Below are 42,798 nucleotides of genomic sequence, written 5' to 3'. Positions count from 1 at the left end.
ATTTCACAGCCTTGCTGATTGAACTTCGCTGAAAGGTCAACAGAACCTAGGACAAATCTCCGCACTGTCCGCGCTGCCGTAAGAAGTGATCGCACAATACCAACGCCACCATCGCTTCAACCATTGGCACAGCTCTCGGCAAAACGCACGGATCATGACGGCCTTTCGCTGCCAGTGTGACTTCTTCTCCATCATTCGTCACAGTACGCTGTTCTTTGCGAATCGTTGCCGTTGGCTTGAAGGCAATTCGCATCACAATGTCTTCACCATTCGAGATGCCGCCTTGCACACCGCCAGAGCGATTCGTCACCGTCCGAATCGTGCCGCCGTCAGAATAGAATTCGTCGTTGTGTTCGCTTCCGGTGAGCAGCGTTCCGGCAAAGCCTGAGCCGATTTCAAATCCCTTGCTCGCAGGCAGAGACATCATCGCTTTCGCTAGATCGGCTTCTAATTTGTCAAACACGGGATCTCCTAAACCGACCGGAACCCGTCTTGCTACACACTCGACTACGCCACCGATCGAGTCGCCCTGATTGCGAACTTGCTCGATCAAATCGATCATACGATCGCTGCACTCGGCATCCGGACACCGCACAATGTTACTTTCAACTTGATCCATCGTCACAGCGCTCGAATCAATCATCGCTTCGATGTCTTTGATACGCTTGACATAGGCGATGATTTCAACATTTGCCGCTTCTTTGAGGATCTTCTTAGCGATCGCGCCTGCTGCGACTCGCCCAATTGTTTCTCGTGCCGAAGATCGCCCGCCGCCCTGCCAGTTGCGAATCCCATACTTTGCGTCATAGGTTGCATCCGCATGAGACGGACGGTATTTCACCGACATCTCATCGTAGTCCTGCGATCGCTGGTCTTTATTTCGTACCAACATTGCGATCGGCGTTCCCAGCGTCTTTCCTTCAAACACGCCCGACAAAATCTCACACTGATCGGCTTCCTTGCGAGGCGTCGTAATTTTGCTCTGTCCTGGACGCCGCCGATCTAGCTCCACCTGAATCTCTTCCGCTGAAATCTCAATGAGCGGTGGGCAACCATCGATCACGACACCCACACCGCCGCCATGCGATTCTCCAAATGTGCTAATGCGAAACAGATGCCCAAATGTACTGCCCATGAGTGTCTATGCTGAAGGGAGTCTTTCATCGTACCGGAAAAAGAATTCGTAGCCCACAAGCCGCACTGGAAAAGTTTTCCTGATGACGACAGACAGACTACGAACTACCAGCTATTTTATGGGTCGCCCGGGATTCGAACCCGGGACCAGTCGGTTAAAAGCCGAATGCTCTACCGCTGAGCTAGCGACCCTTGCGGTGTTTTGACCTTAACCAGAATAACACGTATCACTAGAAAGTGGAGAAAAAAGTTGAAGACTTCCAATCACGTTTCTCTCAGGACTGACGCCATTCAAGATAGCCCTCTTCATAAAGCAGGTCGTAGATCCCTCCGATCCTTTCTCCCACTCAATAAATACGCGGAGCCAAAACTCTTGTTCCTTCCTTGGACGAATCTTTCACCAGGCAGAGGTTAGAGCAAGTGGCAATTGCTATTCTCCTGAGATCAAACAGGAGTATATTTCTATGCAACTGAAGTCAATTCAGGATCAGGTTGTCGTGGTTGTTGGAGCCTCTAGCGGAATTGGGCGAGAGACAGCCCTTCAGTTTGCCAAACAGGGAGCAAAGGTCGTTGTCTCCGGTCGCAGTGAGGAGAAGCTTGCATCCTTAGTGGATGAAATTCTCAGCTTTCAAGGCGAAGTGACTCCAGTTATTGCTGATGTTGCAGAATTTGATCAGGTTAAGGCGATCGCAGATAAAGCAGTAGAGATGTACGGTCGGCTTGACACATGGGTCCATGCGCCCGCTACCGTTGTGTTTGCCCTCTTTGAGGAAACCAAACCCGAAGAGTTTAAGCGGGTAATTGAAGTTAGCCTGTTAGGACAAGTCTATGGTGCAATGGCAGCGATCCCGCATCTGAAGCGAGAAGGACGGGGAGCATTAATTCATCTTTCGTCGATCGCGGGACTGCGATCGCTGCCACTACAAAGCTCCTACTGTTCTGCGAAACATGGAGTTGAGGGCTTTCTAGAGTCGCTGCGGGTAGAGTTGCAGCATGAAGGCATTCCGATCAGCGTCACCAGCATCAGACCTTCGGTGATTAATACACCCTTTTGGGACAACGCCTTAACGCGCTTAGGCGTACAGCCTGCCGGGATCCCGCCCTATTATGATCCCAGGCTGGTTACGGATGCAATTCTCTACACGGCAACTCATTCCACCCGCGATTTCTTTGTGGGTGATTCTGCTAGAGTGCTGGATTTCTTGCAGAAGCTTTCACCTTCGCTTGTGGATGCGCTATTGCTCCAGATTGGCTTTCCGCTTCAGCAAACCAAGGAGCCTAAGTCTGAAGATGATCCAAACAACCTGTATGAGCCTGTGTTGAGCGATACCAGAGTGGATGGAGACTTTAACAACATGGTTATTCCTAGCGTTTTGGATTGGGTGGATAAGAATCCCGTGTTGAAGTGGGGAGCGATCGCCACTGTTGCAGCCGCCTTTGCAGTCACACAAGGAATGAGGGACAGCTCTAAATGAATCATTTTTTGCAAAGTCCCCACCTTGGATATACCCGCGAGTTCAACCACAAACTATTTCAAAGCCTAGAAGCATGGTTTAACTTACAGCACGCAAGTTTTGATTACCAGCTTGTGCTATTGGAGGTTTGGCTCAAAACTGTTGAGGAGTTTCTGCGCGTGTTACTATCCCTGGCTGAAACGGGAGAAACAATTCAGCATTGGCAGCAATTTTTACAGGTGTGGAGTCAACTGTTCGATCGCGCGTTTGCCCAAGCGTTTCAATCAGAACATCCGCTTCAGGTTCGAGGAAAGTTTTTAGATGCAGCCATAACCTTTAGAAAACAACAGCAACAATTGATGGAAGTGCTTCTAAAGGGGAACGATCTCCCTACTCGCAGCGAAGTAGACGAAATTCACCGCAGTATCTATGAGTTGCGTAAGGAAGTGAAGAGCCTCAAACAAGCCTTTATGGAGTCGCAGAAGGAGCGCGATCAAGAACAGGAGGACATTTAACCATGCAGAACTTGAGGTTTTGAAGTCTGTATTTTTGACGAAATCAGTCATTCCTGTGCTGAGGGTTCAGCGTTGTTCTCCGCTGGTTCTTGGCCGCGCAATTTTCTAAATGATCAGCCGCTCGTCAATTTTGAATACTCACAACTGTTTTCTGGGTTAGTATTTTTCATTGACGTTGCTTACTGATGGGTTAGCAATGACATTTCTAATAATCGCGGGATCATCAAATTTGGAATTTGTGTTCAATCTTTAGTTTTTGCGCTCCTGGCTTATCACACTCTAATGGAAACATCCACCCACTGTATTTAATTCCAGGAACTATTGACCTGGTCTTTGCGATTCTCTACAGTGTGTTTCTGTTTTTATATTCCAACAATCAAGGTGAACCCGCTTTGGAACTATAGTTTGTGAAATACAATTTATGAAATACCCCTTTGCCAATGACTTAGAGTCAATTGAAAAACTAACCCAGGGAGCCGCAATCTTCGGCAAACTGCGCGAGGAAGATATTCAGGTTGGGGTAACTCCCAAAGAAGTGATTTATCAGGAAGATAAAGTCACGCTCTATCGCTTCACGCCCTCGGTTGAACATTCACTAAGCATCCCCATTCTCATTGTTTATGCGTTGGTCAATCGTCCCTATATTGTTGATTTGCAACCGGATAGATCGCTGGTTGCAGATTTACTAAAACTCGGCTTGGATGTTTATTTGATCGACTGGGGCTATGTAAGTCGAGCCGATCGCTGGTTGACTCTGGACGATTACATCAACGGTTATCTCAATCGCTGTATTGATGTTGTCTGCGATCGCCTGAGCATTGAGCAAATCAATCTGTTAGGCATTTGTCAGGGTGGAGTATTTAGCCTTTGCTACAGTGCCCTTTTTCCTAAGAAAGTGAAAACGCTGATTACGATGGTAACTCCCGTTGATTTTCACGTTCAGGAGGGACTGCTCAATCTTTGGAGCGGATGCACATTAGCGACAAAAGCGTTTGATGTGGATTTGATGGTGGATACACTGGGCAACATTCCCGGTGAATTTCTAAATCTTGAATTTTTGATGCTCAAACCATTTCAGCTTGGCATTGAAAAGTACGTCGGTTTAGCAGAAATTGCTGATCGTGAAGACAAATTGCTAAACTTCCTGCGGATGGAAAAATGGATTTTTGATAGTCCCGATCAGGCTGGGGAAGCTTATCGTCAGTTCATCAAAGATTTTTACCAAGACAATAAATTGATTCGCGGATCGCTCGACATCGGCGGTCAACGAGTGAATTTGCAGAACATTCAAATCCCTGTTCTAAACATTTATGCAGAACACGATCATCTCGTTCCACCTCAATCTTCGATCGCACTTGAGCAATACATTGGTAGCGAAGACTATACAGTGCGATCCTTCCTAACCGGACACATTGGCATGTATGTCAGCAGCAAAGTAAAACAGGATTTACCACCTACGATCGCGAACTGGCTAAAAGCGAGAATTAGATAAGGCATCATAAAGCATCAAGAAAGAATTAGTTGCAGTAACTTTGAACACATTAAAAAGGTATTCTTAGCAACATATCAATGTATTGTTAGAAACAAAAATTCCTAATGTTTGGCTCTTTCATTAGGTAGATGATTGGGGAGAATAACCAGACTAATCTTTAACTTATGAATTATTGGCGAAATTCAAACTTTAAGGAAAGATAATGCAGAGTTTTCTTTACAGGCTATTCAAGTATAAAAGAGCTCCCCAAGACCGTTTCCTGGGGGCTTTTTTATACTTGGATTTGGCTATTTCACCTACTTGCTTCGCAGCATATTGAAGTAATTTTGCCAAAGTTGCCTCTGAGATTCGAGCGAAAGATGAGTTACACGAGCTTGAAATTCTAGAGAACTGGTTACAACTTGTTCTTGGAAATTCACAGCATTATCAAAGTTCTCACGCATATCTTGTCTAGTGGAATCTTGCATCCCCGGCATAGCAGAAGTCCAGCTTTTGAAAAGCTGTCTTTGAGTTTCGCTGACTTGAGCCAAAAACTGCTCAAAATTGTTAGACCAATCCATTGAAATCTCTCCTTTTGCTAATTAACTAATGCTAACTGCTCAATTTACAACCATACTCAATAGTAACCAATATTCAGCAATGTTTTCGGATGTATGAAATTCATAATTTGCTGATTTTGTTTACTCAAAAATTTTGAGAATAAGCACCTTGAAGTCAGTTTTAATCATGTTTTAACAGTAGGGAAAAGTGAATGCAAGAAGCTTATATCGTGTCAGCAGTGCGGACACCTCTCGGTCGCTTTGGAGGAGTGTTGGCAGGGTTTTCTCCGGTGGATTTGGGCGCGATCGCCATGCAAGCTGCACTAGAGCGATCGGGTGTACCCAAAGAAGCGTTGGACTTATACATCCTCGGCAACGTGCTAAGAGCCGGACACGGGCAGTCTTTGCCGCGTCAGGCAGCTTTTAAAGCGGGGATTCCAGACACCGTTAATGGGTATGCCGTTGATATGGTCTGCTCATCGGGCATGATGAGCGTCATTAACGCTGCGGCTACCATTCGTTCTGGAGAAGCGGAGATTGTTTTGGCTGGCGGCATGGAATCGATGTCTCAAACGGGTTTCTTTTTGTCACACCGCGCCCGTTGGGGATACAAATCGCTGCTGGGATCACCCGAACAAGTCACCGATATTTTGCTCTACGATGGGCTTACCGATCCCACCACTGCCGAAACGATGGGCACGCAGGCAGAACGTTTGGCTGCTACCTACCAGGTGACACGGGCTGATCTCGATGACGTTGCCCTCAACTCACAGCAACGAGCCGCGATCGCTACTGACAAAGGCTGGTTTCAGTCTGAAATCGTTCCCGTCGAGATTGCTGGGAAGAAGGGGACACAAGTGATTGATCGAGATGAAGGAATTCGCTCAGAAACGACGTTAGAAAGTCTCGCAAAACTTAAACCTGCCTTTCAAGACGATGGTGTATTCACCGCAGGCAACAGCAGCCAAATTTCAGATGGAGCCGCTGCGCTAGTTTTGGCAAGTCGATCGGCAGTAGAGCGGTATGGGCTTAAGCCCATTGCCCGCTTCGTCAGCGGAGCGTGGGTTGGGGGAGAATCGTGGCGGTTTCCAGAAGTTCCTATTCTGGCAGTTAATAAACTGCTGAACAAACTCAACCTGAGAATTTACGATTTTGACTTGTTCGAGAATAATGAAGCGTTTGCCCTCAGCAGCGTTTTGTTTCATCGCAAATTGGGCATTCCCTACGAAAAATTAAATGTATACGGGGGCGCGATCGCACTCGGACATCCAATCGGCGCATCCGGAGCCCGCATTATCGTCACTCTGCTGAATGCACTGCAACAGCAAAACGGACAGATGGGCTTAGCGGCAGTTTGCCACGGGACAGGCGGAGGAACTGCGATCGCGATTGAACGCCTTTAGTCTGCAATCAACAACCTGCAATCAACAATCTGCAATCAAGGACGTTGGCTGGATGAAATCATTAGGACTGGAAGACAAAGTGGTGCTTGTTACAGGTGGCAACCGGGGTATCGGAGCCGCGATCGTTCACGTGTTACAGGAGTTAGGAGCCAATGTTGCTTACACCTATCGCAGTGAACCTGATCTCTCCACTGGAGCGTTGGCAATTCAAGCAGATGTCACCGACAAAGATGCAATGGCAACAGCCGTAGAGCAAGTCGAGCAAAAATTAGGAACCGTTTACGGAGTTGTTGCCAATGCTGGAATCACCCGCGATAACTTCTTTCAAAAGCTGACTAGCGAGGATTGGGATGTGGTGCTCGATACAAACTTAAAAGGGGTTTATCACGCCTTCTTGCCTGTGATTCCTAAGTTATATGAGCAGGGTGAAGGCGCCCTAGTTTCCATCACGTCCATTTCTGGTGAACGGGGAAATCTTGGTCAAACGAACTATTCAGCCTCTAAGTCGGCTTTGATTGGCTTCACCAAATCGCTAGCGAGAGAAGCCGCGAGATATGGAGTCCGGGTCAATGCAGTTTCACCGGGATTCATTGAAACAGAGATGGTTCAGGCGATCCCAGATAAGCTCAAAGACCGGATTGTGTCTGAAATTCCGCTCCGTCGCTTTGGCAAACCGGAAGAGATTGCTTGGGCAGTAGCATTCTTGCTTTCACCCATCACGAGTAGTTACATTACGGGGGAGGTGCTGCGGGTGAATGGTGCTCATCACACTTGATGCCAAATTCGATACTAAATTTATGTTGCATTGCCACGGCTCCTCGATCACCCCTAAACCCCTGAGAGGGGAACTGAACCTCCGCTCTTACTTCCCTTTCCCCCACTTTTACTCCTCCTTTTTAAGGCGTTGGGGGATTATCCCCAAGCATCTGTAGCAGGTATCAATTGATTTGGTATGAAGTGTGATGAGATTGGTGTAATTGAAAACTACAATAAACCGAAGATGATAGTTCAAGAACAGCGAATCAATTTAAACGGGCTTTCGATCCGATACTTTCAAAGTGGAAATGAAGGCTTACCGCTTGTGTTATTTCATGGAACGGGTGAGAGTGCACTGGACTGGTCATGGGTGCTGCCCAAGCTAGGCGAAAAGTATCGTGTTTATGCACCTGATTTTCCTGGTAATGGTGAAAGTGCAAAACCGATCCGAGACTATTCCGTCGAATTCCTCACCCAGTTTGCTACTGATTTTCTCAAGGCGATCGCAGTCGATCGTGCCGTATTAGCTGGGAACTCGTTCGGTGGTTTGATTGCCATGCAGCTTGCCCTCCTCCATCCTGCACAAATTGCTGGCTTAGTTCTAATTGATAGCAGTGGGCTGGGTGAAGCGGTTAATCCATTGCTGTCTTCCTTGACCCTGCCTGTCTATGGTGAAATTGGCGTTGCCGGATGCCGCACACCCGTTGGCGCGGTGATGCGATCGCGATCGCGAGCTGCCTTACAATTTGCCCACCCTGAGCAGATCCCCGTCGAGTGGTATGCCGAACAAGAGTCTCTGGCACAGACCTCTGGCTTTTTGGAAGCCACGTTGTCGTCACTCCGCGCCCAACTTAACCCAATTGGACAACGTAGCGTGATGGTTGATTCACTTCCGCAGTTACAAATGCCAACATTGCTGGTCTGGGGAGCAGATGATTTGATCTTTCCCAAAACGCAGGCTGAAGCGGCTGTGAATCATTTACAGCAAGGATATTTGAGCATTATCCCTGATTGTGGTCACATTCCCCATTTGGAGCAGCCCGATCGCTTCGTCACAGTACTAGATGAATTTCTCAACAAAATTTCCTAGAGTTAATACCAACTTAGAAGGCAAGGGTGACAGATTTAGAAAGGTGGGGCGAACTTTGTTTGCCCCACCCGCCTGTAGTCATCATTCTTTTAATAGGATTAGATTAATTTCTTACCGAGCACCACTGGCTGATTCGGTATTCTCTCCTGACTGACCCAACAGAGTCTGAACGGCAGTTAATACCTCAGGTACTGCCAGCGCCAGGGATGCAAACGAACAAAGCGTTGCGACTTGGCAGTATTCACAGAACGCTTTGTTTTCACTCCATTCTTCACCAGCCAATTCAGTAGAAGCAACACAGTCAACCAAAAGCTTGGCACCCATTGCGATCGGAATCAGTGGGCTTTCGCGGGCGCGGTTTTGCCCCCCGGTTGAGGTCAGCCATGCCGTGATGCCATAGTTGATGACCATTAATGGACCATCTGGAGTATTGAGCCGACTGTAAGCATAGTTGGAAGCATCAACGCGATCGGAATCAACAAACGGGATGGGCAGATCAGGTAGTTCTTTTAAGACTCCGGTTTGGTAGAGCGAGACGATTTGTCCCATTGATGCCCCAAGCAGCGACAGCCCCATAATCCACCGACGGCGCTGTAAGGCAGGGCTATCTCCTTCACGGAGTTCTTTGCTCAGTTGTTGCGGTTTCATACTGTATCTTTTGCTTTATACATTTCTAATCATGTTCAGGAATTTCTTAGATATCTGCCCCTACGCTGGGTATAGTCTGTTTGTCCTAAATGAGGAAATCGTGGTTAAAAGGCAAGGGAGAAGGGTGATGGTTGATTCAAGCCTATACCTGGAGAGCTTTTTTACCGACCACCCAGCTTCTCAAACATCTTTTAAGTAATGTTCTGGAAGTAACGTTCCGGACAAAGCTAGGAGAATCACCGGATTAGATGCTGAGATTAAGACACCATAATTTAGTGTTCAACGAGGACATCTAGGTACTTCTAAATTCAAGGTTCAGGAGTAGTGCGATTGTCTCGCTTACGTTCTGACAAATTAGAAAATTATCCTGCCAGTCAGTGCCCAAGTTCTATTAGCTTTCAACAGCACTAGGCTGAGTGGGGGTCGATGTTGCACCCAAGCTTTGGAAGTAGAGACCACCAACAGTTAGAAGAAATAGAACATATGCGATCGCTTCGACAACATACAGATGATCCACATATCCAAATAGCGTATGCAAAATAACGCCAGGAAATTGTTTAGCCGGTAATGCTTGCGACGTATCCCAGACTAACTTTCCTAAAAAGCAAGACTGATCTGTTGCGGCAACGCAAACCGAAGCAAACCGAGGATCAAGCTGAGACAAAATAAATGCGCCTTTATCGAAATGGGCAAGCGCTGAGATCACCAATCCTGAAACGATCAGCAGGAGAAACACACCCATCACCTGAAAGAACTGCCGTAAGTTGATTTTGATCCCCAGTTTGAACAACGCGATTCCGATCGCGATCGCGCCAATTAACCCAGCGATCGCGCCGACAACCGGAAGCCAGCCTTGCTGAAACTGAGCCGCAATAAAAACAACTGTTTCAAACCCTTCTCTCAGAACTGCAAAGAAAATAATTCCAAAAATTCCCCAACCTGCGCCACGGTTAACCGCTTTGCCAATCTCCTGTTCAACCTCGGACTTGAGAGATTTAGCTTGTTTTGTCATCCAAATCAGCATCCAACTGAGCAGCGCGATCGCAACGGCTCCAAACACGCCTTCTAAAATCGGCTTCAAGGCTGGCGCATAAGGCTGATTTGAGCGCTCTAGAAGTTGCAACGTCCAGACAAACAGCCAGCCCACTAAACCACTGGCTAAAATACCCGTTCCGATGCCACTGTAAACCCAGCCATTCAGATTAGATTTGTTGGATTTGTTGAGATACGCCAAGACAATTCCAACGACTAAAGCCGCCTCGACACCCTCACGTAAAGTAATGATAAACGTGGGAATTGCTGCACTGAAGTCCATCGGCATAATGAGAGCTTTACACTGGAGGTTCAGCTTCTACGATATGCGAAAAAGGTTTGGCAGATCCCCGTCCAAACGCTAAATCTTTTTCAGCAAGTGCTTAACGCTGATCGAGCAACCGCCGCAGTCGCACCTTACTCGAGACATAGAACGGAAACTGATAGTGTTCTGCCATCAACCACGACACAAACCCGAAATGCAGCGCAAAAGTCAGCCCGATCCAAACCGTAGGTAGCCAAGACCCAGGGCTGCCGTCAAGCGGTGGAAAAGCGTGAGACGAAAGCCAAATCAGCGAAGGAGGCAAGACCACCAGCGCCACGCTCACTAGCCAGATCACGACCGTTAAATCGACATCAAGCTGATTTGCGGCTTGCCAATTTCGCCCTGTCCAACGCCAGGTCATGGGTTGAGAACTATCTTCAACATGAATAGACTGTTCTCGCAGATTGGCGGTGAAGATGTGACGGCAAAAATTACAGGCAAACGCATCCATCAAGGTCAGAGACTCGATGTGACCGTGGCGGCAAATCGGACAAATGTAAGTTTCTTGAAAGGTGAGGGCGCGTCGATCTTCTAGACTTGGCTTTGCCAAACCCTTCGGAGCTTCGCGGAGCGAATCGTGAGAACCAGAATCGTGTTTAGAATGCGGCATAATCGATTCCTTCATGGGAAGGATATTCTTCAACTCTAGGCTTCCTTCAATCTAAACGATCGAGTTTGCTGATTGGTTTCACTCTCCAAAACGATTCATCTCTTAATAAAAAGAGACATCTAATATTAGATGCCTCCAGAGGTTCAAACCGAAACCTTGTTGTGACGTTATTCGAGTCGAGTCACGAATGTTGTTTCACAAATGTTGTTCAATGTCTGTGCTTACGCACCTACCGTTTTCAGCACTTCTTGACCATTTTGCTGAAGAATCACGGTCGGTTGTCCGTTTTTGCTCATCGTGATGCGCTTTAGCAGAACTTTTCCATTGGCGAGGTAGTCTCCAGACTGCACATATCGCGCTGAAGCGTCGGGTTCTTGCACGATCGCAGTCAACTTACCGCCCACTTGCAGCACGCCAGTAATCGCTACGGTATCGGCTAGGTTTGTCAGGGTTGGGGGTGCTGCTTGAAACGTTTCGGTTGGGGAAGCCGCTGCGGGTAAAGAAGGAAGAACCGTAATCGGTGCAGGGACAGGTAGAATCGCCGCTTGCACAGGTTGCGGACTTAGCGCCGTTGGTTTGACTTGTACTTTTGGCAACGGCATCGGCTGGCTAAAGCTGAGCTTGGCGCTGGCCTGTGATTTACTGGCTTGTGGCTTACTAACAGTAGGCTGAGGGGTAGTTGCTACAAACTGAGCCGCCACCGTTGGACTCACTCTTAAGTCACCCGGCGGTAATGCTGCAAACGGATCGCGATTGGCTCCGCCAAGCTCCGAAGGATTGGGCGTGTCAGGCTGAGAGGAATTTGTTGCAACCTCAGCTAATCGCGTTGACCCGTTCGTAACTTGAATCATGCCTGCGATCGGGATGGGAGCGAGAGGAGGATTTGCGGCAGGAACAGTAGGCTGGGAAAAAGTCTGAGGTGCTGGTAAAGGTGCTTTTGCTTGGGTGGCGGCATTATTGCTACGGCAGCTTGACAGTACTAATGCTGCTAAAGCTAGACCAGTCACTAATTTTAGGGTTTTCATACTGACTTTTTACTCACACGTGGTTCATTTTTCTCAGGATGTTTTCTATTCTTCCCAACGCACGTTTTATTCCAACAGTTTTATTTTGATAGAGAAGATTTACGGAGAATTCACTCGCTGGCTTTTCTAGAATGGAGGGATGAACCGAGCAACGCACCCTATTTCTAAAGATCTTGTTCTTGTTGGTGGTGGGCACAGCCACGCGATCGCGCTTCGCATGTTTGCCATGCGTCCTCTGCCTGGAGTCCGAATAACGCTGATTAGCGACGCTTCAGATACGCCGTATTCAGGCATGTTGCCAGGACATGTAGCCGGATTCTACTCACATGAGGAATGTCATATTAATCTGCGATCGCTCTGTCAAATCGCTCAGGTTAATTTCATCCGCGATCGCGTTATCGGATTAGATCTGATTAACGATCGCGTGCAGTGTGCTAATCATCCCGCGATCGCATTTGATCTTGTATCAATTGATACTGGTAGTACACCAAAGTTACCGTCAGCGTTTCCGCACTCTAAACACCACGTGGCTGCAAAACCAATTGCGACGTTTCTAGAGTGGTGGTATCAGTTGGGTGAGAATGTTCCACCGAATCTGAGCCTTGGCATTGTTGGTGGTGGGACTGGTGGCGTTGAACTGGCGTTGAATATGCAACATCGGTTGCGTGATCTGTGTTGTCAACCCGAATCAGACGATTTCACAATTCACTTATTTCAGCGTAGCCAGACGCTAATGCCAAAGCATAATACACGGGTGCAACGGCATTTCGAGCAACTCTTGCGCGATCGCGGTATTCAACTCCATTTAGGAGAAACGGTTCAGGGAATTGAGAATGATGCGATCGTATGTGAATCGGGACTAATGGTTCCGTGTGATGCGACCGTTTGGGTCACGCAAGCAACGGCTCCAAAGTGGCTGGCAGAATCGGGATTGACCGTTGACGCGGATGGATTCGTTCTAGTCAACGACACCTTACAATCGGTCTCCCATTCCCAAGTTTTTGCGGCGGGAGATGTTGCCACAATGGTGAACTATTCTCGACCAAAAGCGGGTGTGTTTGCCGTGCGTCAGGGAAAACCACTATTTCAAAATCTCCAACATGCTCTCACGGCAAGACCGTTGAAGCCCTATCGACCGCAGAGGAACTATCTCAGTTTGATTGGAACGGGGGACCAGTCGGCTGTCGCATCTTATGGACAGTTGGGATTTCAGGCGGGCTGGTTGTGGACGGTCAAAGATTGCATCGATCGAGCGTTTATGAATCGCTTTACTGGATTAGAAGCGACAATGACAGCATCAATGACAACACCTAGAACGAAGGAGACAAATCGCACTCGCGCTGTTGTAGAGCAAATGCGCTGTCTAGGTTGTGGTGCAAAAGTTGGTAGCAGCACCTTAGAACAAGTTTTACAACGCATTGGAGACGAATTACCTAATCCCCAACGCAATGATATTTTGATCGGACTTGATGATCCTGATGATGCGGCTGTGATGCAAATTCCATCGGGAAAAGCAATGGTGCAAACAATCGATTATTTTCCCGCGTTAGTGAGCGATCCATTTTTATTTGGGCAAATTAGCACGAATCATAGTTTGAGCGATCTGTTTGCAATGGGTGCAACGCCACAGAGCGCTCTTGCGATCGCAACCCTTCCCTACGCAACCGAAGCCAAACAAGAAGAAATGCTCTATCAACTCCTTTCAGGAGCCGTTAAAACCTTGCAGCGATCGCACGCTGTTTTGGTTGGCGGACACACCGTTGAAGGCGAAAAACTCGCGTTTGGCTTAACGTGTAATGGGGTCGCAGATCCAGATCGATTACTGCGAAAAACCGGAATGCAAGCCGGACAAGTTCTAATTCTGACCAAACCTCTTGGCACAGGAACCCTATTTGCTGCTGAGATGCGCCAAAAAGCAAAAGCCAGATGGATCGATGGCGCGATCGCATCGATGCTCCTGTCCAATCAAGACGCGGCGAACTGCTTTCTCAAGCATGGCGCAACTGCTTGCACCGATATTACGGGATTTGGGTTATTGGGACATTTGGTTGAGATGGTGCGTGCTTCAAAGGTTGCGGTCACACTGTCTTTAGAAGCACTGCCCTTTCTGGAAGGCGCGCAAGCCTGTGTTGAACAAGAAATTTTTAGTTCTCTCCATCCGCAGAATATCCGAGCGAGTCAATGGATCGAAAACCTTTCTGCTGTCCGCTCTCACCCAGCCTTTCCACTCCTGTTTGATCCGCAAACATCCGGCGGCTTGCTTGCTGCTGTGCCATCGGCTCACGCAGATCCTTGTCTATCGTCTCTCAAAGCCGCAGGGTACGCTCACAGCACTATCATCGGATCTGTCCGTTCTCACCACGATGGTCTAGAACCCGTTACGATCGCACAATAGTTAAGTGGCGATTACACCGTATCTTCATGTCGCAAAGCTACTCTGTTGATGATTTTCTAAATCGTTCTACCCTGCTTCTAGACACTCGAAGCCCAGGAGAATATGAACAAGGACGAATTCCGGGTGCAACCAGTTTTCCGCTCTTTTCTGACGCAGAACGGGCACAAGTGGGCACATGTTACAAACAGCAAGGACAAGAAGACGCGATCGAACTGGGGTTAGAACTAGTTGCGCCGAAAATGGTGGAATTTGTTAGAACCGCAAAGCAGCTTGCCCCAACTCGGCAGGTGCGGCTGCACTGTTGGCGTGGCGGAATGCGAAGCAGCAGCATGGCATGGCTTCTAGAAACCGCTGGCTTTGATGTGACGCGACTGAAAGGAGGCTACAAAGCCTTTCGGGAATGGGTGCGATCGACACTTTCTACACCTCGATCCATTCTCACGCTGGGCGGCATGACCGGAACAGGCAAAACTCAAATGCTGTATGCTTTGGCTGAGCAAGGAGAACAAATTTTAGATTTAGAAGCATTAGCCAATCATCGCGGCAGCAGTTACGGAGCGCTAGGACTGCCCGACCAGCCCACAACCGAGCAGTTTGAAAACGAGATTGCGATGCGATGGTCAACATTGGATCCGACTCGTCCGGTATGGATTGAAGCAGAAAGTCGGCGGGTTGGCATGTGTCGTGTGCCGGATGAATTGTTTACGCAAATGATGCGATCGCCCGTGGTGAGAATGGTGCGATCGCAGCAAGAACGAATTAATTTACTGTTAGATGTTTATGGTTCTGCCAATCCCGAAGAGTTGATTGAGGCAACTGCACGGATCAGTAAAAAGTTAGGAGGACAACACGCGAAACAAGCGATTAGCTGTATCCGTCAAGGGAATTTAGCACCTGCAATCAACATTGTATTAAATTACTACGACAAAACTTACCTATACGATCTGCAACGCCGAAATACAATTATTCAATCAGTTGATGTGACAGAACTACCCCTTCAAGTTGCAGCAAAACGACTGATTGATAAATCGAAACAGATAGTTAAAGAGCAATCAGTTCAAGAGCCAATTATTTCTCACTAAAGCAAACAGAACATTAAAGGAAATTTTCAATGCTATTATCTATTTCTGATACTCACTTCAAAATTGATTTGGATCTTTGGGAACGAATTTGGGCGTTTTATTTCAACGCAGATTTACACATTCCATTAGCTCACATCGTTCGGGCATCAACTGAGGAGCCATCCAGCGATTGGCGAGAAGTCCGGATGCCAGGAACTGCCATTCCGGGCGTGATTAAAGCCGGAACTTATTACACGTCGCGGGGAAAAGAATTTTGGTATGTGACTCGTGGCAGCAATTATCTAACGTTGGAATTGAAGGATGAATTTTATCAAAAAATTGTCTTAACGATCGAACAAAACCAAACGTGGGCAGATCAGCTCAATGAGCGTCTCGCAATCTAATGCCTAATTCTAAAAGTCCCGTTTGTTCATCTGGGCTTCTTACAGAAGGCGAATGTTTGGCGGAAGATTGAATGGCTCACTCAATCTTCCGGCGACGCAATGCAATTGACTAACTCGCGGTTCCTACGGAGTTGCGCTCGGCGCTAACCACGTCTCGCTCTCGGCTCTCAGATGCTGCGTGCAGACGTTGGTTCTTCAAATACTCCTCCAGTTGGGCTTCGATCTGCGATCGCACCTCCTGGCGATATTCCAGAAAATGCTCGTTTAACGCACACACCGAAAGGTAATGCTCGAACACACCCGGATTGCGTTTGAGAATGCTAAACAAGTGATGCCAAAATATCCAGCGTGTTTCTCGCACCACACCTTGTCTCCAGCACACCGTTAGAAAAGCTCGCAGGACTTTCCAGGTGACTTTTCTGAGCTTAGCTTTATGCCGGGGTGCGCCGAGCTTTAAGAAATGGCGATAGGTGCGATTGAGGTAGTTGCTCGGATCATAAAGCTGCCAGAATCCGCGCACATATTCGCGGGTGACTTCCTCTAACGGGCGAGTCGGCACAAAGTTCATTAACGTGGTTTGGTTGATGTTGGCAACATCTTCCATCAGGCGTCCTTCTCGCTTCAGCCGATGCCACAATGCCGTGTCAGGCAAAGCTTGCAGCATACTGAAAATGGCGATCGGAATCGTCGTCTGTTCGACAAATCGCACAATGCGATCGCCCGCTCCCGGCGTTTCGTTGTCAAACCCAATGATGAATCCTGCCATCACGCGCAGTCCAGTTGACGCGATCGCATCGACAGCATCACTGAGCGAGTTACGTGTATTCTGATGTTTGTTGGTGAGCGTGAGACTCGCTTCATCAGGCGTTTCAATGCCTAAAAAGACGCCGTTGAAATTGCACTCAACCATCAAATCCATTAATTCTTGATCGTTGGCTAAATCGACCGACGCTTCTGTACTGAGGTGGAACGGATACTCATGCTCCGCCATCCACACTTTTAGCTCTTTGAGAAATAACTTAACGTTGCGCTTGTTGCCAATAAAGTTGTCATCCACCATAAAGATGCTGCGTCGCCAACCCAGTTGGTAGAGCGCCTCTAATTCGGCTAGAAGTTGCTCCGGGCTTTTGGTGCGTGGCTTGCGCCCATACAGCACAATAATGTCGCAGAACTCGCATTGAAAGGGGCAGCCCCTAGAGAACTGCACCGACATATTATCGTAAAAATCTAAGCTCAGCAGGTCAAAGCGGGGAATTGGCGTGATCGTCACATCGGGGCGCTCGCCATTGGGAGCACGAAAGACGCCTTGCGATTCGCCTCGCTGGACGGCCTCAACAAAGAGCGGTAGGGTAATCTCGCCTTCATCCAAAATAAGATAATCGGCCCCGGCGGCTTCTGCTTCTTGAGGAAGTGCCGTTGCATAGGGTCCACCGACCGCGACTGGTTTACCCCGTCGTCTCGCCTCTCGAATTTGGGCGAGAAAATCTTCTTTTTGCACAATCATGGCGGACAAAATCACGAGATCTGCCCAATCCCAATCTGCATCGCTCAGCGTGTTCACGTTGCGATCGACGAGTCTAAATTCCCACTCCTGAGGCAAAATAGCTGCAACCGTAATCAGCCCTAAAGGAGGCAGCATTGCCTTGCGATCGACCAGTTGTAGCGCTTTCTCAAATGACCAAAAGCTTTGTGGAAAAATCGGATAAATCAGCAGAACTCGCATTCTATAAACGCCCTCACAACAGTGATAATAACGGGGATATACGGGAATCGAAGTTTACCCAAGCTTAGCGTGTTATAGCATGTTTTTTTTTAATTACAGGCTGAAGGGTTAAATCTTGCGAACAGATGTAATGTTTTTTGAATAGCTTCAGCAACGAAGGGGCAGTACCTAGACAGTTCCTTGCATGTATCCAGGAATATCTTCGTTTAAAGCCGATGGCGTTACGCTTTCTGTTCGCGATTCCTTCATTGTGCTTTGCGCTACTGGTTCTTCTACTGTTTCCGATGTTTCAGTTTTAGATGCTTCTGATTTGCTCACAGGCGTTAATACATTGATATTAGAGTTCCACCATTCGTTTTGCAATTTCTCAATTGCCAATTCTTTTTGCTTCGCTTCGACTTCAATCCAGCACGGCGCAGAGCGGTAGCAGCTTGGCATCACGGTAATGTAGTCGCTGTGTTTCTGATCGGCAAACGACTCTGCTCCATTGGAAATATGCACCACTTGCCACTCGGGAATCTGCCATGTTGCTCGGGCTGCGTTAAAGGCAGATGCTACACTTGGATCTTCATAGCTCTCCGCTTGTTCGTGAATCACGTGATGGTGAGCATCAAACACCATCGGAACTCCGGTAGCATGACAAATTTCTAAAATATCGGTTGCACCGTAGGTGTACTCGTCATTCTCGAAGGTGAGCCGGAGTCGAACATTATCTGGTAAGTCTCGTACAACTTGTACCAATCGATCGGCGCGATCGCCCTTGCCACCATGGATATTCATCAGTGCCCACGGCGATCGCGGCAACCCCAGAAAATCGAAAGTGCGTGCGTAGGTGGATAGCACTTTGATACTGTTTTCAATCACTTCTGGGCGGTCAGAGTTGAGGACGATAAATTGCTCAGGGTGCAGCACCAATCGAATGCCGAGTCTTCTAGCTTGGTCCCCGATCAAACTCATGCCGTCGGCAAATTCGGTCAAAATTTCTGATCCGATCTCGTCATCTGCAAACGGAAATAAGCCAGAACCCAGCCGATATAGCCCAATCCGATTTGCGGCGCAAAAATCGATCGCAATGCCTAGCCGCCTTAGGTTCTCGGCATACAAATCCCGCAATATTCTCTCTTGCTCAGCCGTCTCGAACTGCAACAATCGCTTTCGCGTCACGGTTTTAAATCGAACCGTTTTGGAGGCTGAAATACAAACTAGGCCTAGTGGATAATTTGTAGTTTGCAATTCGTGATTTGTAATTAAGTTTGTGGCTAAAGAATGACTCATAAACGGAGGCTCATAAACTGATATGACTAAATTTAGTGGCTTCAAATTATAGGGAGGATAAGCCCTGCGATCGCACCTCGTTTAAGACGCGATCGCAGGGCTCACACTGAGCGTTCAAAATTTGAAACGAACGACTGTTCGTCCAATTGACTCTTTAATTTTTAAGAGGGTCATGCCCCCAGTTTTTTAAGGAGTAGCGCCAGCGCGAATGCTCGATGTCACTAGAAGGGCGCTGTGCCGAATGGCGATGAATGTAGCTGATGACACGTCGAACCTGCCCATAATCCTCTTCTGTGTAGTCAGCCTCTTGCTTGTGCAGCAACTTAACGATCTGACGCCCAGATTCATGACCCGTAGATTCGTCACCCTCATGCTCTTTCATGCCAACTGACTTTGACTCTTCGGTGTCTAGCCAGGACTGAAGTTCTTTAGCCGACATGTTAACGGCCGCCTTAAATTCCTTGAGAGACGTTTTGTTCTCTGCTTCGGTGTGATGTGCCATACCTACTTAGTCCTTTTTCTTCAAAGACTCTGGCTTGTGAATCGCGTCTTTGCCAGACTTATCACTCTTCACCCTATATTCAGGATCGTCTTTGGATGCATCAAAATGATGACCTTTAAAGTCAGTTGGCTTCGTAATTTTTTCTTCGATCACGCCTTCGGTTTTGCCACCGGAACTGTTCCATTCAACGTGATCGCCTTTCTTTAACTTATCTGTCATTTTCCTGACTCTGTATACTTCTGCCCCAGCATAGGCATACGATACTAAAGCAACGTCTGTCTTTTGATAGTCTACAATTTTCACAATTAATTTATATTCAGTTACCTATCTTCCGATAGTTGAATATGCGTTATGTCTTCTCTATTTTTGCTGTTAGTAATTTCAGCTTTAAAGAAGTTTTGCTATGACTCATGATTATGATCTATTCGTCATTGGGGCAGGTCCGGGTGGATTGTCTGCGGCGAAACGAGCCGCAAAATATGGCGCGAAGGTCGCGATCGCTGAGTCGAGTCAACTTGGCGGAACGTGTTCTAATTTGGGCTGCATTCCCAAGAAGCTAATAGTCTATGCTGCTGATTTTCCTAAGCTTGCAGAGGCTTACAAAGGCTATGGATGGACGATGCCCTCCAAGCCGCAATTTGATTGGAAGCAGTTTGTCGCAACGCGAAATCAGGAACTCGATCGCATCCGTCACAGCCAAGCGAGATCGCTAGCAGATGCAGGAATTGAGGTGATTCACGGGCGAGCTAAATTTGTCGATGCGCAGACGCTGGAGATCAACGATGGCGATCGCAAAATCACAGCCGATAAAATTCTGATTGCCGTAGGCGGGAAGTCTTCTAAACCAGACCTGCCAGGAATCGAGCATGCCGTCACCTCGGATCAGATGTTTCACTTGACCGAGCTTCCAAAACGGATGGCAGTCATGGGAGGCGGTTACATCGGAGTCGAATTTTCTAGCATGATGCATGGACTTGGAGTTGAAGTTTTCTTGATCGAGAGAGGGCCGTGTATTCTGTCTGGGTTTGATGATTTTGTTTGCACTACCATCCGCGATCGCTTGCAGGAGCGCGGAATTTCGGTTTATTGCAACACGACGGTCAAGGCGATTGAGAAAACCGGAACGGAAATTTCCGTTCAGCTACAAGGTGATCAGACCGAGACACTCACGGTAGATTTAGTATTGTGCGCGATCGGACGTTCTCCAAACTTAGACGGACTAGGACTAGAGCAGATTGGTGTCGAACTTGATGGAAAAGCGATCGCAGTGAATTCGTCGAGCCTCACCAGCGTACCCAATATCTACGCAGTGGGCGATTGCACGAACCGAAAGCAACTCACCCCAGTTGCAAAAGCTGAAGGAAAGGCGTTTGCGGAGCTTGTGTTTGGCATCGGGTCATGTGGTGTGGACTATGGTAGCGTTCCTTCTGCGGTCTGTTCTCGCCCTGAAGCCGCTTCTGTGGGGTTAACAGAAGCTCAGGCAAGAGAAAATACCAATCCTTCGGAGCTTAATAAACCTGATCAAATCACCAGTCACCAGACTGAATTTGTGCCACTCTTTCATCGCTTGAGTGGACAGTCTTCTAAGAGCATCATTAAGCTTGTAGTGAACGACGAAGACGATCGGGTTTTGGGAATTCACATGGTTGGTGATGAAGCGGCTGAAATTCTGCAAGGCTTTGCACTCGCATTCCAAAAAGGTTTGACTAAAAAGGAACTTGATGACGCGATCGGCATTCATCCCTCTTCAGCAGAAGAATTCTTCGTTGTGGATTAATTTGTAGTGGCCGCCATTACTTGTTGGCAACTTCATACCGTTTAAATTGCTGTCCTACAAAGGTCAGAGAATCTGATAAGTGAGTTTGCCAGTATTTCCAAGTGTGTTCACCTGAAAATGTTTTTAACTCACTTTCTACTCCCAGTTCCGTTAAAACTTGGTGAAACATTTGATTTTGGCTCAAGTACATTGCATCGGAATTTCCTGTATCCAAGTAGATGTGAAACCGTTTTAGATCTTGTGGCGACAGCGTTCTCACAAATTCAATTGGGCTGTTCTCAGTTCCGCTTTTATCTGTGAAGTATCCACTGTGGCTAAACACAATTGAAAAGCGATCGCGTCGATGTAAAGCAATATTCATCGCGCCCCATCCACCAGACGACAGCCCACCAATCGCCCAAAACTTTTGATCCTCTAGCGTTCGATAGCGCTGCTTCACTGTTTCGACGAGTTCATCGGCGATCGCGCTGATCACGTTACCGTTTTGCCCGTCTACATAGGCTGGATCCCAATATGGGCTTGATCCTCGTAGATCATTGCCATCGGGCGTAATAATGATGCTCGGCGGCAGTGTTCCTGTCGCATAGAGCTGTTTGAGGGTTGCGATCGCTTTGCCAAACACAAACCACGTTTTAGGCTCTCCGTGCCCTCCATGTAGCAAAAAGATCACCGGGTAACATTGGTTGGGATGTTGCTTGTAGCCCGGTGGCAGCACAACGCCATACTTCCGGTTTTCACCCAATGCAGAACTAGAATAAGTTTGAATCTGATAGTTCAGCGAACCTAGTTGACTAGCAGATACAGGTTTGGACGCGCTAAATGAGCAAGTTGGTTGTGGGGTTGGTATCTCCTGAGGCAACCAAGCTTGCGTAGTTTTTCCGCAACTGGTTAGGGCTATGAGCGAGAGAAGACTGAGAAGAAATGCAGGTTGAGGCTTCATGAGTAAGCTTAGAGCGACTCCGCACCTATGATAAGCGGATCCGCTTCAAGGTGTTCATTAAAACCCTACGTGTCGTGAAAATAGACTAGGTTTGAAATGTAGCTTCGTCTTCGTAGCTATGATAGTCAGTAATTACGTTCAAACCTGAGGTCAATATGGTGAAAAAACTATTAGGAAATCCGCTCCTGGGTCTGATGAGCCTTGGAGTCATCGTCAGTGCTGTTGTGGCTGATCGCGCAACCTTACCTGCGATTAGCGCAGAGCGCAACTCCGGAGGAACCGCCCAACCCGCAACGGTGGTCACTCCCGCTCCTGAATCGCAATTTGTTCCCAAAGCCCGGATTCAACTAAACAGCGATCGTACCAACATTACGCTGATTAACAATACCTATGCGACGATCGCCTATCAAGCCGTCGGAGACACGCAGCCCAGAACTCTACAAGGACGAACCCGCGTCACGCTGAAAGGTCTTCGAGCACCTGTAACGCTTACGCTCGATCGCCAAGATGCTGGATTGCTGCTCGTTACGCCTAGACCCTCGGCTACGTCTCCAGAAACATTAGAGGTGTTGTTGGATACGACAACAGATTTAAGCGCTGATGCAACCACGCTCAGAGTCGAGCGAACAGGCTCAGTGTTCTTATATTGATACCTTCTCTACTGCATCACCGAATGGGGAATTCTACGACTTCGTTAAAAGATTAGGAGGTGTGAACATCACACCTCCTAATCTTTAGCTTCAGTGTCAGGTGTGCTTCAGCGTTAGTTATGAGATCGAGTTGCTCACGTTTGAAAGCGCTTTTGCAAGTTGCTGAAGTTTAGAAGCGTCACTTCCAGTTGCAGAGCCAGCAGCAGTTTCGGCTTGAGAACTCAGATCGACCAAAAGCTGTCTCACTCCAGATACTCCACTTCCTCCGCCTGTCAAGGCTAGCTTCAGTTGACCGAGGGTTTCTGCGATCGCGGTTCCCTGTAGCTGCTGTTGCCACGCTTCAATTGCACTCACCGCCGCTTCTGGAGGAATTGAGGTTAAGCCGCCTTGCAGCGCTGCGATCGTGGAATCAATATCTACATTTTGAGTTGTGTCTGCCATAACTAAATTCCCATTAATTTGCAATCGACAACTCGCCATCAAATTGCTTGTAAAAGCTAGATCATAGCTATTGTCAGTTGTGATCTAACTCTAGTGTTTCTTGCAATTAACGTTATATCGTCAGTCTCTAGAATGAAACCGATTACTCTTATTATTTCTAAACATTAGGCTCCAAGATTAAACTCCGAAGTCTCCAGAATGAAACGTGTTGCTCTTATCATTTCTAAACATTAAGCTTCAACTTAAACTCACCCATTCGGGTACTGTCAGTTCGTTCTTCTCTAACTTATGGTGGAACTGTTCGAGCAGTTGCTAGTTAGCAGCTAGGGAAAAGGTTTCGATGCCTAACAAATTAGACGAACCCCTAGCTGCTAACTCTTTCTTGATCATCCTACTTTCTTGATCAGGTTATTTGAAGACCGCTTTGATCCCCTTCTTGTCAGTGCGAGGGGAATTACCGTAGTAGCGATCGCGGTTATAGTAGCTGCCAGATTCATTTTTAGAAGTAATGCCATTGGCAACAATTCCCAACACGTGAGAAGACGCTTGCGAGAATAGCGATGTCATCGTGTGAATAGCATCTGAGTTAACCACTCCTGGACGGATTACTAATAATACGCCATCGGCTAACTTACCCAAGGTTAGACCATCTGCCGTCAGCGCGATCGGAGGTGTATCGATGATGATGAAATCATACTCATCCCGAATCTCTTCTAGAGTATCTGCGATTTGCTGGGAGTTTAAAAGCGCCATTGGGTTAGGTGGAATCGTACCCGCGGTTAGCACGTCTAAGTTGACCAACACTTCCTGAGCGCTTGTCTGACTATTTGCCTGACCTACTAGCACATCGCTGAGTCCTTTTAGATTGGTCAGATTCCAGATATGATGCTGCGTCGGACGCCGCATATCCGCATCGATCAATAAGACTCGTTTCCCCATCTGTGCTGTTGCCACTGCTAAATTTGCTGCAACAAATGATTTCCCTTCTGTAGGCAATGCGCTTGTCACCGTAATCATTTTCAACGACTTGTCGGTTAGCGTAAACCCCAGCGTTGTCTCTAACATTTCAAACGCTGCACTCGCGGGAGAATGAGGATTATCTCGCACGGGTAAAACTGACGAATCAATCTCTTTATTTGGTTTCTGTTCTAGTTGAGGAATGGTTCCTAGCAACGGATAGTCTAAGAACCGTTTTGCCTCTTCGACCGTCTTCACAGACTTATCGATCGCTTCGAGCAAGAGTGCGACCATAAACCCTAGCATCACGCCTACAAACCCACCCAGCAGCAGATTGAGCAAGATACGAGGCGCAACAGGTTTGTCAGGAACGGTCGCGGCTGAGACAATTCGAGCATTGCCGACATTCTGATTTTCAATCACCTGCACTTCTTGCAAGCGTTTAAGCAACTGCTCGTAGGTCGATCGCGCTACTTCTACTTGCCGCTGCAATTCTCCCTGCTGCTGCTCTAGCCGAGGCAATTGGTCGGCTCGTTTTTGATCCGTTGCTAAAGCGGTGGTTAATACCGTGACGCGATCGCGCAGTCCTTGCCGCTCAGCTTGAACTTTCAGTAAGTCTGAGGTGAGCGTTTGCCTCAGTGCTCCCAATTCCAGGTTTTGATCAGGTACAGCTTCGGGTGTTCCTAGAGTTTGAGCGATTCGCGTGTTGAGCTGCGATCGCAGTGCCTCCTCTTTGGCTCTCAAGTTCACAATTTCAGGGTGACTGGGGGTGTAGCGAGTCCGTTCCACCGCTAATTTATCTTGAACTTGTCGGTAGTCTGACAGCACCCGCTGCACGGAATTCGACTGGCTCAATGCCGTTAGAGCCGTTGCTTGAGAGGCAGTAAAGCCCAATTGGCCTTGCAGCAGAATCGATCGCGAGTTCGCGTCTGCAAATTCGGCTTTTGCCTTGGTAATTTCATCTGAGATCTCTTTCAATCCTTCTACTGCGACCTTTGCCTCTTCTCCTAGGGCGACAACGCGGTTTTGCTCTTTAAAGCGCCGCAGCAACAATTCGGTTTGTGAAACTCTCGCCTCGACTTCGGGCAGTTGTTTTGTGATGAATTCTCGTGCGGCAGTGGCTTCAGCCCGATTATTGCGGATGTTGTTCTCTAAATACGTCTGAACGAGAAAATTAACCACGTCGGCTGCTTCTTTGGCGTCAGTGCTGCGGTAAGAAATTCCTAGAATATCGGTTCCACGAACGCTTTTTACCTTGAGTTTTTTGAGAAACTCCTCAATCGAAAGCGGTTTTCCCTCGCGATCGTTGAGGTGCAGTTCTGCGATCGCTTTTCTAGCAAGCGGTTGCGATCGAATAACTTCGGCTTCGGTATCAAGCGGATTACTTAACTGGGTTAAGCCGCTCAGTTCACCGGCTTTCTCAGTGAGACTCGTTAGCGATGACACTCGGCTTGTTTTATTAAACAGGAGCTTTCCCTCACCTTCGTAAGTCGGCTTTTGCAGCAGCGTAAAAGCCGTTGTCAACCCAAATACAGACCCCATTAACAGAGAGGCAGGCAGCCAACGTCGCCTTAAGATCTGCCAATACTGTTGAACATTCACCGAATCTTGGTCAGCGCGAGTCGATTGCATGGCAAGCTCAGTCACGATAGAGAGGATACTTGTATTCCCCATGACTGTGCTTTAACAAGCTTTCCTGAGCATCCGTGTAACTTCTGAAGTGATTTTAGCTGGCTCAGTAGAATTACTATTCTTACGCAGAATTTTCAACAGTAAGGTGAGGTTTTCAAGTTCCAGGGCATCCTAGGTACTAATTCGGTTGTCTCCGTGTTTTTTGCAGGTCGGTGATGCCAATGTCAACAAATAGTATTCGTTCTCTCAGTATTGCAAGTTCGCGATTGGCTCCGCCAAGCTCCGAAGGATCGGTTCTGCCCCACTCGAAAGGAATTCGCTTTGCGAAGCCTCGAAGAGCGCGGGTGCTCTCTCTGCCGCCGCAATGGTTAGTGTTAGGGTCAGACGGCCCTGTTGTTGACGACGCTGTTTCTAAAGTAGAGAAAGCCTTACAAAGCGCCTCACCACTGCTCACAATTACGACTCTCACTCACGGCTCATGCTCAACTGAGGACCTATCCAAGGTGTGGTCAGGGGTAATTGTTACTGAACCGTCTGAGTTAACTGAGCCTCAATCAAGACAATTGATACAACTCCGGTTGCAAGGCATTCCAATATGCGATTTACCAGGATTCTACGAGGCGTTTTACTTAAAATTACCATCTGCTTATTTAACGGCCTCGTGGTTTGTTTTCAACTTTAATCTAGCCTTGGTTTCTAACGGTTTAGTTCAGCATCTGAAACGATTGGTTGACCTATTAGCATCGGTATCGTTGCTAGTGGCTACTGCTCCAATCCTGTTCATTGCTGCGACGCTGATCAAATTAGACAGTCCAGGTTCAATTTTTTATAGCCAAATCCGAACCGGACTGAATCAGGTTCCTTTTCGGGTGTATAAGTTTCGCTCAATGCGTGAGGATGCTGAGACGGTAGGCGCACAGTGGGCGCAGGAAGGCGACTCCCGGATCACGCGAGTCGGGCGCTGGATGCGATTAACCCGAATCGATGAACTGCCGCAACTCTGGAATGTGATTCGGGGAGATATGAGCCTCATTGGGCCGCGCCCAGAGCGTCCTGAATTTGATGCTCAACTGGCTCAAACGATTCCTCATTACCAGTTGCGCTACTGCGTCAAACCGGGAATCACGGGCTGGGCACAAGTGATGTATCCGTATGGAGCATCGGTTGAGGATGCTTACGAAAAGTTGGCGTATGACCTTTACTACATCAAAAACTATTCTGTTTGGTTGGATGTTGCGATCGCAGTGAGAACCGTTCGAGTTATTTTACAGGGCAAGGGCAGATGAAGAAAGTATTGGTCACGGGCGGGGCAGGCTATATCGGTTCGCATGTGGTGCGGCAACTGGGTGAAGCGGGCTACGAGGTGGTAGTGTACGACAACTGTTCGACTGGGGTTGCCTCGTCGGTGTTGTTTGGAAAATTAATCGTTGGCGATTTAGCCGATCTCGATCGACTGTACCAAACGTTCGCTCGTCATCAATTTGATGCTGTTTTACATTTTGCGGCTAGTTTGATCGCTCCAGAATCGGTCGTCAATCCTCTGGACTATTACGCCAACAACACGCGCAACACATTAAATCTTTTGCGCTGCTGTGATGCCTTTGGCATTGATAAATTGATTTTCTCTAGTACTGCCGCCGTGTATGGAGAACCCGGACTCACGCCTGTCACCGAAGGCTGTCCAACCGCGCCAATCAATCCTTACGGACGCTCAAAATTGATGAGTGAGTGGCTCATTCAAGATGCGGCAAATGCGTCTCGGTTGCGCTATGTGATTTTGCGCTACTTTAACGTGGCAGGAGCCGACCCTGGCGGACGCATTGGGCAACTCTCTGCCAATGCAACTCATTTAATTCGCGTGGCGTGCGATGCTGCCCTTAGCCGTAAACCGGGTGTGCGAATTTTTGGAACTGATTTTCCAACGTCCGATGGCACAGGCATTCGAGATTACATTCATGTCGAAGATCTGGCCTCAGCCCATCTAGCTGCTCTCACGTATCTCGAGGCGGAACAGCCGAGCCAGATTCTGAACTGTGGCTACGGTCAGGGATATAGCGTTCGGCAGGTGATCGATCGAGTGAAGGCAATTTCAGGCAGCAATTTCTCGGTAATTGAGACAGAGCGGCGTCCGGGCGATCCAGCGTGTGTCAAAGCGTGCGCAAATAAGATTCGTCAGATTTTGAAGTGGCAACCGCAGTTTGATGATTTAGATACGATCGTGCGCTCTGCCTTGCGATGGGAGCTGCAGCGCGACAATCAGCTTAGGAAGCATCCGCTCGTGGGCGCGATCGCAAAGCGTCTGCATCAGCCTCTGATATTAACCGCTCCCGATTCCCTTGCTGTTATGCCCGACACCGACGACGTGGAGTTAAGCTATTGGTCGTCCCCTTCGATCAATTACGAGCTAGCACAGTAGGGACAAGCAATTCCAGCTTGATAAAGTTCGGTGGTTTGCTCGGTGGGGGAAAGAGGATGTCCGCAGGCACGACACATGACATAAGAGCCGTCTTCGATGCCTTGAGTCACGGCAACGCGCTGATCGAAAACAAAACATTCTCCCTGCCAAAGGCTTTCTTCGGCTGGGACGGCTTCTAGATAGCTGAGAATACCGCCTTTCAGATGATAGACCTCTTCAAATCCCTGAGCCAGCATGAGCGCGGATGCTTTCTCACACCGAATGCCACCCGTGCAGAACATGGCAATCTTCGGGTGTTGCTGCGGATCGAGCTGACTTACGTACTCCGGAAATTGCCGAAACGAAGTGGTTTGAGGATTGTGCGAGCGCTTGAATGTGCCGACACTCACCTCAAAAGCATTCCGAACATCAATCACGGTTACATCCGGGTCGGAAAGTAGGGCGTTCCACTCCTGTGGCTTGACATAGGTTCCGGTTCCCTGACTGGGATCGATCTCTGGCATTCCGAGCGTGACAATTTCTTTTTTTAGCTTCACCTTCATCCGATCGAAGGTGGAAGACTGAGTGATTGATTCTTTGTGCTCTAGATCTGCTAAACGCGAATCGGTCTTTAGAACGGCAAGCAGGTTATGAACGGCAGTAGCATCGCCCGCGATCGTGCCGTTAATGCCTTCTTCTGCTAACAAAATGGTTCCTTTCAACCCCTGCTCCAAACAGTACGTTAGCAGAGGCTCTCGTTTTTCAGCGTAATCCGTGAGCCGCACGAATTTGTGGAAGGTGGCAACGAGTTGAGGCATGGAAAGCAGAGGTATGGAGAATCTAGTTTAACGTTTTGGAGGACGTTTAGCGATTGAACCCGCGTCAGTGCGATCGTTGCCTGCGCCACAGCACAACAGCACAAACCATCCCACACACCGCACCGATTAACAAACTCGCCGGAGCTACAAACACCAGTGACAGATCGGCTTGAGATCGCTTCGGAAAGCCGCCAATCCAAAGTAGAGCAACGGCTCCGATCAGAGCTCCAATCATTGAGCCAAATAGCACCCAACGAAAAGCGGAAACTCGGTTGTCACTGACGAAAGGAGAAACTCCAATCATTCCAACAACCAGCCCCGTGAGGGCTCCGAAACAGGCTCCAAATGTGATCGCGTTTTGGATCAAACTGTAACCGAGAATGAAATACGCTCCGGGTACTACGATCAGCGTTCCGAAAATTGTCCAGACGACTAGAGCGATCGTCACTAGAGCATATCGATTTGGCATAAAGACGTTGAACGTGGAGAACCACAATTATCTAATTCTTCTGAGCGTCAGCATATGCAGCATAAACGCCTTTGACGTTGTACCAGTTGAGAAAAATTCGAGCGACTTCTAATGCTAATTGCGGTTTGCCTTGTTGAATAAGCCACCGCAGTAGAGGAGCCATTGTTTGTTCGTTTAGCAATCCACCCAGCGTCAGCAATCCCCATAGCGTGCGATGAATCCACGTCATCTGGATCATCATTTTCACGTCCCATGTCGGATGCTTTTGGTAGAACAAAACTCCCATTCGACCGCGTTGAATTTCTTTATCGATCAAGCTTGGAATCTGATCTAACGAGAACGCTGGATGCCAGTGATATCCGGCTGCATCAGGGCATTTCACGAGTTTTAAGCCCAGTTTTTTGAGCCGAACGCCAAGTTCGAGATCTTCCCAGCCATAGAGTTGAAATTCGGTATCAAACAGTCCAGCTTCGATCAGCCAATGACGCGCGATCGCAACGTTTCCCGTGGCAAAATACGCCGCCGAAAAATCCGTCACTTTGTAAGGTTCTGATGTCGGACGCTCAAAATTACAGGTATTAATCACCCGCCCGTAGGTAAACAAGCGATCGCTCCCCAAGTCGTGTTGACCCTGAATCAGCGCTTCAGCGTGGGACTTGAGAAAAACATCTGTCACCACTAGGTCGCTATCAATAAAAATAATCGTGTCGCCGTTTGCTTCTTCAACACCCCGATTCCGAGCCGCAGACGGTCCTAAATGCGCTTGGCAAATCAACCGAACGTGAGGAAACGGATCCGATTTAAGCCAATCGACTGTGCCATCGGTCGAACCGTCATCTACGACCACGACTTCGTACGCCGAAAACAGCGGACTTGATACTTGGTCTTCTAGCGATCGCAAGCACTTTTCCAAAATCGGTTTGCGGTTATAGGTGGGAATGACAACACTGAAGTACACGGCTTTCCTCTCAAGCGCCATTGGTTTCATCTCGGTTTTAGCTCAATCAAGGTGTTTTAGCTCAATCAAGGTATAGTCCTCTCTAAAAGACGCCCAACGTCAAGCTCAGTTCCACTTTGGGTTTATCTTCGGGTTCATTGACAAATTTCAATCGCTTATCATTCCTACTAGGTTTAATTCTGTGCATCTCCTAACGGTTGCAATCAACAATTAGCTGCATAATTATAAGCTTGTTGTTCTAATGAAACCGAGGAAACGTCATGGGTCGAGCCAAGAAAGTTGTGCTGGCATATTCAGGTGGGGTAGATACCTCGGTCTGTATCCCCTACCTTAAAGAAGAATGGGGCGTCGAGGAAGTGATCACCTTAGCCGCGGATCTAGGTCAAGGAGATGAACTCGAACCGATTCGCGAAAAGGCACTCAAGTCGGGTGCGTCTCAATCGCTGGTCGCAGATGCAACGCAAAGCTTTGTCAAAGATTACGCGTTTCCTGCCATTCAAGCCAATGCACTTTATGAAAATCGCTATCCGCTCTCAACGGCGCTGGCTCGCCCATTAATTGCGAAGCTGCTCGTTGATGCCGCCAAAGAATATGGAGCGGATGCCGTAGCGCATGGCTGCACTGGAAAAGGGAACGATCAAGTCCGATTTGATGTGTCGATCGCGGCCCTCAACCCCGATCTCAAAGTTCTTGCGCCTGCTCGTGAATGGGGTATGAGCCGCGAAGAAACCATCGCGTATGGCGAGCGGTACGGCATTCCCTCCCCAGTCAAAAAATCGTCTCCGTACAGCATCGATCGCAACTTGTTGGGGCGCAGTATCGAAGCCGGACCGCTCGAAGACCCGATGACCGAACCGCTCGAAGAAGTTTACTTAATGACCAAAGCGATCGCTGATACCCCAAACGAACCGGAATATGTAGAGATTGGATTTGAGCGAGGCATCCCGATTAGTCTAGACGGGCAGCCCCTTAACCCTATTGATTTGCTGACGCAACTGAACGATCGTACCGGCAATCACGGCATCGGACGCATCGACATGATTGAAAATCGGCTCGTCGGCATCAAATCTCGTGAGATTTATGAAGCGCCTGCATTGCTGACGCTAATTCACGCCCACCGGGATTTAGAAAGCCTAGCCTTGACTTCTGATGTGATGCACTACAAGCGTGGAATCGAGGAAACCTACTCTCAAATTGTCTACAACGGCTTGTGGTACAGTCCCCTAAAAGAGGCGCTAGATGCGTTCATTTCCAAAACTCAAGAGCGAGTCACAGGATCAGTTCGGATTAAATTGTTCAAAGGGAATGCCATGATCGTCGGTCGGCGGTCGGCTCATTCTCTGTACACGCCAGACCTAGCAACCTACAGTTCAGACGACAAGTTCGACCACAAAGCAGCGGAAGGGTTCATCTACGTTTGGGGCTTGCCGACTCGCGTTTGGTCGCAGAATCTTGGCAACAAGTAGACGCTCTACCCTCAACAGATAAAACCAGATTTGATTTATCAGAGGCATCCCACACAGGGTATGCCTCTCTTTAGTTTTAGGTTAACAGACAAGAGTTTTAGGTTAACAGACAAGTTTTAGGTCAACAAACATCAGGACAGAAGCAACCAGCTCTTCTCTGCAACGGGATTCTATAGCGGCATAGCACACGCTTTTGATCACACTCCGCGCCTTGCAAAGTGCCTCCAAGCAGCATTCTTACATCTGGTGGTCTGTTACAAAATTCGCTGCGAATAGCCAAGTCTTGAGAACTTAGGAATTACTCGCTGTCGCCTGAAACCGGGGGGTCAGCGATCGTTTGTTTAGCTTTGCGAGACTCCAACCAAAGCGGCACCGCAATCCAGGCCACAACTAGAAGCAACGCCACTGCACCAAACTGAGAGGCCAAAGTGACTAGCTTCTCAAGCGGCACAAGCTGACCCGCAAAAAATGCCAGCGTCACCATCACCGATGCCCAAGAAATGGCTCCAGTCACGTTGTAGAGCGTGAACTTCCAGTAAGGCATCTCTGCAATTCCCGCTAGTGGACTAGCAAAAATTCTCAGCAATGCAATAAAGCGACCTAGAAAAACCGCTTTTCCTGCATTCTGAGTAAACTGATTCTTTAACTCTTGCAGTTGTGTTTCTTGAAAACGGAAAATGCTGCCTAGCCTCAGCAACAACGCCCATCCACCGAGCCGACCGATCCAGTAACCGAAATTGCCCCCGATCGCAGCTCCAAGCGCCGCATCTCCGAGAACAAGCCAATAATTTAAGCGATCGCTGCCTGCGAGAAAACCGCCCACGATCGTGACCGTTTCCCCCGGAATCGGCAACCCCAAATTTTCAAGTAAAATCCCGAAAAAAATAGCCCAGTAACCGTACTGCTGAGCGATTTCTTGGATGGCTTCTGGCGAGAGAAAGTCGAGTGACATTAGAGCAACCTTTACAAAGCTTCATCCTTCTCTCTGATCTTGACGTAGGTTTACTGATTGTGTCAATGCCGAAATTTCAGTGGGGCAATAGTGAGCCTTGCCAAGTTTTGCAAAATCACAGTTTCAGCAAAGTTATGCGAAGAATGAAGCGTGATGAAACCAGAGTTTGAAAGTTTGCCACGTAAAGTAGCGAATCAAGAAGTAGGGAATACTTAAAAAGGCGGGTTACAAATCCCAAATCCTTCTGCCTGTAACCTTCGTGCAACTTTTCATTAAAGACTTCATTAAAACTAGAAAGCAGTTAGAGGAGGCATAAAGTTTCCATAAACCTTTTGAAATCCTGCATACGCCAATGGAACTTAGTTCCTATAGTGGAGACGCCAACTTCAGTTTCAGTAAATCTACTGGAATCGAGCCTTCAGTACGTAACATTACTGTGCATCCGGCCTAAATTATCTTCTACACACACAAGTGTTACGTAGACATAAGCAACAGTAGCAGCTAATCGCCTGTCTTAGACGGGCACAATCAGAAATCTAGCAAAAATCTGGCATTGTGCAGGGTGTTTGATGGAGGGGTTGAGGAGTAATACATACGGGGACGACGTTATGGCTTTAGCTAACAACCGCGAAGAAATCTTGCTACAGCCTCGTGGTCGTCTAGATTCGCGAGGAGCAAAGTGGTTACAGCAGCAGCTAGAGTCTATCGCTCCAAGATGCTACAAACTCTGGATTATTGATTTGTCCAGCGTAGAGTTTATCGATAGCTCTGGGCTGATTGCCCTTGTATCAGGGCTAAAGGTGGCCACTGAGGCAGGTGCAAGGCTAATCTTATGCGGCTTGCATCCTTCAGCAAAATTAATCTTTGACATTACACAACTCGATCGAGTCTTCACCATTTTTGAGAACTATGATGCGTTGCTCCTGTCATTGCAAGTCTCTGAAGAGACTGGGTCCGCTCTAGAAGTGGCTTGCTCTCCTAGGGCTTGATCAAATCCTAGGGCTTGATCAAAGTAGAGACGTCTGTGGTAACACTTTGCAAAGCGTTACCACAGACGCTAACCTCTCTCATGACGGGCGTTGCCTCTAAGCAAGCTGAAACCCAAGCATCGACCTTTAGGCATTACCAAGGCTAGGGAGCGAAAGGTCACCTCGCGAGAAACTGGGTAAATCTAAGTCAGAGGCACGGCGATTCTTTACTGCTAAGCGGTAGCTCACGCTCTGTAGCTCCGCATGGAGTTGACGATTCTCGCGCTGAATCATCGCCACTTTCTCTTTTACCGGAGCCATCCGTTCCGCAAACTTTTGCCGATAAATCTTAGGCAGTTCCTGCACAACTTGCTCTAGCATTCTAGAGCGCTCCGTCAGTTCTTCGACCGATTGCTTGGACTGCTGAAGCTCCGTGTTTTGCTCTTCGATTCTCCCCTGATAAAACGTCACCTGCTCTTCAATCTCATGAAGCTGTTTGCGCAGGGCGCACATTTCAGCGAGATGTCGTTCTGAAGGTTCACTATGGCTAGGAGCCGCAGCAGCACTGGCATTAACGTTTCCTTTCACTAAGCGGAATAGTTCTTGCGACAGTTGTTGCACCAACTGATCGCGCATCTGCAATTCTTCTTGCAGACGCACCACTTCAGCCTGAAATTCTTGGGGACGGGGGATATCAGTCACGATAGAGGTACTCCGTTGTTGACTAAATTTTGCTGGCTAAATTTGCTATTTCGCTTGAGTCAGTTGAACATGCTCTTCCCATAGACGGGGAGAAGATGCTCGACGAATATCTCGCCAAATTGCAGTTGCAGCCAATGTACCATCTGCAACCGCAATTGAAACTTGATTTAGTCCTTCTTTGAGGTCACCAAGAGCAAAAATTCGAGGGTGAGATGTCCGACACATATCGTCTGTGACTAGATTGCCGCCTTTCCAATCTAGGTCAAGCCCTTGCAAGTACTGATTGTAAAAATGAGAACCCATTGAGATGAGCCCTGTCTCTAATTCTACGGTGGTTCCATCAGTCAGTTCTACGCCCGTCATATGATGATTCTCTCCGAGGAATCGACGTAGGGGAGTTTCGATGAGTGGATAACCGTGGGCTTTGAGCTTGTCTCGCATGTCTTGACCAACCTCGCACAGCCCTTGCGTAAACACTGTGATGTACGGCGTAAACCAGTTCAAGACGAAGGCAGTATTAATCGCCGCTTCAGAATTAACGAATAGCCCGCACTTTTGATCTGCCATGTCGTAGCCATCGCAAATCAGGCAAACATGGAGATTGTATCCGGCATAATCAAATACATTTTGCTGATCTTCTAACTGCGGCAGATGATCGATGATGCCACTAGCAGACACTAAATATTTAGAGCGAAAGACAGGATAGCAGTCGCCCGTTTTGCCAACTTTGACCTTGACCGCAAATGTGTCTCCTTCGTCTGTCACCTGTTCTACAAACCCTGGAAGGTAATCTCCACCCACGGACAGCACGTGAGATTGTCCTTGCTGTAATAGAGTTCTTCCGGAGGTTTCGGGAGGCAATCCTAGATAATTGCGAAGCTCTTGCATCCAGAACGATCGCCCACGTCCTTTTTCTATGACTAAAGTAGATAACCGATAGCGTTGTAGATAGATGGCGGCAGATAAACCTCCGGCACCTCCGCCCACGACGATCGCATCATAAACGTGGTCAAGCCGCTCTTCGAGATTTTTCTTGGAAAGCTTCATAGTAATTCGCTATGTGTAATTCGCAATTGATGGAGCTTACTCACAGGTTTTAGTGTGGTAGCCATGATTTAATTCTAATTTGATTATTTTGCGAGCAGGTTTGAGGAAATCTTAAACCTGGAGATTTCCTCAACTTTTGGCTCTACCGTTTTGAGACCGCTCGCTGTGCACAGTCATTAGGATTAAGAGAGATACTTTGCATCTGCTGTAAAGCGTCTCTCGTCTTTAGCTTGGCGCGGTACTAGTAGAGAAGTTTGTCAAACCTAGATTGATGGGTTTGGAAAGGGACACCGTAGGCGTCCCTACTTTGACAAAGCGCTCTTTGACGAAGCGCTCTTTGACGAAGCACTAGGTAGGTTTGGTGGACTGATACTCTACGTTTTCTGAGTGTTCCGCATACTGGTGCCACAGTTGAGCCAAACTATGAGCCTTGTCCCTCTTCTCCGATTGAATCTGATACATTCGGCGCGGACGCCCTCGCCCCTCAACTTTCTTCCAGTAGGAAGTAACCATTTCTTCCCGTTCTAAAAATTTAAGTGCCGCACATAATACTGTGTCCGACAGCCTGTATTTGGGATGTTGTGTTTCTAGCTGCTGAATCAATTCGGTTCCGTATGAATGTTGCTCACACAAGACTCTGAGGATGTAGCAGACTGCCAACTCTTGGTTGAGAAAGATCGGTTGTGGAGCCTGAAAAAACTGATAGATGTCTTGAATTCTCATCTTGCTCCTCCGAACGTTGGGGTCAGAGTAGTGACAGTAATGGAGCGGAGACAAGCAGAGCGATTGGTTTCTCTATCTGAGAGCAAATGACGAACCATAAAATGACGAACCATAAATGGTGGAAATACAATTAAGCACAGTAGTTTGCAGGTTAGATTCCCAACGAAGGCAGTTAGGAAAACCTTAAAACAGTTTTGGAACATTATATTGGGCGTGGTTTCCCCAAAGTTGTGCCTTGTGCTAGTTATGTTTGTGACTACGCGAGAATACTGACTAATTGGGTTTGAAGCAGCACAAAACCCGATTGGTGGCAAGCTTCCAAGGAGTGTCTGACTTCCACACATGAAAGCGCGATACTTCGGAAATTAGACAAGACTTTCAAGTTGCGCGGTTAGCGCTAAGGCGACTCCGAAGAAACCGCAGGGTGAATAAAGTAACGCAGTAATCGTTTGTGTGCCAGTGTTCATAGCCAATACTATTAATCAACGTAAGTACACTTAGTTTTATATAATTTTGTACTTCCTGTCATACACAAATTCAATCACAAAGTGTCATTTCGCGGTCGCTTCTTACTACTTCTTTAGGGTTTAGAGTTACGTCCAATCAGGATGCAGAAACTAAAGTCTGTTGCTTACTATAGAGGTTGCTAAGACAGAATTTCACTGCCGCGAATTTGATTGCATTTTAGACCAATAAGTTAGTAGTTGATATTTCAAAGAGCAAATTGGCGGATTTATTTACTCATTATTACTGATACTTTCATGCAAGTGAAATTAACTGGACTAGGGCTTGCGATCGCACAATAGCCTACTTGCGTTTTTGAAAGAATAATTACAGAAGCATAGTACAATCAAGATCGAGAGCAGGTTCACTGCTACCATTTCTTGAGTTGCATAATCATATAGAAACGGCAATGCGAACGACAACTAGCGGAGTTTCTTTCGATATTTGAATGCGGCAACCGATAGAAGAATACTGCATCCTGCAAACGATGCGATCGCGCCATCCGGTTCGGGTATAGGCTCCGGTGTTAGCAAATAGCCTTGCTCCTGCCCATTAACCAGTCCGGTTCCGATGATCTGTCCAGCATTATTAATCCGCGTTGCCGATGAAAGCGTCCATCCCGCCTCAATCGGCAGCTGAGTGTTGAGATCAACGAGGACACCATTTTCCCAAATCACCGCCCGTTGCTGTCCGTCAGATGTGTAGGAATAGCCCACGATTTGGCTACTGTTGTTGATACTATTGGCAACGCTTGCGAAGGGAAAAGGGCCACTGCTTCCCCCCAACGTTCCTAAATCTTGCCCGACCGTATTACGTTTAGGATCTGCCCAAAACATCGCTCGAAGCGGACTGCTGAGTGCCACGCCGATTGGACCGTAACCAACAACCTGTCCGCGATCGTTGATGCCCTTGGCTACGGTTTCTCGCGGAAAGCAATCCGTTGGGATTGGGCAATAAACGGTTCCGGTCAGAACGATCGCCTGTTGCTCCTCTTCAAAAATGCCAACACCTGGGCCACGACGACCTGAACCAAACCGCTGCCCCGCAATTTGACCTTGGTTATTAATGCCTGTAGCCGCCTCACCTCCATTGAATTCAAATTTACTACCATCAGGGTTTTGTCCCTGACTAAAGGAACCTGACGGAACCTGTACCCCATACAGAATTTGTCCGCGATCGTTAATGTCAATGGCAGTGGTTGTCGGACAGGCATAACCCACACAGGAAGCATTGAGGCTAATTTGAGAAACCGTTTTGCCATCAGTTAGAAAAACTCGATCTGAGCTGCGTGAGAAATCCAAAGGGGCATCGGTAGTGGGCTGACTAACGACCAGTCCGTCTCCTAAGATTTGCCCCGAATTGTTGATTGCTTTTGCGGCAAACGTCGTATTGGTGACGCCAAGCTGCGACTTTAAATCCGTTAGATTGCCGCTATTCCACACATACTGTCCTCCAACTACGTCGCCGCGATCGTTGAGATCGGCAGGCATAAACGGAATCTGTTGGACTGAGTAAAAGCTCGCCGCTGTAGCAGAGCCTGCGCCGAGCCATGCCAACAGATTTCCGGCTACGGTGACTAGGGCAAATCTCATCGACATAGCAACGCGTTAACTCTAAAGGATGCAGGTTTCAGCGTGTCAGCAAAGCTTAATTCCTGTCATCTCTCTGAAGACAAAATCCTGAGCGGCGTGGACTAGGACATTTGACATTTAGTTTAAGCCGTTACTCGCGAAACGGGGAGTGTGCTGACCGACAATTGGGTACGGGACTTGAGTACGGGAATCTGTTCAGAAATGGCTATCTCAACGACATTCCGCTTCGAGTAGAACTCGTTACACTAGAGAATGGTCGCCACATAACCTCTTCATCAACTATGGCAGATTTCAACATCCAAGCGCCGTTTGAACCGAAGGGCGATCAGCCAACCGCGATCGCAACACTCGCCAACTCCATTAACGCTGGGAATCGTTTTCAGACCCTCCTTGGTGCAACGGGAACCGGAAAAACGCATACGATCGCCAGGGTGATCGACAAGGTTGGTAAACCGACTCTGCTTTTAGCTCACAACAAAACGCTTGCTGCTCAGCTTTGTAACGAGTTGCGAGAATTCTTTCCTAATAACGCGGTCGAATATTTCATCAGTTACTACGACTACTATCAACCTGAAGCTTACGTTCCGGTCAGCGACACGTACATCGAAAAAACCGCATCGATCAACGATGAGATTGATATGCTGCGGCACTCCGCCACGCGATCGCTATTTGAGCGTAAAGATGTGATCGTCGTCGCCTCAATTAGCTGCATTTATGGCCTGGGAATTCCATCGGAATATTTGAATGCCTCGATTCCTCTGCGCGTAGGGGAAGAAATCAACCAGCGTCAGATCCTGCGCGATCTTGCCTCGGTGCAGTACACCCGCAATGATTTAGATTTAGGTCGCGGAAAGTTTCGCGTCAAGGGCGACGTATTAGAAATTGGACCTGCTTACGAAGATCGGATCATCCGCGTCGAATTTTTTGGCGATGAAATTGATGCCATTCGATATGTCGATCCGGTCACAGGCGCAACCTTGCAAAGCATGGAAGCCGTCAACGTCTATCCGGCTCGTCACTTTGTCACGCCAGAAGACCGGCTGCAATCGGCGTGCGATGAGATCGAATTAGAACTCAAACAACGCTTAGTCGAGCTAGAAACTAACGGAAAGCTACTCGAAGCCCAACGCTTAGAGCAACGCACTCGATACGATTTAGAAGTCTTGCGAGAAGTTGGGTTTTGCAATGGGGTTGAAAACTATTCTCGACACTTAGCCGGACGGGCAGCAGGAGAGTCGCCCGAATGCTTGATTGATTATTTTCCAAAAGATTGGCTGTTGGTGATTGACGAATCTCACGTCACAATCCCTCAGATTCGAGCGATGTATAACGGCGACCAAGCGCGAAAGAGCGTCTTGATCGAGCATGGCTTTCGCCTGCCGAGTGCTGCCGACAACCGTCCCCTCAAGGCAGAAGAATTTTGGGAAAAGGTGAACCAGTGCATATTCGTATCCGCGACTCCCGGAAACTGGGAGCTTGAAATCTCTGAAGATCACATTGCGGAGCAAGTGATTCGACCCACTGGCGTTCTCGATCCGGAAGTGTTTGTGCGCCCGACCAATGGGCAAGTCGATGATTTGTTGCACGAAATTCAAGAGCGCGTTGCAAAACACGAACGGACGCTGATCACGACGCTGACAAAGCGGATGGCAGAAGACTTAACAGAGTACTTTCAAGAGCGCGGCGTTCGCGTTCGCTACTTGCACTCGGAGATTACCTCCATCGAGCGAATCGAGATCCTACAGGATTTACGCGAAGGCATTTTTGATGTGTTGGTTGGTGTCAACTTGCTGAGAGAGGGACTGGATCTTCCCGAAGTCTCACTAGTCGCGATTTTAGACGCAGACAAAGAAGGATTTTTGCGGGCCGAACGATCGCTGATTCAAACGATCGGACGGGCAGCACGTCACGTCGAGGGCAAAGCGATTCTTTATGCTGATAACTATACGGACAGCATGGCGAAAGCGATCGAGGCAACGGAGCGCCGTCGTGAGATTCAGATGAAGTACAACGAAAAGCACGGCATTGTGCCAACACCCATTATCAAGAGATCTAGCAATGCGATCTTGTCGTTTCTAGACGTTTCTCGTCGATTAAATGCTCAAGAACTGGATCAAGTCTACGAACATGCCAACGACATTCCCCTTGAGAACATTCCGACTCTGATCACTCAGCTAGAGGCCCAGATGAAGGACGCCGCCAAAAAGATGGAGTTTGAGGACGCCGCTAAATACCGCGACAAAATCAAACACTTGCGCGATAAGCTGCTGGGGCATTAATACTTTCTACTCGCCAGCGTCTCTTTGCAGCATCGTTCCATCGCTTAGGGCACACTATGGCTGTTCAAGGGGCGATGGAGTATTAATTATGTTGGGTTTACCTGTGCGCATGGGGATCGGTCTCAGTTCTGTAGTGTTGGCTCTTGGTATTTCTTCTGTGACCCGCGCCCAAACGCTGCCTTATACTCCCATCGCTCCGCCGCCAATACCGACTACTTCTACCCAGGACAACAACGCTACCGAAGAATTTCGGGTCAGCGCCTCGCAGCGTGACTTTAAAGGAAACCTTTGGATTGCAACACCTTTTGGGGTTGCAAAACTTGACCCCAACACAGGTCGAGTGTTGGCAAGAGTGCCGCTCCCGAATCTTGCGATCGCCGCGATCGCGCAAGATCGTGTCGGGCGAATTTGGGTCGGAACTTACGAAGGCATTTGGCGCATCGATCCACGTACCAATCAGGTGACGGCTCAAACCATCACGCTTCCCTCTAACCGAGTATTATCGATGCTCGTCGATCAACGGGGCTATCTCTGGGTGGGAACCGACCAAGGCTTGGTCTTAGTCAGCCCAGACAAAGGACTTGTGATGACGACTTTGAAAGAACTACCCGGGGTCAGTGCCAATGCACTCAGCCTAGATTCTGAAGGTCAACTTTGGGTTGGTACATTAGAAGGACTTGTCCAAGTCGATACGGCCAGCGCTCAAGTCCTGCATGCAATGAGTGGAATCTCAGGCGGCTCTGTTCAGACCCTGGCGTTAGATTCTAAGGGTTCGCTATGGGCAGGCACTCCCAGTGGTTTAGTGGAAATTAATCCTCTAGACGGGAAAATTGTGCGATCGCTCACTCAATTGAGAGGACGAAATGTTCTATCCCTCGGAACCGATCAAGTGGGCAGCGTTTGGGCTGGAACGAGCCAAGGATTATTTCGGGTCAATCCTGGCAATGGTGCGATCGTCGGTCAGGTTCCAAACTTACCATCAAGCCGAGTACTGACCCTATCTCCTGACACAGGCAACAAACTTTGGGTCGGCACAACCGAAGGACTGGCGTGGGTCAGTATGACGACCTACCAAACCAAGCCTCACATCATGTTCAGCCATCGTTCCCCCTAACGAGCAGAGTAAAATAGAACTAATCTACCCGTAATTTGAGCAACTCCAAATTACGACTTACGCTATGCTTACTCCGCAGCAACTCATTCAGTGGAAGCAGCAAGGACGGGCGATCGCAGTCCTTACCGCTTGGGACTATGCCATTGCCCAGATTTTGGATCAAGCAGGCGTCGATGTGATCTTGGTCGGCGATTCGTTAGCAATGGTGGCCTTAGGACATGAAACAACACTGCCGCTCACACTAGAGGAAACACTGCATCACGCAAAAGCAGTTTGTCGCGGGGTCAAGCAGGCATTAGTGGTTGTCGATTTGCCATTCATGAGTTATCAAGAAAGTCCGCAGCAGGCAATTCGATCGGCAGGGCGTGTGCTGAAAGAAACTGGCGCAGGCGGCGTCAAGCTCGAAGGCGGTCATCCTGCGATGGCAGAAACCGTTGCTAAACTTGTTCACATTGGCATTCCGGTCATGGGACATGTTGGGTTAACGCCTCAGTCTGTCCGGCAAACAGGCTTTCGTCAGCAAGGAAAATCTAGTGAAGACCGTGAGCGGATTGTGGCAGAAGCGATCGCGCTCGAGCAAGCAGGCGCATTCTCGATTGTGTTAGAACACATTCCATCGGATCTAGCCAAAACAATTAGCGAGAAATTGGTGATTCCCACAATTGGGATCGGAGCGGGAAACCAATGCGATGGTCAAGTCCTTGTCACATCGGATGTGTTGGGGCTGGGCACATGGAAGCCAAAGTTTGCAAAGTCCTATCTCAATTTATATGAATTGATTACGACAGCGACGCAGGAGTATTGTGGCGAGGTGCGATCGCATCAATTCCCAGAAGCCTAATCACCATTGCACCACTTAAAAAATATGGGTTGGAGTTAGAAAACGTCTGGGTAAGTCTAAAAAAACCTGGAGGTTACCCCCCAGGCGTGCAGCAATATTTATGAGAGATTTACTTGACCATGCCTAAAAGCTCAGCATTTGCAGCAGGCAGCTTTGGCGCGATCGAAAACTGAGGCAAATCTTGATACGC

General features: G+C 48.2%; 40 protein-coding genes and 1 tRNA gene (1 of these 41 cut by a window edge). 18 read left to right on the top strand and 23 right to left on the bottom strand.

Annotation, left to right across the window (positions count from 1 at the left end):
- Positions 1-46 precede the first annotated feature (46 nt).
- Complete coding sequence (aroC, locus tag AC5I6P_RS23930) at positions 47-1,135, bottom strand: chorismate synthase (protein WP_495696277.1); 1,089 nt, start codon at positions 1,133-1,135, stop codon at positions 47-49.
- A gap of 119 nt (positions 1,136-1,254) precedes the next feature.
- Positions 1,255-1,326 (bottom strand) — tRNA-Lys (locus AC5I6P_RS23925).
- Between the two features lie 272 nt (positions 1,327-1,598).
- On the opposite strand from AC5I6P_RS23925, the gene AC5I6P_RS23920 reads away from it, so the two are divergent.
- The 3 genes from AC5I6P_RS23920 to phaC all read left to right on the top strand — a co-directional run bounded on the left by AC5I6P_RS23920 (position 1,599) and on the right by phaC (position 4,595).
- Positions 1,599-2,609, top strand: coding sequence for an SDR family oxidoreductase (locus AC5I6P_RS23920; RefSeq protein ID WP_495696276.1), 1,011 nt, complete (start codon positions 1,599-1,601; stop codon positions 2,607-2,609).
- A complete protein-coding gene (locus AC5I6P_RS23915; RefSeq protein WP_495696275.1) occupies positions 2,606-3,103 on the top strand; it encodes a poly(R)-hydroxyalkanoic acid synthase subunit PhaE in 498 nt (165 codons plus the stop codon). Before AC5I6P_RS23920 ends, AC5I6P_RS23915 begins: the two co-directional genes overlap by 4 nt.
- A 421-nt stretch (positions 3,104-3,524) precedes the next feature.
- Positions 3,525-4,595, top strand: coding sequence for a class III poly(R)-hydroxyalkanoic acid synthase subunit PhaC (gene phaC, locus AC5I6P_RS23910; RefSeq protein WP_495696274.1), 1,071 nt, complete (start codon positions 3,525-3,527; stop codon positions 4,593-4,595).
- A gap of 296 nt (positions 4,596-4,891) precedes the next feature.
- Here the strand turns inward: phaC and AC5I6P_RS23905 are convergent, their stop codons facing one another.
- Positions 4,892-5,155, bottom strand: a complete 264-nt coding sequence (locus AC5I6P_RS23905; RefSeq protein ID WP_495696273.1) for a hypothetical protein — start codon at positions 5,153-5,155, stop codon at positions 4,892-4,894.
- A 191-nt stretch (positions 5,156-5,346) separates the two neighbouring features.
- Here AC5I6P_RS23905 and phaA point away from each other — a divergent pair, with 191 nt between their 5' ends.
- The 3 genes from phaA (at position 5,347) to AC5I6P_RS23890 (ending at position 8,383) form a co-directional block, all read left to right on the top strand.
- Positions 5,347-6,537, top strand: coding sequence for an acetyl-CoA acetyltransferase PhaA (phaA, locus tag AC5I6P_RS23900; protein WP_495696272.1), 1,191 nt, complete (start codon positions 5,347-5,349; stop codon positions 6,535-6,537).
- Positions 6,538-6,589: 52 nt separating this feature from the next.
- Positions 6,590-7,312 (top strand): SDR family oxidoreductase, encoded by a 723-nt coding sequence (locus tag AC5I6P_RS23895; protein WP_495696271.1) that lies wholly within the window; start codon positions 6,590-6,592, stop codon positions 7,310-7,312.
- Positions 7,313-7,537: 225 nt separating this feature from the next.
- A complete protein-coding gene (locus AC5I6P_RS23890) occupies positions 7,538-8,383 on the top strand; it encodes an alpha/beta fold hydrolase (RefSeq protein ID WP_495696270.1) in 846 nt (281 codons plus the stop codon).
- A 111-nt stretch (positions 8,384-8,494) separates the two neighbouring features.
- Here AC5I6P_RS23890 and AC5I6P_RS23885 read toward each other — a convergent pair whose 3' ends face one another.
- The 4 genes from AC5I6P_RS23885 to AC5I6P_RS23870 all read right to left on the bottom strand — a co-directional run bounded on the left by AC5I6P_RS23885 (position 8,495) and on the right by AC5I6P_RS23870 (position 12,023).
- A complete protein-coding gene (locus AC5I6P_RS23885; RefSeq protein ID WP_495696269.1) occupies positions 8,495-9,031 on the bottom strand; it encodes a vitamin K epoxide reductase family protein in 537 nt (178 codons plus the stop codon).
- A gap of 391 nt (positions 9,032-9,422) precedes the next feature.
- Positions 9,423-10,352 (bottom strand): FTR1 family iron permease, encoded by a 930-nt coding sequence (locus tag AC5I6P_RS23880; RefSeq protein ID WP_495696268.1) that lies wholly within the window; start codon positions 10,350-10,352, stop codon positions 9,423-9,425.
- A gap of 94 nt (positions 10,353-10,446) precedes the next feature.
- A complete protein-coding gene (locus tag AC5I6P_RS23875) occupies positions 10,447-10,998 on the bottom strand; it encodes a hypothetical protein (protein ID WP_495696267.1) in 552 nt (183 codons plus the stop codon).
- A gap of 221 nt (positions 10,999-11,219) precedes the next feature.
- Complete coding sequence (locus tag AC5I6P_RS23870; protein ID WP_495696266.1) at positions 11,220-12,023, bottom strand: hypothetical protein; 804 nt, start codon at positions 12,021-12,023, stop codon at positions 11,220-11,222.
- Positions 12,024-12,162: 139 nt separating this feature from the next.
- On the opposite strand from AC5I6P_RS23870, the gene selD reads away from it, so the two are divergent.
- The 3 genes from selD to AC5I6P_RS23855 are packed head-to-tail and all read left to right on the top strand — an operon-like array spanning position 12,163 to position 15,883.
- Complete coding sequence (gene selD, locus AC5I6P_RS23865; protein WP_495696265.1) at positions 12,163-14,418, top strand: selenide, water dikinase SelD; 2,256 nt, start codon at positions 12,163-12,165, stop codon at positions 14,416-14,418.
- A 26-nt stretch (positions 14,419-14,444) separates the two neighbouring features.
- On the top strand, positions 14,445-15,500 hold the full coding sequence (gene mnmH / locus AC5I6P_RS23860; protein WP_495696264.1) for a tRNA 2-selenouridine(34) synthase MnmH: 1,056 nt from the start codon (positions 14,445-14,447) through the stop codon (positions 15,498-15,500).
- A 29-nt stretch (positions 15,501-15,529) separates the two neighbouring features.
- Positions 15,530-15,883: a hypothetical protein gene (locus AC5I6P_RS23855; RefSeq protein WP_495696263.1), complete on the top strand. Its 354-nt coding sequence runs from the start codon at positions 15,530-15,532 to the stop codon at positions 15,881-15,883.
- A gap of 109 nt (positions 15,884-15,992) precedes the next feature.
- Here the strand turns inward: AC5I6P_RS23855 and AC5I6P_RS23850 are convergent, their stop codons facing one another.
- The 4 genes from AC5I6P_RS23850 to AC5I6P_RS23835 all read right to left on the bottom strand — a co-directional run bounded on the left by AC5I6P_RS23850 (position 15,993) and on the right by AC5I6P_RS23835 (position 19,686).
- A complete protein-coding gene (locus AC5I6P_RS23850) occupies positions 15,993-17,606 on the bottom strand; it encodes a B12-binding domain-containing radical SAM protein (protein ID WP_495696262.1) in 1,614 nt (537 codons plus the stop codon).
- Positions 17,607-17,774: 168 nt separating this feature from the next.
- A complete protein-coding gene (gene uvsE / locus AC5I6P_RS23845; RefSeq protein WP_495696261.1) occupies positions 17,775-18,881 on the bottom strand; it encodes a UV DNA damage repair endonuclease UvsE in 1,107 nt (368 codons plus the stop codon).
- Between the two features lie 154 nt (positions 18,882-19,035).
- A complete protein-coding gene (locus AC5I6P_RS23840; RefSeq protein ID WP_495696260.1) occupies positions 19,036-19,383 on the bottom strand; it encodes a DUF3140 domain-containing protein in 348 nt (115 codons plus the stop codon).
- Positions 19,384-19,389: 6 nt separating this feature from the next.
- Positions 19,390-19,686, bottom strand: coding sequence for a hypervirulence associated TUDOR domain-containing protein (locus AC5I6P_RS23835; protein ID WP_495696259.1), 297 nt, complete (start codon positions 19,684-19,686; stop codon positions 19,390-19,392).
- A gap of 100 nt (positions 19,687-19,786) precedes the next feature.
- Between AC5I6P_RS23835 and gorA the strand changes: the two genes are divergently transcribed.
- On the top strand, positions 19,787-21,160 hold the full coding sequence (gene gorA, locus AC5I6P_RS23830; protein ID WP_495696258.1) for a glutathione-disulfide reductase: 1,374 nt from the start codon (positions 19,787-19,789) through the stop codon (positions 21,158-21,160).
- Positions 21,161-21,176: 16 nt separating this feature from the next.
- On the opposite strand, the gene AC5I6P_RS23825 is transcribed toward gorA, so the two are convergent.
- The gene (locus AC5I6P_RS23825) at positions 21,177-22,100 is read right to left on the bottom strand and encodes an alpha/beta hydrolase (RefSeq protein WP_495696257.1); all 924 of its coding nucleotides are present in this window, start codon (positions 22,098-22,100) and stop codon (positions 21,177-21,179) included.
- Positions 22,101-22,255: 155 nt separating this feature from the next.
- Here AC5I6P_RS23825 and AC5I6P_RS23820 point away from each other — a divergent pair, with 155 nt between their 5' ends.
- Positions 22,256-22,750 (top strand): hypothetical protein, encoded by a 495-nt coding sequence (locus tag AC5I6P_RS23820; RefSeq protein ID WP_495696256.1) that lies wholly within the window; start codon positions 22,256-22,258, stop codon positions 22,748-22,750.
- 117 nt (positions 22,751-22,867) lie between these two features.
- Here AC5I6P_RS23820 and AC5I6P_RS23815 read toward each other — a convergent pair whose 3' ends face one another.
- Together AC5I6P_RS23815 and AC5I6P_RS23810 are read right to left on the bottom strand one after the other, a co-directional pair.
- A complete protein-coding gene (locus AC5I6P_RS23815; RefSeq protein WP_495696255.1) occupies positions 22,868-23,191 on the bottom strand; it encodes a hypothetical protein in 324 nt (107 codons plus the stop codon).
- Between the two features lie 408 nt (positions 23,192-23,599).
- On the bottom strand, positions 23,600-25,780 hold the full coding sequence (locus tag AC5I6P_RS23810) for a GumC family protein (RefSeq protein ID WP_495696254.1): 2,181 nt from the start codon (positions 25,778-25,780) through the stop codon (positions 23,600-23,602).
- Between the two features lie 221 nt (positions 25,781-26,001).
- Between AC5I6P_RS23810 and AC5I6P_RS23805 the strand changes: the two genes are divergently transcribed.
- Both AC5I6P_RS23805 and galE read left to right on the top strand, forming a co-directional pair.
- Entirely contained in the window at positions 26,002-27,066 is a 1,065-nt protein-coding gene (locus tag AC5I6P_RS23805) for an exopolysaccharide biosynthesis polyprenyl glycosylphosphotransferase (RefSeq protein ID WP_495696253.1), read from the top strand.
- Entirely contained in the window at positions 27,063-28,196 is a 1,134-nt protein-coding gene (gene galE, locus AC5I6P_RS23800) for a UDP-glucose 4-epimerase GalE (RefSeq protein ID WP_495696252.1), read from the top strand. The genes AC5I6P_RS23805 and galE overlap by 4 nt, the downstream gene beginning before the upstream one ends.
- Here the strand turns inward: galE and trhO are convergent.
- The 3 genes from trhO to AC5I6P_RS23785 form a co-directional block, all read right to left on the bottom strand.
- Entirely contained in the window at positions 28,178-28,993 is an 816-nt protein-coding gene (gene trhO, locus AC5I6P_RS23795) for an oxygen-dependent tRNA uridine(34) hydroxylase TrhO (protein WP_495696251.1), read from the bottom strand. The two genes, galE and trhO, sit on opposite strands and share 19 nt — an antisense overlap.
- A 64-nt stretch (positions 28,994-29,057) precedes the next feature.
- The gene (locus AC5I6P_RS23790; protein ID WP_495696250.1) at positions 29,058-29,462 is read right to left on the bottom strand and encodes a hypothetical protein; all 405 of its coding nucleotides are present in this window, start codon (positions 29,460-29,462) and stop codon (positions 29,058-29,060) included.
- Between the two features lie 31 nt (positions 29,463-29,493).
- Entirely contained in the window at positions 29,494-30,441 is a 948-nt protein-coding gene (locus tag AC5I6P_RS23785) for a glycosyltransferase family 2 protein (RefSeq protein ID WP_495696249.1), read from the bottom strand.
- A 239-nt stretch (positions 30,442-30,680) separates the two neighbouring features.
- Here AC5I6P_RS23785 and AC5I6P_RS23780 point away from each other — a divergent pair, with 239 nt between their 5' ends.
- A complete protein-coding gene (locus AC5I6P_RS23780; protein ID WP_495696248.1) occupies positions 30,681-31,886 on the top strand; it encodes an argininosuccinate synthase in 1,206 nt (401 codons plus the stop codon).
- 298 nt (positions 31,887-32,184) lie between these two features.
- On the opposite strand, the gene AC5I6P_RS23775 is transcribed toward AC5I6P_RS23780, so the two are convergent.
- Positions 32,185-32,838, bottom strand: coding sequence for a DedA family protein (locus AC5I6P_RS23775; protein ID WP_495696247.1), 654 nt, complete (start codon positions 32,836-32,838; stop codon positions 32,185-32,187).
- A gap of 608 nt (positions 32,839-33,446) precedes the next feature.
- Here AC5I6P_RS23775 and AC5I6P_RS23770 point away from each other — a divergent pair.
- Entirely contained in the window at positions 33,447-33,827 is a 381-nt protein-coding gene (locus tag AC5I6P_RS23770; RefSeq protein ID WP_495696246.1) for an STAS domain-containing protein, read from the top strand.
- A gap of 126 nt (positions 33,828-33,953) precedes the next feature.
- Here AC5I6P_RS23770 and AC5I6P_RS23765 read toward each other — a convergent pair whose 3' ends face one another.
- From AC5I6P_RS23765 to AC5I6P_RS23750, 4 genes are all read right to left on the bottom strand, one after another.
- Positions 33,954-34,508, bottom strand: a complete 555-nt coding sequence (locus AC5I6P_RS23765; protein ID WP_495696245.1) for an Npun_F5560 family protein — start codon at positions 34,506-34,508, stop codon at positions 33,954-33,956.
- Between the two features lie 45 nt (positions 34,509-34,553).
- On the bottom strand, positions 34,554-35,555 hold the full coding sequence (locus tag AC5I6P_RS23760; RefSeq protein WP_495696244.1) for an NAD(P)/FAD-dependent oxidoreductase: 1,002 nt from the start codon (positions 35,553-35,555) through the stop codon (positions 34,554-34,556).
- Positions 35,556-35,903: 348 nt separating this feature from the next.
- Positions 35,904-36,278 carry a PadR family transcriptional regulator gene (locus tag AC5I6P_RS23755; protein WP_495696243.1) on the bottom strand — a complete coding sequence of 125 codons (375 nt, stop codon included), beginning with the start codon at positions 36,276-36,278 and terminating at the stop codon, positions 35,904-35,906.
- A 926-nt stretch (positions 36,279-37,204) separates the two neighbouring features.
- Positions 37,205-38,380 (bottom strand): hypothetical protein, encoded by a 1,176-nt coding sequence (locus tag AC5I6P_RS23750; RefSeq protein ID WP_495696242.1) that lies wholly within the window; start codon positions 38,378-38,380, stop codon positions 37,205-37,207.
- Between the two features lie 275 nt (positions 38,381-38,655).
- Here AC5I6P_RS23750 and uvrB point away from each other — a divergent pair, with 275 nt between their 5' ends.
- From uvrB to panB, 3 genes are all read left to right on the top strand, one after another.
- Positions 38,656-40,653 (top strand): excinuclease ABC subunit UvrB, encoded by a 1,998-nt coding sequence (uvrB, locus tag AC5I6P_RS23745; protein ID WP_495696241.1) that lies wholly within the window; start codon positions 38,656-38,658, stop codon positions 40,651-40,653.
- Between the two features lie 88 nt (positions 40,654-40,741).
- Positions 40,742-41,767, top strand: coding sequence for a ligand-binding sensor domain-containing protein (locus tag AC5I6P_RS23740; RefSeq protein ID WP_495696240.1), 1,026 nt, complete (start codon positions 40,742-40,744; stop codon positions 41,765-41,767).
- Positions 41,768-41,831: 64 nt separating this feature from the next.
- The gene (gene panB / locus AC5I6P_RS23735; protein WP_495696239.1) at positions 41,832-42,608 is read left to right on the top strand and encodes a 3-methyl-2-oxobutanoate hydroxymethyltransferase; all 777 of its coding nucleotides are present in this window, start codon (positions 41,832-41,834) and stop codon (positions 42,606-42,608) included.
- 109 nt (positions 42,609-42,717) lie between these two features.
- On the opposite strand, the gene AC5I6P_RS23730 is transcribed toward panB, so the two are convergent.
- Positions 42,718-42,798, bottom strand: partial view of an NAD(P)H-quinone oxidoreductase subunit 4 gene (locus AC5I6P_RS23730; protein ID WP_495696238.1) — the final stretch only. It continues 1,524 nt past the right edge of the window; 81 of the gene's 1,605 nt are visible here — the last part of the coding sequence; its start codon lies off the right edge, out of view; the stop codon is at positions 42,718-42,720.

This window comes from Myxacorys sp., assembly GCF_059501405.1.
This window is presented reverse-complemented; position numbering and strand designations above follow the sequence as displayed.

What these genes read in the sequence shown, in the direction of transcription:
- AC5I6P_RS23920 (WP_495696276.1), top strand. Translation starts at nt 1,599, where the DNA reads ATGCAACTGAAGTCAATTCAGGATCAGGTTGTCGTGGTTGTTGGAGCC.
- gorA (WP_495696258.1), top strand. Translation starts at nt 19,787, where the DNA reads ATGACTCATGATTATGATCTATTCGTCATTGGGGCAGGTCCGGGTGGA.
- uvrB (WP_495696241.1), top strand. Translation starts at nt 38,656, where the DNA reads ATGGCAGATTTCAACATCCAAGCGCCGTTTGAACCGAAGGGCGATCAG.
- AC5I6P_RS23890 (WP_495696270.1), top strand. Translation starts at nt 7,538, where the DNA reads ATGATAGTTCAAGAACAGCGAATCAATTTAAACGGGCTTTCGATCCGA.
- AC5I6P_RS23875 (WP_495696267.1), bottom strand. Translation starts at nt 10,998, where the DNA reads ATGCCGCATTCTAAACACGATTCTGGTTCTCACGATTCGCTCCGCGAA.
- panB (WP_495696239.1), top strand. Translation starts at nt 41,832, where the DNA reads ATGCTTACTCCGCAGCAACTCATTCAGTGGAAGCAGCAAGGACGGGCG.
- selD (WP_495696265.1), top strand. Translation starts at nt 12,163, where the DNA reads ATGAACCGAGCAACGCACCCTATTTCTAAAGATCTTGTTCTTGTTGGT.
- AC5I6P_RS23850 (WP_495696262.1), bottom strand. Translation starts at nt 17,606, where the DNA reads ATGCGAGTTCTGCTGATTTATCCGATTTTTCCACAAAGCTTTTGGTCA.
- galE (WP_495696252.1), top strand. Translation starts at nt 27,063, where the DNA reads ATGAAGAAAGTATTGGTCACGGGCGGGGCAGGCTATATCGGTTCGCAT.
- AC5I6P_RS23805 (WP_495696253.1), top strand. Translation starts at nt 26,002, where the DNA reads ATGTCAACAAATAGTATTCGTTCTCTCAGTATTGCAAGTTCGCGATTG.
- AC5I6P_RS23740 (WP_495696240.1), top strand. Translation starts at nt 40,742, where the DNA reads ATGTTGGGTTTACCTGTGCGCATGGGGATCGGTCTCAGTTCTGTAGTG.
- AC5I6P_RS23840 (WP_495696260.1), bottom strand. Translation starts at nt 19,383, where the DNA reads ATGGCACATCACACCGAAGCAGAGAACAAAACGTCTCTCAAGGAATTT.
- AC5I6P_RS23785 (WP_495696249.1), bottom strand. Translation starts at nt 30,441, where the DNA reads ATGGCGCTTGAGAGGAAAGCCGTGTACTTCAGTGTTGTCATTCCCACC.
- AC5I6P_RS23815 (WP_495696255.1), bottom strand. Translation starts at nt 23,191, where the DNA reads ATGGCAGACACAACTCAAAATGTAGATATTGATTCCACGATCGCAGCG.
- AC5I6P_RS23790 (WP_495696250.1), bottom strand. Translation starts at nt 29,462, where the DNA reads ATGCCAAATCGATATGCTCTAGTGACGATCGCTCTAGTCGTCTGGACA.
- AC5I6P_RS23905 (WP_495696273.1), bottom strand. Translation starts at nt 5,155, where the DNA reads ATGGATTGGTCTAACAATTTTGAGCAGTTTTTGGCTCAAGTCAGCGAA.
- AC5I6P_RS23880 (WP_495696268.1), bottom strand. Translation starts at nt 10,352, where the DNA reads ATGCCGATGGACTTCAGTGCAGCAATTCCCACGTTTATCATTACTTTA.
- trhO (WP_495696251.1), bottom strand. Translation starts at nt 28,993, where the DNA reads ATGCCTCAACTCGTTGCCACCTTCCACAAATTCGTGCGGCTCACGGAT.
- AC5I6P_RS23885 (WP_495696269.1), bottom strand. Translation starts at nt 9,031, where the DNA reads ATGAAACCGCAACAACTGAGCAAAGAACTCCGTGAAGGAGATAGCCCT.
- mnmH (WP_495696264.1), top strand. Translation starts at nt 14,445, where the DNA reads ATGTCGCAAAGCTACTCTGTTGATGATTTTCTAAATCGTTCTACCCTG.
- AC5I6P_RS23760 (WP_495696244.1), bottom strand. Translation starts at nt 35,555, where the DNA reads ATGAAGCTTTCCAAGAAAAATCTCGAAGAGCGGCTTGACCACGTTTAT.
- AC5I6P_RS23825 (WP_495696257.1), bottom strand. Translation starts at nt 22,100, where the DNA reads ATGAAGCCTCAACCTGCATTTCTTCTCAGTCTTCTCTCGCTCATAGCC.
- AC5I6P_RS23810 (WP_495696254.1), bottom strand. Translation starts at nt 25,780, where the DNA reads ATGCAATCGACTCGCGCTGACCAAGATTCGGTGAATGTTCAACAGTAT.
- AC5I6P_RS23915 (WP_495696275.1), top strand. Translation starts at nt 2,606, where the DNA reads ATGAATCATTTTTTGCAAAGTCCCCACCTTGGATATACCCGCGAGTTC.
- AC5I6P_RS23770 (WP_495696246.1), top strand. Translation starts at nt 33,447, where the DNA reads ATGGCTTTAGCTAACAACCGCGAAGAAATCTTGCTACAGCCTCGTGGT.
- uvsE (WP_495696261.1), bottom strand. Translation starts at nt 18,881, where the DNA reads ATGAGTCATTCTTTAGCCACAAACTTAATTACAAATCACGAATTGCAA.
- AC5I6P_RS23750 (WP_495696242.1), bottom strand. Translation starts at nt 38,380, where the DNA reads ATGTCGATGAGATTTGCCCTAGTCACCGTAGCCGGAAATCTGTTGGCA.
- AC5I6P_RS23775 (WP_495696247.1), bottom strand. Translation starts at nt 32,838, where the DNA reads ATGTCACTCGACTTTCTCTCGCCAGAAGCCATCCAAGAAATCGCTCAG.
- AC5I6P_RS23780 (WP_495696248.1), top strand. Translation starts at nt 30,681, where the DNA reads ATGGGTCGAGCCAAGAAAGTTGTGCTGGCATATTCAGGTGGGGTAGAT.
- AC5I6P_RS23895 (WP_495696271.1), top strand. Translation starts at nt 6,590, where the DNA reads ATGAAATCATTAGGACTGGAAGACAAAGTGGTGCTTGTTACAGGTGGC.
- phaC (WP_495696274.1), top strand. Translation starts at nt 3,525, where the DNA reads ATGAAATACCCCTTTGCCAATGACTTAGAGTCAATTGAAAAACTAACC.
- AC5I6P_RS23870 (WP_495696266.1), bottom strand. Translation starts at nt 12,023, where the DNA reads ATGAAAACCCTAAAATTAGTGACTGGTCTAGCTTTAGCAGCATTAGTA.
- AC5I6P_RS23820 (WP_495696256.1), top strand. Translation starts at nt 22,256, where the DNA reads ATGGTGAAAAAACTATTAGGAAATCCGCTCCTGGGTCTGATGAGCCTT.
- AC5I6P_RS23855 (WP_495696263.1), top strand. Translation starts at nt 15,530, where the DNA reads ATGCTATTATCTATTTCTGATACTCACTTCAAAATTGATTTGGATCTT.
- phaA (WP_495696272.1), top strand. Translation starts at nt 5,347, where the DNA reads ATGCAAGAAGCTTATATCGTGTCAGCAGTGCGGACACCTCTCGGTCGC.
- aroC (WP_495696277.1), bottom strand. Translation starts at nt 1,135, where the DNA reads ATGGGCAGTACATTTGGGCATCTGTTTCGCATTAGCACATTTGGAGAA.
- AC5I6P_RS23755 (WP_495696243.1), bottom strand. Translation starts at nt 36,278, where the DNA reads ATGAGAATTCAAGACATCTATCAGTTTTTTCAGGCTCCACAACCGATC.